At 62.8% G+C, this 57,671-nt stretch carries 43 protein-coding genes and 2 riboswitches (1 of these 45 running past the window's edge); of the genes, 14 read left to right on the top strand and 29 right to left on the bottom strand.

The genetic code is table 11. From position 1 onward, the window contains the following. Window positions 1-706, top strand: partial view of an amidohydrolase family protein gene (locus AB1384_00375; GenBank protein ID MEW6552726.1) — the 3' portion only. It extends 227 nt beyond the left edge of the window; the window shows 706 of its 933 coding nt (coding positions 228-933); the start codon falls outside the window, past its left edge; its stop codon occupies window positions 704-706. A 195-nt stretch (window positions 707-901) separates the two neighbouring features. Here the strand turns inward: AB1384_00375 and AB1384_00370 are convergent, their stop codons facing one another. After that, on the bottom strand, window positions 902-3,421 hold the full coding sequence (locus AB1384_00370; GenBank protein MEW6552725.1) for an MMPL family transporter: 2,520 nt from the start codon (window positions 3,419-3,421) through the stop codon (window positions 902-904). 190 nt (window positions 3,422-3,611) lie between these two features. On the opposite strand from AB1384_00370, the gene AB1384_00365 reads away from it, so the two are divergent. Next, a complete protein-coding gene (locus AB1384_00365; GenBank protein ID MEW6552724.1) occupies window positions 3,612-5,132 on the top strand; it encodes an AMP-binding protein in 1,521 nt (506 codons plus the stop codon). On the opposite strand, the gene AB1384_00360 is transcribed toward AB1384_00365, so the two are convergent. Further along, window positions 5,129-6,100, bottom strand: coding sequence for a ketopantoate reductase C-terminal domain-containing protein (locus AB1384_00360; protein ID MEW6552723.1), 972 nt, complete (start codon window positions 6,098-6,100; stop codon window positions 5,129-5,131). The genes AB1384_00365 and AB1384_00360 overlap by 4 nt on opposite strands. 246 nt (window positions 6,101-6,346) lie before the next feature. Here AB1384_00360 and AB1384_00355 point away from each other — a divergent pair, with 246 nt between their 5' ends. Then, the gene (locus tag AB1384_00355) at window positions 6,347-6,562 is read left to right on the top strand and encodes a dodecin family protein (protein ID MEW6552722.1); all 216 of its coding nucleotides are present in this window, start codon (window positions 6,347-6,349) and stop codon (window positions 6,560-6,562) included. Window positions 6,563-6,703: 141 nt separating this feature from the next. On the opposite strand, the gene AB1384_00350 is transcribed toward AB1384_00355, so the two are convergent. From AB1384_00350 to AB1384_00310, 9 genes are all read right to left on the bottom strand, one after another. Then, window positions 6,704-7,921 carry a L,D-transpeptidase/peptidoglycan binding protein gene (locus AB1384_00350; GenBank protein ID MEW6552721.1) on the bottom strand — a complete coding sequence of 406 codons (1,218 nt, stop codon included), beginning with the start codon at window positions 7,919-7,921 and terminating at the stop codon, window positions 6,704-6,706. A gap of 69 nt (window positions 7,922-7,990) precedes the next feature. Continuing rightward, window positions 7,991-8,326, bottom strand: a complete 336-nt coding sequence (locus AB1384_00345) for a hypothetical protein (protein ID MEW6552720.1) — start codon at window positions 8,324-8,326, stop codon at window positions 7,991-7,993. 176 nt (window positions 8,327-8,502) lie between these two features. After that, window positions 8,503-9,696 carry a porin PorA family protein gene (locus AB1384_00340; protein ID MEW6552719.1) on the bottom strand — a complete coding sequence of 398 codons (1,194 nt, stop codon included), beginning with the start codon at window positions 9,694-9,696 and terminating at the stop codon, window positions 8,503-8,505. Between the two features lie 167 nt (window positions 9,697-9,863). After that, window positions 9,864-12,092, bottom strand: coding sequence for an N-acetylmuramoyl-L-alanine amidase (locus AB1384_00335; protein ID MEW6552718.1), 2,229 nt, complete (start codon window positions 12,090-12,092; stop codon window positions 9,864-9,866). Between the two features lie 749 nt (window positions 12,093-12,841). Continuing rightward, a complete protein-coding gene (locus AB1384_00330) occupies window positions 12,842-14,077 on the bottom strand; it encodes a tetratricopeptide repeat protein (GenBank protein MEW6552717.1) in 1,236 nt (411 codons plus the stop codon). Between the two features lie 130 nt (window positions 14,078-14,207). Further along, a complete protein-coding gene (locus AB1384_00325) occupies window positions 14,208-15,500 on the bottom strand; it encodes a DUF362 domain-containing protein (GenBank protein ID MEW6552716.1) in 1,293 nt (430 codons plus the stop codon). Between the two features lie 68 nt (window positions 15,501-15,568). Then, a complete protein-coding gene (locus AB1384_00320; protein MEW6552715.1) occupies window positions 15,569-15,967 on the bottom strand; it encodes a RidA family protein in 399 nt (132 codons plus the stop codon). Window positions 15,968-16,029: 62 nt separating this feature from the next. Further along, entirely contained in the window at window positions 16,030-16,545 is a 516-nt protein-coding gene (locus tag AB1384_00315) for a SoxR reducing system RseC family protein (protein MEW6552714.1), read from the bottom strand. 47 nt (window positions 16,546-16,592) lie between these two features. Then, the gene (locus AB1384_00310) at window positions 16,593-19,301 is read right to left on the bottom strand and encodes a heavy metal translocating P-type ATPase (GenBank protein ID MEW6552713.1); all 2,709 of its coding nucleotides are present in this window, start codon (window positions 19,299-19,301) and stop codon (window positions 16,593-16,595) included. Between the two features lie 210 nt (window positions 19,302-19,511). Between AB1384_00310 and AB1384_00305 the strand changes: the two genes are divergently transcribed. The 4 genes from AB1384_00305 (at window position 19,512) to AB1384_00290 (ending at window position 24,713) form a co-directional block, all read left to right on the top strand. Further along, a complete protein-coding gene (locus AB1384_00305; protein MEW6552712.1) occupies window positions 19,512-20,648 on the top strand; it encodes a lysylphosphatidylglycerol synthase transmembrane domain-containing protein in 1,137 nt (378 codons plus the stop codon). Window positions 20,649-20,663: 15 nt separating this feature from the next. Next, on the top strand, window positions 20,664-21,479 hold the full coding sequence (locus tag AB1384_00300; protein ID MEW6552711.1) for a dihydropteroate synthase: 816 nt from the start codon (window positions 20,664-20,666) through the stop codon (window positions 21,477-21,479). Window positions 21,480-21,492: 13 nt separating this feature from the next. Further along, window positions 21,493-23,343 carry an ASKHA domain-containing protein gene (locus AB1384_00295; GenBank protein MEW6552710.1) on the top strand — a complete coding sequence of 617 codons (1,851 nt, stop codon included), beginning with the start codon at window positions 21,493-21,495 and terminating at the stop codon, window positions 23,341-23,343. 296 nt (window positions 23,344-23,639) lie between these two features. Continuing rightward, entirely contained in the window at window positions 23,640-24,713 is a 1,074-nt protein-coding gene (locus tag AB1384_00290) for an AI-2E family transporter (protein ID MEW6552709.1), read from the top strand. Window positions 24,714-24,841: 128 nt separating this feature from the next. Here the strand turns inward: AB1384_00290 and AB1384_00285 are convergent, their stop codons facing one another. The 5 genes from AB1384_00285 to AB1384_00265 all read right to left on the bottom strand — a co-directional run bounded on the left by AB1384_00285 (window position 24,842) and on the right by AB1384_00265 (window position 29,698). After that, window positions 24,842-26,065: an acyl-CoA dehydrogenase family protein gene (locus tag AB1384_00285; GenBank protein MEW6552708.1), complete on the bottom strand. Its 1,224-nt coding sequence runs from the start codon at window positions 26,063-26,065 to the stop codon at window positions 24,842-24,844. Between the two features lie 162 nt (window positions 26,066-26,227). Next, on the bottom strand, window positions 26,228-27,844 hold the full coding sequence (locus AB1384_00280) for an AMP-binding protein (GenBank protein ID MEW6552707.1): 1,617 nt from the start codon (window positions 27,842-27,844) through the stop codon (window positions 26,228-26,230). Window positions 27,845-27,880: 36 nt separating this feature from the next. After that, window positions 27,881-28,522 carry a DUF2148 domain-containing protein gene (locus AB1384_00275; GenBank protein ID MEW6552706.1) on the bottom strand — a complete coding sequence of 214 codons (642 nt, stop codon included), beginning with the start codon at window positions 28,520-28,522 and terminating at the stop codon, window positions 27,881-27,883. Window positions 28,523-28,536: 14 nt separating this feature from the next. After that, window positions 28,537-29,208, bottom strand: coding sequence for a DUF2148 domain-containing protein (locus AB1384_00270; GenBank protein MEW6552705.1), 672 nt, complete (start codon window positions 29,206-29,208; stop codon window positions 28,537-28,539). A gap of 88 nt (window positions 29,209-29,296) precedes the next feature. Further along, window positions 29,297-29,698 carry an SCP2 sterol-binding domain-containing protein gene (locus AB1384_00265; GenBank protein ID MEW6552704.1) on the bottom strand — a complete coding sequence of 134 codons (402 nt, stop codon included), beginning with the start codon at window positions 29,696-29,698 and terminating at the stop codon, window positions 29,297-29,299. Window positions 29,699-29,828: 130 nt separating this feature from the next. Here AB1384_00265 and AB1384_00260 point away from each other — a divergent pair, with 130 nt between their 5' ends. From AB1384_00260 to AB1384_00240, 5 genes are all read left to right on the top strand, one after another. After that, window positions 29,829-30,443, top strand: coding sequence for a TetR/AcrR family transcriptional regulator (locus tag AB1384_00260; GenBank protein ID MEW6552703.1), 615 nt, complete (start codon window positions 29,829-29,831; stop codon window positions 30,441-30,443). A 99-nt stretch (window positions 30,444-30,542) separates the two neighbouring features. Further along, on the top strand, window positions 30,543-31,598 hold the full coding sequence (locus AB1384_00255; protein MEW6552702.1) for a hypothetical protein: 1,056 nt from the start codon (window positions 30,543-30,545) through the stop codon (window positions 31,596-31,598). A 710-nt stretch (window positions 31,599-32,308) separates the two neighbouring features. After that, window positions 32,309-33,454, top strand: coding sequence for a hypothetical protein (locus AB1384_00250; protein MEW6552701.1), 1,146 nt, complete (start codon window positions 32,309-32,311; stop codon window positions 33,452-33,454). Continuing rightward, window positions 33,415-34,098 carry a hypothetical protein gene (locus AB1384_00245; protein MEW6552700.1) on the top strand — a complete coding sequence of 228 codons (684 nt, stop codon included), beginning with the start codon at window positions 33,415-33,417 and terminating at the stop codon, window positions 34,096-34,098. The genes AB1384_00250 and AB1384_00245 overlap by 40 nt, the downstream gene beginning before the upstream one ends. 68 nt (window positions 34,099-34,166) lie before the next feature. Then, complete coding sequence (locus AB1384_00240; GenBank protein MEW6552699.1) at window positions 34,167-35,267, top strand: hypothetical protein; 1,101 nt, start codon at window positions 34,167-34,169, stop codon at window positions 35,265-35,267. 24 nt (window positions 35,268-35,291) lie between these two features. Here AB1384_00240 and AB1384_00235 read toward each other — a convergent pair whose 3' ends face one another. The 9 genes from AB1384_00235 to AB1384_00195 form a co-directional block, all read right to left on the bottom strand. After that, the gene (locus AB1384_00235; protein ID MEW6552698.1) at window positions 35,292-35,519 is read right to left on the bottom strand and encodes a hypothetical protein; all 228 of its coding nucleotides are present in this window, start codon (window positions 35,517-35,519) and stop codon (window positions 35,292-35,294) included. After that, the gene (locus AB1384_00230; protein ID MEW6552697.1) at window positions 35,516-37,225 is read right to left on the bottom strand and encodes an AMP-binding protein; all 1,710 of its coding nucleotides are present in this window, start codon (window positions 37,223-37,225) and stop codon (window positions 35,516-35,518) included. The genes AB1384_00235 and AB1384_00230 overlap by 4 nt, the downstream gene beginning before the upstream one ends. A gap of 184 nt (window positions 37,226-37,409) precedes the next feature. Further along, window positions 37,410-38,408: a nitroreductase family protein gene (locus AB1384_00225; GenBank protein ID MEW6552696.1), complete on the bottom strand. Its 999-nt coding sequence runs from the start codon at window positions 38,406-38,408 to the stop codon at window positions 37,410-37,412. A gap of 345 nt (window positions 38,409-38,753) precedes the next feature. Then, window positions 38,754-40,013 carry a thiolase family protein gene (locus tag AB1384_00220; protein ID MEW6552695.1) on the bottom strand — a complete coding sequence of 420 codons (1,260 nt, stop codon included), beginning with the start codon at window positions 40,011-40,013 and terminating at the stop codon, window positions 38,754-38,756. Window positions 40,014-40,146: 133 nt separating this feature from the next. Continuing rightward, the gene (locus tag AB1384_00215; protein ID MEW6552694.1) at window positions 40,147-41,202 is read right to left on the bottom strand and encodes an acyl-CoA dehydrogenase family protein; all 1,056 of its coding nucleotides are present in this window, start codon (window positions 41,200-41,202) and stop codon (window positions 40,147-40,149) included. Continuing rightward, window positions 41,203-42,678, bottom strand: coding sequence for an acyl-CoA dehydrogenase family protein (locus AB1384_00210; protein MEW6552693.1), 1,476 nt, complete (start codon window positions 42,676-42,678; stop codon window positions 41,203-41,205). It abuts the gene before it with no gap. A gap of 285 nt (window positions 42,679-42,963) precedes the next feature. Further along, window positions 42,964-44,646, bottom strand: a complete 1,683-nt coding sequence (locus AB1384_00205) for a hypothetical protein (protein MEW6552692.1) — start codon at window positions 44,644-44,646, stop codon at window positions 42,964-42,966. A 166-nt stretch (window positions 44,647-44,812) separates the two neighbouring features. Continuing rightward, a complete protein-coding gene (locus AB1384_00200) occupies window positions 44,813-45,664 on the bottom strand; it encodes an SDR family NAD(P)-dependent oxidoreductase (protein MEW6552691.1) in 852 nt (283 codons plus the stop codon). Between the two features lie 48 nt (window positions 45,665-45,712). Beyond that, window positions 45,713-48,349, bottom strand: coding sequence for an FAD-dependent oxidoreductase (locus AB1384_00195; GenBank protein ID MEW6552690.1), 2,637 nt, complete (start codon window positions 48,347-48,349; stop codon window positions 45,713-45,715). A gap of 177 nt (window positions 48,350-48,526) precedes the next feature. On the opposite strand from AB1384_00195, the gene AB1384_00190 reads away from it, so the two are divergent. Then, on the top strand, window positions 48,527-48,904 hold the full coding sequence (locus tag AB1384_00190; GenBank protein MEW6552689.1) for a DUF4180 domain-containing protein: 378 nt from the start codon (window positions 48,527-48,529) through the stop codon (window positions 48,902-48,904). Between the two features lie 63 nt (window positions 48,905-48,967). Here AB1384_00190 and AB1384_00185 read toward each other — a convergent pair whose 3' ends face one another. From AB1384_00185 to AB1384_00170, 4 genes are all read right to left on the bottom strand, one after another. Further along, window positions 48,968-49,789: an enoyl-CoA hydratase/isomerase family protein gene (locus tag AB1384_00185; protein MEW6552688.1), complete on the bottom strand. Its 822-nt coding sequence runs from the start codon at window positions 49,787-49,789 to the stop codon at window positions 48,968-48,970. A gap of 27 nt (window positions 49,790-49,816) precedes the next feature. Next, window positions 49,817-50,413: a hypothetical protein gene (locus tag AB1384_00180; GenBank protein ID MEW6552687.1), complete on the bottom strand. Its 597-nt coding sequence runs from the start codon at window positions 50,411-50,413 to the stop codon at window positions 49,817-49,819. A gap of 189 nt (window positions 50,414-50,602) precedes the next feature. Beyond that, complete coding sequence (locus AB1384_00175) at window positions 50,603-51,253, bottom strand: molybdopterin-dependent oxidoreductase (protein ID MEW6552686.1); 651 nt, start codon at window positions 51,251-51,253, stop codon at window positions 50,603-50,605. Between the two features lie 160 nt (window positions 51,254-51,413). Further along, the gene (locus AB1384_00170) at window positions 51,414-53,873 is read right to left on the bottom strand and encodes an SdrD B-like domain-containing protein (GenBank protein MEW6552685.1); all 2,460 of its coding nucleotides are present in this window, start codon (window positions 53,871-53,873) and stop codon (window positions 51,414-51,416) included. Between the two features lie 50 nt (window positions 53,874-53,923). Beyond that, a riboswitch (cyclic di-GMP riboswitch) is annotated at window positions 53,924-54,008 on the bottom strand. A 321-nt stretch (window positions 54,009-54,329) separates the two neighbouring features. Beyond that, window positions 54,330-54,411, top strand: a riboswitch (cyclic di-GMP riboswitch). 411 nt (window positions 54,412-54,822) lie between these two features. Here AB1384_00170 and AB1384_00165 point away from each other — a divergent pair. Beyond that, window positions 54,823-57,671 (top strand): SdrD B-like domain-containing protein (locus tag AB1384_00165; GenBank protein ID MEW6552684.1); only part of this gene is annotated, 2,849 nt, incomplete at its 3' end.

Raw genomic sequence — 57,671 nt, 5'->3', positions numbered from 1 at the left:
CCAGGACTCCGGCCTGGCCGCCGGCGAGCCAGCCGTGCCCCTGGAGGAGCAGAACCGCGCCATAGCCGAGGCCGCCAGGAGCTACCCGGGGCGCTTCGTACCCTTCTTCACCATCGATCCCCGCCGCGACGGCGGGTTGGAGATGTTCCAGCGCGCGGTGGAGGAATGGGGCATGAGGGGGTTGAAGCTCCACCCCACATCGGGTTTCTACCCCTACGACCCGGTGGTCTACCCCTTCTATGAGAAATGCGTGGAGTACGGCATACCGGTACTCTTCCACACCGGCAGCCAGCCCGCCCCCATGAAGTTCCGTTTCACCCAGCCTATCTACGTGGACGACGTTGCGGCGGATTTCCCGGACCTGCCCATCATCATGGCCCACGTCGCCCACGAGTTGTGGCCGGAGGCCCTGCTGGTTGCAAGCGTGAAGCCCAACGTCTATTTCGATTTCTCGGGCTGGCAGATCGCCTTCAACGACCACCCGCAGGACTTCTACCGCATGCTGCGTACGGTGCTCGACCATGTCGGCCCCTGGCGCGTGCTCTTCGGCACCGACGGTCCCTATCTCAACGTACTCTGTCCAGTGGAGACCTGGATCAAGGCGATCACCGAGCCTGACCTCGGTTCCTGCCCGGAGGTCTCGTTCACCCCCGAGGAGACCGAGATCATCATGGGCAAGGCCTTCGCCAAACTGATGGGGCTATAGGGTCAGGCTTCCTGTTTGTTGCGTTCCACCTGAGACGGCTACTTTAGCCTTGGCCGCACGAATGCAAGAAACAAGACCTGCCCTGAAAATAGCGACCAGCATTTTCGTCCTCGGTGGTGTCGCGGCCGCGCGACATGGGTGACTGACCCTCAAACGGAAAGCGAGCTGCGGGTCCCGTCTGACCCGGGCCGCCGGTTATACGTTGTTGGCCTCGGCCGGGGTGAGATCCCCCGTCTCTGCGGCGGCACGTTCCTCCGCATGCTGGCGGCGCCGAGCGATGAGGGTGATGATGGAGGGCAGCACCAGCACGCTGGCCAGCATGGAGACTGCCAGGGAGAGGGCGGTGATCAGCCCGAAGCGCCGGATTGGCATCATCTTGGAATAGGAGATGACCAGGAACGCTCCCGCCGTGCACATGGTGCTCGCCAGCATGTTCTTGCCCACCCTGGTGATGCAGATGTCCAGGGCATCGGCAACGCTCACCTCTCCGGGCTTGTACTCCTCGAGGAAACGGTGGGTGATGTGGATGCCGTAATCTATACCCATGCCGATGATCATAGACACGACGAGCACGGTGAGCATGTCCAGGGTCCATCCCATGAGGGAGAGGAAGCCCAGCTCCACCGAGATCCCCGCCACCAGCACCGACAGGGTGGCCAGGCCGTAGATAAACGAACGGAAGATAATGATCAGTACCAGCCCGGAGAGGACCAGGGCGAGGATGGACGTCCGGATCTGGGTGGGGACCAGGTTGCCCAACATGTCCGCGGTGAGCGGGGTGATCCCCCCCACGTTGTAGTCGATGTCCTGTGAAGCAAATGCCGCCTCCGCCGCTTCGCTCAGGGCTTTGTCCTTGTCCACCATCTCCGCGTTGCTGCTGGCGCCCTCGCTGAAGATGGTGATGAGTGCAGCCCGATGATCATCGGAGATGAGCTTTCCCTCCTGGGCCCCGAAGAGCGCCCCGATGGCGGCCAGGTCCTCCTCGGCCTCGGCCCTGGTGGCGGGAAGTCCCGCCGCGAAATCCTGCCCCGGGGCCGCCTTGCCTGTCTCCACCCGGAAGTCGTGGATGAGCTCGCCGATGCTGGAGCTGCCGTTCTCAGTGAAGTACGGGGTCTGGGCGAGCTTCTCCTGAAAGGCGTGCATGGCGGCCATGACCTCGGGCTCCAGCACGTCCCCCTTGAGCAGGACGATGTCACCTTGCTGACCCCCGAAGATGGCCTCCTGCTGGTACTGGGTCTCGAGGGAGGGGATGTCCTGGGGCGCGAGTTGCCTGAGGTCCGGGGTAGTGGTGAGCCGGAAGGTGCCCATGACGCAGATGATCACGATGAAGGCATAGACCACCACCACCGCCACCGGGCTTCCCTGGGCGATGCTGGCGATCCGGCCCAGGAAACGGTCGATGCGCGAGTTGCCCACAGGTGAGAAGATGGCCACCCCCCGCGGCATCCTGGTGGTGCCCTTGCGCAGCCGGCGCTCCTCGCGCAGGATCATCAGCGAGGGCAGGAAGGTGACGCTGAAGATGAAGCACAGCCCGATGCCCGCAGCGGTCATGTAGCCGAACTCCTGCAGCACGTCGAAGTCGGAGAACCCGAAGGAGGCGAAGCCGAAGACGGTGGTGATGCAGGCGAGGAAGATGGCCACCCCCACGGTGATCACGGCCTTATGCGCGGCCCGGCGGGGTTCCCGGTCGATCCCGAACTCCTCATAGAAGCGCCCCATCATGTACACCAGGTTGCCCATGCTGATCCCCAGCACCAGCGGGCCGATGAGCGCCGAGAGCAGGGTGAAGGGCAGGCGGAACCAGCCCATGAGGCCATAGATCCATATCGCGGTTATGGCGATGATCGACAGCGGAAGCAGTACGTCGGTGAACCTCTGGAAGGTAAGGAAGAGCAGGAGCATGAGCACGGCCAGGGCGATAAGCGCCATGACCACGGTGCTGGAGACCACGTAGTCCTCCAGGTCCTTGTCTATGGAGGGGTCGCCCCCTATGGTAACGGCCGCCGGGACCTCCCCGTCCTCGAAGTAGGTGCGGAAAAATCCCTCCACTCTGGAAGCGAAGGCCTTGCGCTGCGATGAATCCAGGCCAGGATCCACCTTGATGAGTATCTTGGCGAACCTGCCGTCCTCGGAGAGGAGCCCCGACCCCTTCTTCTCCACATTCCACTTGTAGGCAACCGGGTTGGCGAGGTATTGCTGGACCCCTTCCTCGATTATCTGCTCGAAGGGTTTCATCACCCCAGGGTTGCTCGGGTCCTCCTGCATAATGCCTTCCCCGCGTTCAAGAAGGGTGGGGACATCCGGAAGGATGACCTCGGCCTGCTGCTCGGTAACACCATAATCCTGCACGGCCCTCTGCCGGGCCTGCGCCAGCATGTTGGGCCCGAAGGCGCTCAGGAAATGCTGAACATAGACGTAATCCTCCGTATCAATCTCCTCGGCCATCGCGCTATCGAGCAGCATGAACTTCTTGATCATGGGATAGGTGAGCATGGCGTCGCTCTCCACCATGGGATATTCGTTGGTTGTGCCGCCGAAGAGCTGGTTGACCTCATCCAGGGTACGGGCGGTCTCGTACTTGGTTGGGATGAGGTCCTTCTGGCCCGCTCTGACCTCGAGGAAGGTTATGCCCACAGCCACCGGGATGGTCAACAGTACGCATACGAGTATTACGGCGCGGGCATGGTCCCGGCACAGGCGGGCAAAGAACGACACTGCAGCATCCCTCCCACGGACGTCTTCGCCTCAAAGGCGTCATAGTCATATGATATATTACTTTCGTTCTCCGTAGGTTACTCTCCTTCGAGCCATCACGCAATCCGCGCCACGCCGGGACCGCCCTCCGCCATCTGGTAGAATAGAACCGACAACACTTGGACCTCGCAGGGAAAGGCGGTGGGTGGCGGTGACCCTGCTCACTGAGATCATAGACGGTTTCCCGCGCAACTTCCCCGAGTACGAAGCGCTCTATTTCGAGGGAAAGACATTTACCAACCTCGAGTCGCACCGCGAAACCTGCCGCCTCGGAAACGCCCTCGCCGCACTGGGGCTGCAGCCGGGAGACATGCTCATGGCCCATATGGAGAACTGCCCGGACGCCGTACACCTCTATTCCGCCTGCGCCAAGTCAGGTATCATCTTCTGTCCCACCATGTTCCTGCTCAGCGCCGAAGAGCTGTCCTGGATGGCCGAACATTCGCAGGCGAAGTACTTGATCACCACCCCCAACCTCCTTTCCAAGGTGCGGTTAGCCTGTCCCGGGTTGAACGAACGCAGCCGCATCATCCTTTCCGGTGAAGAAGAGGAGCCGGGCACCATCAGCCTCGACGAACTCCGCCGGGAACAACCGGCAGAACTGGCCACCGTTCCCGACCTGGGAGATGACGACGTGGCTGCCCTGCTATACACGGCGGGAACGACTGGACGCCCCAAGGGGGTGCTCCTCACCCACGGGAACGTGGGGAGCAACGTTCTCTCGGTGGCGAGCTCCACGCGCATCACCAGGGAGGAGGTGGCCCTCTCCCCCCTGCCGCTGTCTCACTCCTACGGACTGACCACATCGCTGCTGCCGGCGGTGAGCGGCATCTATTCCATCCTCATGCGCTGGTTCGATGCCACCCAGGTCTTCGAGTACACCGAGCGCTTCCATGTGCGCACCATCCCCGGAGTGCCCGCAATGTTCATCCAGCTCCTGAACCACCCGCGGGCACCCCAGTTCAACGTCAGGAGCTGGAAAAGGCTGCAGAGCGGGGCCGCCCCGCTGCCGGACGAGGTACTCAAGGCCTTCCGAGAGAAGTTCGGGGTCAACCTCTACGAGGGATACGGACTCACCGAGGCCTCACCTGTGGTGAGCTGCCAGAGCCCACACCTGGGCTTCAAGCCCGGCTCGGTAGGACCACCGCTGCAGGGACTGGAGGTCAGGATCCGCGACGAGTTCGAGCGCGAGCTCCCCCCCGGCAGCCCCGGGGAGATAACCGTGCGCGGTCCGTCGGTCATGAAGGGGTACTTCAAGAACCCGGATGAGACCGAACGGGCCCTGCGCGCTGGCTGGCTGCATACCGGGGACATCGGTTACCTGGACGAGGACGGCTATCTCTTCATAGTCGAGCGCAAGAAAGACCTTATCATCTCCGGCGGCTTCAACCTCTATCCGTCTGAGGTCGAGGAAGTGCTGGTAAGGCACCCTGCGGTAGCCGATGCCGCCGTGGTGGGTGAGCCGGACCCCATCCGCGGTGAAGTCGTGCATGCCTTCGTCCTGCTCCATGCCGGGAGCGAGGTGAGCGAACGGGAGCTGATAGATTTCACGCGCGCGTCGCTTGTGTACTACAAGTGCCCCCACCGCGTGACCTTCGTCGAGGAAATGCCGTACACGTTCCTGGGCAAACCCTCGCGGCGCGAATTGCGCGAACGCTTGTGTGAACGTTAGAGCAGTGACATGCCCTTCTCCTCGGAGACACGCCTCTGCAGCTCTTTGAGGGCCGCCTCTCCGGGACGGTGCCGGCCGGCCTCCACCTCACGCACCAGGGTTAGGATGGAGCTGTGCGTGGGGACCGCCACCCCCTTGGCCCGGGCTTTCTGTACGATCCATCCGCTCAGGCAGTCTATCTCCGTCTTCCTTCCCGCCTCGATATCGCGGAGCATGGGGGGTCTTAACCCCGCCCACACCGCCCCGTCCCAGGGCGCCAGGGGTTCGGCATCCTCCCTGCCGCCGCTCTCAGCCGCCCGCCGGCACTCGGCTGCCGCCTCTTCGCACAGGTGGTTCAGGGGCTCCAGACGGCGCGCTTCAAGTGATGGCAGTCCGGAGATGGCGCACAACCCGCTCACTGCCGCCGCCCCCTCCAGCCGTTTCCAGATCTCCCCATAGAGGTCACCGGACAGAGTGACGATCCCGGCACGGGCGCCGTCTACAGCTTCCACAAGTCCCGCTAGTGCGCTCTCCCTGCCGGGAAGGGCGGCCCCCAGCACGAGGGAGCGAAAAGCCTCCACCTCAACGGCCCCATCCGCAGCCTCGCATGCCGACACCCATGCCAGGCCGGCAAAGGAGCGCTCCTCTCCGACCAGCTCTGCAAGGGATGATATTGCTCCGCCCTCCTGCAAGGACAGGTATACGGTATCGCGGTGGACGAAGGGGCTGAGGGGACGTAGCGCGGCGCCGCTCTCGTTCGCCCCCGTGGCCAGGACTATGACGTCGTAAGGGTCCGCGGGCTCTCCCGTCCTGGCGACCGACGGGAACGCGGTCCCGCTCAGGTCGCCCCGCGCGCGCACACCGTTACTCGCGATATCGGACGCCCGCTCCCGCCTCAGCTCGTAGACGAAGACCTCCTGGCCCGCATCGCAGAACAGGATGGACGCCAGCGTTCCCATGGCCCCGGCGCCGATCACCGCTATCCTCATGTTCGACCTCCCTGTGCTCCCGGCCGCCTTACCCTTCCGGCCTGACCTGGCAGGCAATGATGGCATATGGGCGGCCCACCCGTCCATATCATCCCCATCCCGGGCCGATACAACGAGTGCCGCAACAGTATATCCCGTCTGCGCGGCGGCGCTCCGTCCCGACTCCTTCTACGTGCGGGTTTATATACCATTGTACGTGGAAACATAAGAATGATGGGTCAGATGGCCGAGAGGAAAGGGGGAATGATGCCGGACAGCGTGTATAAGATCATCGAGGTGGTGGGGTCCAGCCCGGATTCATGGGAGGATGCGGCCCGCAAGGCCGTGGAGACCGCCGGGAAGAGCCTGAAGGACCTGCGTGTCGCGGAGATCGCGGACCTCGACATGAAGGTCGAGGATGGAAAGGTGACAGCCTACCGCGCTCGCGTGAAGGTGTCCTTCAAGTACCACGAGGACGACTGAGCACAAACCCGTTAAGGGGTCGGTTCTTGTTTTTGGATACCGCGGTATGTGTTGAGAATAGAACGAAAAACGTATGCCTTATGCCGCTGCTATGGTCAAGTTACCATATTATGGTATCCAAAAAACAAGACCTGACCCCGGTCAATTTCCAGTGGTGGGAGCTGTCTGCGCGCCGTCGGTAGGCGTGGTACCGTTTTCCCCGCCCAGCCCGGGGTCCTCGGGGCCCACCGGCTCGCCTTCCTCCGGCGGAGGCGGCGGCACCGGCGATGAGGTCCAGATGAACAGGGGGGTACCCACGTTGACATTGTCGAAGAGCTCCAGTATGGCCCAGTTGGCCATGCGGATGCATCCATGGGAATAGAGCCCCGGGGTGAGGTTGGCGGTGCCGTGGATCAGGACCGTGCCGCCCGCGGCGCTGGTCACCAGGGCCCGCACCCCCAGGGGGTTGCCCTCGCCCGGCTCGATGCGCGGCGGCATGTCCTTTGACCATTCCACGTTGGGGTTGATCCACACCGGGTTTTCGTCCTTGCGCACGATATAGAACTTCCCCTGCGGCGTGGGATACTTGGGCGTCCCGGTGGCCACGTAATAGGTCTTGACCAGGGTATCCTGGCTGTACCACTTCAGGGTATTACCCATAATGTCCACCACGAGCACCGTCTTGACATCCTCGCTGGAGAGACTGGGCGGCGTCACCGCCACCACCGGCTCGAGGGAGCGGTTGCTCGAACACAGGTTCGTCTGCACCGCCTGTAGGGTAGCCTCGACGTCCATCCATAACCCGTCCTGGGACGGATAGAACTTGAGCTTGCCGGTCTGAAAATCGAAGCTGAGGGAGGCGTCCTTCACCTCCTGGTCTATCTCGGCGGCTATGGCGTTGAGCTTCTGCAGGACAGCTTCGTTGTTCATGTAGCAGTCCAGCCCGATGCTGATGCTCTTGGGCCGGTCGAAAGCGCGGCGGTATGCACGCTCGAATACCGAGCATTCCCACCCCGCGTCGTACGCCTGATCGACCAGGGCCTCCACGTCCACCTGCAGCCCCAGTTCGGCGGGATTGAGCGACCACTGGCTGTCGCGGAAGGAGAGGGTGAACGGCATCATCATCGGCTGCACCGCCTGTTCGTTGACCGCGGCTATCGCCTCCTCCCTGGTCATCCCCGTGACGTCGACGCCGAGGACCATGGTGTTGGGGAACATCTCACCCCGGTGGCGCGAATCGGCGTAGACCATCACGGACGACGCCAGGATGAAGAAGAGCACCACCGTGCCCAGGACGATCAGCGCCCAGCGCACCAGGCCGCTGCGCGGCATGAGCAGCGATCTGAACTTATCCCAGTTGCTCAGTCTCTTCCTCGGCATATGCGTCCTCTTCCGTCCCTGCCCCGCTGATCTACAGGCGTTCTGACGCCCGCGGGTCCCGGATCGTTCCTACCACCTCTCTATGAACTGCCGGAAATATCCCAGGAAGGAGAATTCCGACAGTACCCGCTGGCGCTCCTCGTGCAGTGAGCGCAGGGCCCGCATATCTCGCGCGTTTCCCCTTCCGCTCTCCGCCTCGATGAGGGCCAGTATCTCCGCATGCCGCCTCTGCAGCTCCTCCAGGCGCAGTTCGTACCCAGGGATCTTCATCGCCAGCAGCTCTTCGCCGCTGAAACGGGCCTGGGACCTGCAGCGCAAGCATACGAACGATCTCTCATCAGCTTCACGGACCAGTATCCCGTTGCACATGGGGCAGTGGCGTTCCTCTTCCTCCTGAGGCTGCAAACACCTCACCCCTTCTAGGTGATTATGCCCAAATCGTACGGTCCGGGCAATGATCCGGTCCGGGGCCCCGCGGCGGCCTGGCGGCTCTCCTGCCGTCGTCACGGCTTCGCGCGCGAGACGGGGGGCCGGCAGGCCCCCCGTGTTGTCCCACTAGAAGTCCTTGTCCGTCTTCCGGCTTATTCCTCCGTCTGCGCCGGCGCCTGGCCTCCCCCGACCAGCAGGCCGATGATGAGGATGAGGGCGCCCACTATGAGCAGCGCCCACGGGATATACACCTTGACCAGGTTGATCTGCCCGGCGCCGTCCTTGGCGTCCTCGATCGCCGTCTTCACCGTATCCTCGGTCTGGGCGATGCTGTACTCGAAGATCTTGGTCGGCTCCGCGTCCCCGAGCTGACCCTGCAGCTGGACCAGCGGAGCCAGTTGCGGCCCCAGCACGGGGTCGTTGGCGTACTTGGCCAGGATAGTGAAGATACCGGCCAGCCCGGAGGTATCGACCTCCATGTGCAGGCTCTCGATATCCTTGTAGTTGTTGACCGGGGAACCTGTCTTGGGCTCCACGGAGATCTCCACTTCGAACGCCCAGTAGTACTTGACCGGGATGCTCTGCTGCAGCGCGGCATTGAGGGCCTGCAGGTCCTCGGGGGACTCCGCCCCGATCACCTGGGTCGCGGTGGCCAGGAGGGCGTCCACGTCAATGCCCAGGGCCACCAGCTGGGGTTTGAGCTGCTCGAACGACACCTCCAGCGGCAGGCCGAGCAGCTCGATATAAGCCAGGGTCACTTCCTTCCTGGCATCGATGCCCAGGGCGCCCCTGAAGTTGTAGACGGTGACCCCCTCAAGCTCTTCCTCGCTCAGGAACTCCGCCTCGAGGCCCTCGTTCACCTCAGCCTTCCACACCGGGTATTTCTCGTCGTTGGAGGTATCGAAGGGGAGCAGGGGGTAGTAGTTGCCCTCGCGCTCGACCGTGTTGCCCTTTTCGAAATCGTAGGCCCTTTCGTCGTTGACGTTCTCGGATGACTTGCGGTCGAGGACGTATACGGATGACGTCCCGCCCGGTGGGCTCTCTATCCCCGCCGCCGTGGTCTTCACCTTCTCCTCGATGACCGCCCTGGACGAATCGTACTCCTCCGCCAGGGAATTCACCTCGCGTTCCACCACCAGGGGCATACGCATCTCCTCGCCCGGCGGCAGCGGCTCCTGGGTGGTGGGGTTGACGTAGTAGGTGATCTCGCCCTCGTAGACGCTCTTCGCCTCGATGTTGTCGGGCAGCTTCATCAGCGCGTTGACGGCGATCGCCCACCACAGTATGGCGCCCAGGATGAGGATGACGCCCAGCGCTATGAGGATCTTGCTGGTCACTCCCTTCATCGCAACCTCCTTAATCACTCTGACCAGAGCATGCCTTTCTATCTACTCTATTCTATCTTGAACGGGAGTTCTCCTGCGAGTTTCCGCCACCGCCGCATCCACGGTCCCCCGCACGGCTTCCATTAACGTGGGGAAGATCCGGTCCCGCGCCGCTACGGCCGCCGCGGTCAGCGCTCCAGCCCGGGCGCATAGCCGGTGGAGACGTGCCCCCCAATCCACCCGCCACGATAGTAGAAGTACATGGGCCTTTCCACGATGATGTCTCCACTGGCGTGTATCGAGAAGGCCAGGCCCTCCTGGTAAGGGGTCATGGCATTGGCATAAAGGGTGGTGCGGCTGCGCGGCCCGAGGGTCACGTCCTCCCACAGCACCTCGCCGCTCTCGAGATGGAACCTTATCTCCGCCGTGACCTCGAGGTCGCCGGGGTTCTGCAGGCACAGCCAGTCATCGAAACCCTCCCCGGTATATCCCTCCGCGAAGTACCAGTGGCGCGAGGGTTCTCTCACGCCAATGCCCACATCGCCCCCCTGGCACCAGTAATCGTAGTCGAAATATATGGGGCGTTCGGCCACCAGCGGCTTCTCGCCTCTGACCACCACGGATATCTCTATATTCCTCCCCGCGCGCGCGTTCACGTCCACCGTGCTCCTGGACATGGGCGGGACCAGCTCCTGGTCGGTGACGTTCATCCCCTCCGGCGTCTGGTAAGTTATGCTCACCAGGTTGGGCTCGGGGTTGGGGTTGAAGAGGCACAGCCATTCCTCGAAGCCGCTGCCGGTATATCCCTCGGCGAAATACCACGTAGCGGAGGGTTGGTTGGACCCGGAAGAGACGTGGCCCCCCGCCCAGGAACCATGGTAGAGGAAATATATGGGCCGCTCCGCCACCACCGGCTGGTCCGAGGTTACCCGCAGGGACACCTCCCGGTCCGGCCCCACGACATCGTTGACGAAGACGGTGTCCCGCCGCGACGGCTGCACGACCTTCTGCTCCTGATGCAGCAACCCTCCGTGGGAGAGGTATTCTATAGTGACGTTGGCCGGTTGCTGCCCGGGGTTGAGCAGGCAGAGATACTCCTCGAAACCGGGGCCGGTGTACCCCTCGGCGAAATACCACGCAGTGGAGGGCTGGTTGGCGCCCCCTGATACATGACCACCCGGCCAGAGGCCGCGATAAAGGAAGTACATCGGCCTCTCGACCATGATGGGTCGAGGCGATTCCACGCTCACGCTCACGTCCTTTCCGGTACCCACCTCGTGCGCGACATCGAGGGAGAGGCGGCCTTCCGCCTCCACGCGGTAGACGTGTTTGACGGTCTCGCTATCCGGGAAGGCGTAGCTCACGGTGAACTCGACCGGCTCGACGTTGGGGTTGAGGATGGTGAGCCACTCCTGGAAACCCTCGCGGGTGGTGCCCTCGGCGAAATACCACTGCTTGGCCGCGTTGGCCACGATGAGGTCACGGGAGACCGCGGCACTGCCGCCGCTCTTGTAGTACGCGACCGCCTGCAGGGTATAGGTGCCGTCCGCAAACCCCGAGGTGTCCACCTGGAAATCGAAGGGAGGCGACGTGCGGCTCATCACCGTGCTGCCGTTCATGGTCACGTCCACCCGGCCGATATTGTCCTCGCCCAGCATCTGCAGCTGCACGTCGATGGTCCCCCAGGAGACGCGGTTCTCCTGGGGAAGGGCGAAACTTATGCTTGAAGGCATGTGGATACCGCGCATTATGGCGAGGGCCTCCCGCTCCAGGTATGCGGGGTCCCTCAACCTCGCTTCCTGATCGGGATTGGAGATGAAGGAGGCCTCGGTTAGGATGGCGGGCATATAGGTGTTGTTGAGTACTCCGCAGTAGTCGACCTTCCAGACCCCGGAATTCCCCAGGCCGAACTCCCCCACCAGCTCGGCCTGGACGGAGTTGGCCAGCTGCAGGGAATCCTGGCTGGCGTTCATCGACACCAGGGTCACGGTGTAATTGATGTTCCTGTCGCTCTCCGCATTGTGGTGGATGCTGATGAAGCGGTGGGCTCCCCAGGCGTTGGCCATCTGCCACCTCTGGGTGATGCTCACCGCCGAGTCGTCGGTGCGGGTCATCAGCACCTCCGCCCCCTCGGCCTCGAGCATGTATTTCAGCTCGTAGGCCACCTGCAGGTTGACGTCCTTCTCCCGCAGGCCGGTGGGGCCTACCGCTCCGAGCTCGGTGCCGCCGTGTCCTGCATCCACGCAGAACCTCCAGCCCGAGAGGGCTCCGGCGGCGGCCTTTTCCGGGGCGGGCGGGAGCAAAAGCACCGAGGAGATGACGGCGCACAACATCAGCAGCGCCACTACGGCCCTCGCCGCCGCGCCCAGGGGCCCGTTGCGTAAACTTCCTCTAATGAAGAGCGAGCCAAACCTCATCCCGGCGTTTCCCTCCGGTCATTCCCTCATAACCCTTTCTATTTCGACAACCCACAAGCAAACCCTTGAGCGGCAGGCCTGAAGCAAGCCTTCCTGCCAGTACCTTTGCATGCCCGGCTACGACCTCTCCATGGCCGTTCTCAACCCCTGCGATCTTTGCGCTTACCGTGATTGGAGGGATGAATCTTCTCCCGGTTCCCCGGCATCAAAGACAAAGAGGCGGGCTCGCTGATCAAGCCGGCCAGATATAAAGAGAGACCGTGCATATGGGCGGCTAAAGGAGGGAAGAACCCGTTCGAGTGTCGCCTATCCAAACCAGACCAGCCCGGGACATCGTGGTGTTCGGGCGACCCCCATCTGAGCGGCCACTTGCCCGAGAACTACCAGGCCGTCTCAAGGAGCGTGTCAGAAAAGTGGATCTGGGCATAAGAATGGCTAATACAGGATACCCAACGCCCAGGTGTCGCCTATATAAACCCACCTTCCCGAGATCCGGGGGCCGCTCCGAAGTGAACTTTGTCTGCGCAGCCCCCTGCCCGGCAAGCAAGGTGCTCGGAGGAGCTACAGGCGACGAGTTGTCTTCACAATACACAACAACGCGGGACGATATGTGTTCGGGCGAGATTCGTCTGAACAGACACTTGCCCGAGAACTACCAGGTCGGTCTCCGTGAGGCCTTGCGAGCGGGACCGTTACCTGGAGGCTCGGGCCGGATAATGCAATATGCCCGAACACATGAGTCTAGAGCATCACCTGCCCATGTCGGCGAGGAACCGTAGCGCTTCTGGCTCATCGGGCTGGATGCGCAGGACCTCCGTGAAGTCCTCCACCGCCCCCGCGACATCGCCCTTCTTTCTCCTGCCCAGGCCGCGCGCAAGATATGCGGGGTAGAGGTCACGGTTGAGGAGCAGGGCACGGTCCCAGCTGTCCACGGCATCCGACCAGTCGTTGAGCAGAGCGTAGCATACGCCGCGCTCGTAATATGCTTCAGCCCAGCCCGGTTTCAACCTGATCACCTGGTTGAAATCGCGGATGGCGCGGTTGTATATGGGGTTCTCGTCGTAGTTCATCTTGCTGCGCAGGACCTTGCCGCGGTACATGTATGCTTCCGGAAAGTCGGGGCGCAGCTTTATAAGGTGGGTGAAGTCGCTTTCCGCCCAGCTGTAATACCCGCGGTCCATGAGGAGTTTGCCGCGCCGGAAGAGGTCCCCTTCATCGTCGGGCTCGTCCTGCAGCGACTGAACCAGCTCCCGCAGCAGGACATCCTCGTCCTCGTTCATGTAGCTCTCCGTCTCCGTTTCCTCCCCCTCGAGCATGCCGGCCAGTATCCCCACGAGGTTGCTGGAACGCGCCAGGCCCATATGGGTGCAGAACCAACCCACACGTATGTTCTCCGCCCCCTCCAGGCGGCAGCTCGCCCATGGCACCACCGCCAGATCCTTCGAGGTATAGAACGACGCGTAGCGCAATCCTGTCCCCTCCGCCATCATGTCCTGGTAAGCAGCGGAGAGCTCTTTCAGGAAAGAACTGGAGGGAAAGCTCTGGCGGGCAGCCTTGAAGATGAAGAAGGGATAGAAGGTCGCTGAACCGTGGTTGGGCGTCCCCAGCATGATCAATCGCCCCAGGTAGTCTTTTGCCCCCATCCGCTCCACCGCGTACCTGGCCACCAGCCCGCCGAGGCCCTGGCCGATGAGGGATAACCGCCGCACTCCCAGCAGGACCCTCAGCTCCTCCATCCTGGCCATGAGGATCCGTGCACCCTTACGCACGTCGCTGGACGCGAAGTTGGGGAGGCGGATGGTATACACCTCGAAATCAAGGTTCTTCAGCCGCCTGCGCAGCGTCGTGGACAGAAAATTGAAGCGAAGGAAGCCGGGCACGCAGAGGACTGGATCCCGCCTCCGGCGCACGGGCGAAAGCCTCTCCGGAAAACCCTCCCGGGTGAACCTGGCCTTGTCCTTGCGCGTTAGTACCCGCTCCTCCAACGCACCTCCCTGGACCTATCCCGTGCCCTGCGTAACAGGCGGCCGGTGTTGGAGCCGACCGCGGTTTGATTACAGTATAACCCCGCTTTAGCCGTGCAAGCCATCACGGCGGCGACGGTACCCTCCTCCCCTAGCGGGGGATGATGGGCGTGATGCGCGCCGTGGTCCGGTGGAGCCGTGCGTTCACTAACAGGCCGAGCGATTGCATGGCCGGAAGCGGCACCAGCTTCAGGGTGTCGACCTTCATGAGTGGGATCAGGCCTGCGAGGACATCACGCAGGTTGTTGCAGCCCGCCGCCACGCGTACCGCTTTCCTGCCCAGCCTGCGGCTGAGCCCCGCGTACGCCTCCTCGATGGCACAGTCGCCCACCAGGAGGACCTTTCCCTCCAGTTTCTCCAGCTCTGCCTGGTCCAGGCCCTTGCCCATTACGATGGTGAAGCCGCCTCTGCCCTGCATGTCCACGAAGAGATACTGCAGGACCATGCGCGTGTTCAGGTTGCAGCCCTCGGGGCAGCAGCGTTCCCGGCCCTCGATTATCGGGACGTCATCGGGATAGACGTCCAGGATCTCGCAGGTGTATTCGCGGCGGAAAGGCTCCCGGTCGCCTATCACCTCGATCCTGCCCAGGTCGATGGTGCCCAGACCGTCCTCGGCCGCCAGCCTCAGGTGCTCCACCTCTCTTGGATCGATGCCCATGATATCGCAGCCCACGGCGTCCACCGCCAGGGTATCGTCTCCGCCGATGAGGACGTCGAGACGCTCGGCGCACCTGCCCACCAGGCCCTCGGCGCAATCGTGGCCGTGGTTCATGGCATAGATGCCCTCGATGAGGGTGAAATCGGGCCGGATCACGGAGTAGATGTCCGCGAACTTGCGGTGCAGCTTGTAGTTATGGTCACGGATGCGGTCCTTCTGCATGATCAGGCCGAACTGGTTCTTCACCCCCAGGGTCACCGTGGCCATGGAATGGGTCTTCAGTTTGGGCAGGCTGAAATAGAGGTTGTTGGCGCGGTCGTCGATGAGCCGCTCCTTTATCCAGCGGGAGACGTGGACTTTGTACCCCAGGGTGGGCAGGGTTATCTCCGCCTGTTTCCCCTCGTCCAGGAAGAGGGGGACCGCTCCCGCCTCCCTGGCGGCTTTTTCGATCCCGGTTATACGGAACACCAGTCGCGTGAAGTTCGCCTGGGTTGTATTCTCCATGACGTAGACCTCGCGGGCGCCGACCTTCTTGAACTGCCTCACGACAGCGGAGACGACCGCCGGGTCCGTGTAACTGTGCGTCTTGTAATCGACGCCGTTGACCTTGATGAAGACGTCCTGCTTGCTGCCCAGGACAGCGCCGGCCCCCCCGAACGGGGCTAAGACCTCCTCCACCGCCGCATCGAGGTCCTTATCCGCGTGGACGACCGCGACTCTGCTCATCTCCCCTCCCTCCTTCACGCAGCGGCCTCACCGCCGCGTGCGGGCGGCAATACCTTCGTACTTCCGGTTCACACTGCACTGTCCAGGCAGGCCACGGCCGAGAGCTGGACCCGGAACGGTTCCAGCAGGGACACGCCCACCGCCGAACGCGACGGGTATGGCGGCCTGAAGTATTCCTCGTAGACCTCGTTGAAGGCAGCGAGGTCGGCGATATCCCCCAGATAGACCGTTACGGAGAGAACCTCCTCCAGGCCGCTGCCTACCGCCTCCAGAAGGCCCTTGAGGTTGCGCAGTACGATCATCGCCTCCTCGCGGATGTCCCCGCTCACCGCCTCGCCGTCCGGCCTCACCGCGAGGAGGCCGGAGACGAATACCAGGTCACCCCAGACCACCGCCGGCGTGTAGGGGCCGCGCGGAACCGGAACGCCCTCACCCGACAGATGCTCTATCCTGTCGACCAAGTTCATACCCCCTTGCCCACGAGTATATTACAAACCTCGGGAGATATGCATCGCGGAAGCGCATCGGCTCAGAGCACCTTGGTGATGACCAGCCGGTAGCGGGAGGAAGCGCGGGTGCCTGGCGCATATACGCGTGACAACAGGAAATAAGAGAGCGCCAGGAAACCTATTCCGAGGACAAGCCCCAGGGGCACGCTGAAGCCCCAGCCCAGAAGGTAGTAGCTCACCAGTCCGCCTGCAGCCAGACCGGCGAAGAAGGCCAGGAGCGGTATGCCGTAAAGGACATAGGCGGCGCGAATGGACACTTTCGGCGGCAGGTCTACCACCACCCGGTCTCCCTTCCTCGCCCCGATGGCGTTGCTCGCCTCCGCCAGCATGGTGTCGTCGTCTACCAGCACGCAGCATGACCCGCATCCCTCGCAGGCGCGGCTCCGCCTCATCAGGACTTCGGCTATATCGCCGTGCACGGCCACCACCGTACCCTCCTCACGCATCCCGCGGGTGGCGGCCGGGTAGTCGAACAGATCAGGGGGTGATGCTGCCCCTGTGTTGCTCCCTCCGGCCCTTTCCTTCATCTCGCTCATCTTTCTCACCTTCACGGCCGCCCGCATGCCGCCGTCTGCCTGCGCGTCTATTTTACCTCGCCGGCGAACTTCTCGGGGTCCCGGTCGAACTCCTCCTTGCACATCCTGTTGCAGAAATAGACCTTCTTGCCCTTGTACTCAGAGGTCGCGGCCGCATCTTTCTTATTGATCTTCATCCCGCATACCGGGTCTATCGCTTTGCCCATCATCTCGGGTCCCTCCTTTCCGCTCTCATCTTCCTTCCCCTCGCTCATCTCGGCCCGCCGTCCTCCGCCCTTCTCCCTGAAACGTTTCAGCCGCAGGGAATTGCTGATAACCGACACCGAACTGAATGCCATGGCGGCGGCCGCATAGATGGGGTTGAGCAGCACTCCCCAGATGGGATAGAGAACGCCTGCGGCGATGGGGATACCGATGACATTGTAGATGAACGCCCAGAACAGGTTCTGCTTGATGGTGCGCAGGGTCGCCCGGGAAAGCTCGATGGCCGTCGCCACTTTACGCAGGTCCTCGGAGATAAGGGTGATGTCGGAGGTCTCCAGCGCCACATCCGTGCCCGTGCCGATGGCCATGCCGATGTCCGCCTGGGCCAAGGCGGGCGCGTCGTTGATACCATCACCCACCATGGCCACGACCTTGCCCTCGGACTGGATGCGGGCGATCTCCGCCGCCTTGTCCGCGGGCAGCACCTCTGCCAGAACGCGGTCGACGCCCACCTGGGCGGCGACGGCCTCGGCGGTGGAACGGCGATCGCCGCTGAGCATGACCACCTCCACGCCCAGGTCTCGCAGGGCTTCAACCGCCTCCGCGGCATGTGGTTTCAAGGTATCCGCGACCGCCACATAGCCCAGCAACTCTCCGCCCGCCATGGCATAGACGATGGTCTTGCCGCCGCGTGCCAGCTCCTCCGCTCCGGTTTCCAGTCCGCCCGGGCTCAACCCCGCATCGGCCAAGAGGGCTGCGTTCCCCAGCCTGACCTCCATGCCTTCCATGCTCGCCACCACGCCCCGGCCCGGTATGGCCCTGAAGCCGCCGGCTTCTCCCAGGGCGATCCCCCGCGATTTCGCCTCCTCGACCAGGGTCTCCGCCAGGGGATGTTCGCTGCCGCGCTCCACGGCGGCTGCCAGGGACAGCAGTTCTTCCTCGCTCCTGCCGTCAACCGTTACTACGTCGGTGACCACCGGCTTACCCCAGGTCAGGGTGCCGGTCTTGTCGAAGACCACAACCTGCAGGCGCCCCGCCGTCTCCAACACCTCTCCTCCCTTGATGAGAACGCCCAACTCGGCGCCTTTGCCCGTGCCCACCATGATGGCCGTGGGCGTGGCCAGGCCCAGGGCGCAGGGGCAGGCTATGACCAGGACCGCTACGAAATTGATGAGGGCGAAGTTGAAGGACGGTTCCGGTCCGGCCAGCAACCATACCAGGAAGGTGACGGCGGCGATGGATATGACCACCGGTACGAAGACCGAGGCCACCTTGTCGGCCAGGCGCTGGATGGGGGCCTTGCTTCCCTGCGCCTCCTCGACCAGCCTGATTATCTGCGCCAGCACGGTATCCCCGCCCACCCTGGTCACCTGGAAACGGAAGGAACCGGTCCCGTTTACCGTGGCGCCGGTCACCTCGTCTCCCGGCGCCTTCTCCACCGGCAGCGGTTCGCCGGTGAGCATGGACTCGTCCACGGCGCTTCGCCCCTCGGTGACCACGCCGTCCACGGGGATCTTCTCGCCCGGGCGCACCACTACGATATCGCCGACGCGCACCTCATCGACCTCGATGTCCAGCTCCCGCCCGTCCCGCAGCACGCGCGCGGTGCGCGCCTGCAGGTCCATGAGGCGGCGGATGGCCTCGGATGTGCGTCCCTTGGCGCGCGCCTCCAGGAAACGGCCCAGCAGGATGAGGGCGATGATGGTGGCGGACGCGTCGTAGTAGACCGCCAGCTCCAGCCCGGTACCGCTGATGAAGGAAGGGAAGAACGTGGCCACCACGCTATACATGTAGGCCGCGGTCGTGCCCACCGCGATGAGGGTGTTCATATCTGTGGTGCCGTGGCGGGCTGCCTTGAAGGCGGCGCGGTAAAAGGTCAGCCCGGGCCAGAACTGCACCGGGGTGGCCAGGATGAAGAGGACGATGAAGAGGGTGCGCTCGGGGATCTCCTGCAGGCCGGGGATGTGCATCGCGCCCATGGAGAGGAGCATGATCACCGCCGCCGACGCGGCGCTGTAGACCAGCTTTATCTTGAGCAGCCTGGTCTCCCGCTCGCGCCTCCTGCGCTCGCGGTCCAGGGCCTCCTCGCCCTCCGCGGTGGCCACCAGCCGGTAGCCGGCGGCGTCCACGGCGCGCGCCATCTTCTCGTAAGATGTCAGTTCCGGGTTGTAGGTCACCGTCGCGCGTTCCGTGGCCAGGTTTACGTCCGCGCTGGCCACGCCCTCCACTTCGGAGAGAGCCTTCTCCACCCGCGCCACGCACGAGGCGCAGGTCATGCCCTCTACTTCGTAGGTGGCCTTCTCGAGCCCGGCCCGATAACCCAGGTCCTCGATGACGCCGACGATGTTCTCCACGTCGGTCTCGCCGGGCCGGAAGGATATGGTGGCCTTCTCCGACGCGAGGTTCACGGCGGCACTGTCCACGCCCGGCATCCCCTGCAGCGCCTTCTCGACCTTGGTCGCACAGGTAGCGCAGGTCATACCGCCCACGTTGATGACCACCCTGGCGGCATCGCCCCTGTTCTCCTCGCCGTTCTTCCCGCTCTCCTCCACCGTTCTCAACTCCCGCTAAGGCCCGCGGCCCCCCTGCCGGGCGGCCGCTTGGAGACTCACTGTTTATCTTTCCCTCTGAACCACTGGAAACATCCCGGCCCAGCTTCATATGCTCTCTTCTCTTAGTAAATTATGGTATGTAAACGGCCCCGGTGCCATGAGTCAGCTCATCCCGCCGCGTACCGTTACCGCATGGAGTAAAATGCCGTTATGGAAGAGGAGAAGCGGTTCGAGAAGGAGAGGTCCCTGGACCGTTCCAGGCTGCGCCGCGGCCTCGTGCTGGCGGTGGCCCTCTCGGCCGCCACCCTCATCGTCATCTCCCTGGCCACCCTGGACCGGGCCACTTTCAGCGCCCTCTCGGACCTCTCTCCCGGTTACCTGGTCCTGGCCGCCGCCCTCTCCCTGGGGCGCTGGCTCTGGTCCGTCGTGCGCATGCAAATGCTCGTGGTGGCCACGGGCAAGAGCGTGCCCTGGCGCAACATCTTCAAAACGGTCTATGCCGGCTATTTCACCGGGCTCATCACCCCCCTGCGGGCGGGCGGTGTCACCGGGGAGATGCTCTTTCTCTACGAATACGGGCTGGGCGCGGGGGAGGCGGTGGCGGTGGTCTCCTTCGGCGCCTGCATCTCCACCGCTCTGCTCATGTTGCTCTTCCCCTTCGCCATCTGGATCGCCAGAAGCTTCATCGACCTGTCACTCTCCATCCAGGGGGTCCTATTCTCCGCCCTGGCCGTCGGCCTGCTCTACCTGGCGCTGGTGCTGTGGGCCATCCTGCGACCCCACGACACCGTGGGCAAGACCCTGCTCGATCACTCCCCCGCTTTCCTGCGCAAGCGGGACTGGTACCGCCGCTTCCTCTCGCGGCTCGGAGGCGAGATACAGTCATTCGCAGCCTCCCTGCGGCAACTGGCGCGTATCGGAAGGGCCAGGCTGGTGGCGGTGGTCGTCCTGACCCTGCTCTACTGGTTCACGGGTTTTCTGGCCATCCCGGTCGCCGTGGTCGGGCTGGGGTACGGCTCGTACTTCTGGCAGGCGGTGGTGGCACAGCTGGTGGTACACATCCTCATGCCCTTCGTGCCCACCCCCGGGGGCAGCGGCATAGGCGAGGTAGGTTTCCTGTACGTCTACAAGAGCGTCCTGCCCGACATCGGCGTGGCGGGCCTGCTTACCCTCATCTGGCGGTTCATCGACTTCTACCTCGGGCTCCTGGTGGGAGGAGCGGCATTTATCATGGTCATGCGCGATATCGCCCGTTCTCCCCGGCGTAAGACCGCCGCGGGCGAGGAAACCGATGACCGCTCTATTGATATAATCGAGACGGGCCCGGATGCCACGGAGCAGGCGTGATCGAAAGGAGTCTTCATGTTCGCAACAGGCGACCCGACGGTGATCGTCGGAGAGCGGATAAACCCCACCGGGCGCGCTGCCCTGGCCGAAGAGCTGCGCGCGGGCAAGCTGGACCGTGCGCTCGCGGACGCTGCCGTCCAGGCAGAGGCGGGGGCCGATTATATAGACGTGAACGTGGGCGCGCCAGGGGTGGACGAGGCGGCGCTGCTGCCCCGCCTGGTGGTGGCGGTGGCGGAGAAGACCGGCCTGCCCGTGTGCGTGGACTCCGCCGACCCCGCCGCCCTCGCCGCGGCACTGGCCTCTTACCGCACCCCGGAGGCCATCGTCAACTCCGTCACCGCGGACAACGAGAGCATGGACGCCGTGCTGCCCCTGGTGGGCGAGACGGGATGTTACGTGATCGCCATGACCAAGGACCGGGGGGGCATACCGGCCACCGCCGAGGAGCGCCTGGCCAGGGCGGAGCGCATCGTCGAGCGCGCTGCGGCCTTCGGCATCCCCCCGGAGCGCATCCTGGTGGACTGCCTGACCATCCCGGCCGCCACCGAGAGCGGTGCGGCCACCGTCACCTTGCGCTCCATATCCCTCATCCGGGAAAAGCTGGGGTGTCCGGTGGCCCTGGGCGCCTCCAACATCAGCTTCGGCATGCCGGAGCGGCCGGTCATCAACTCCGCCTTCCTCTGCCTTGCCGTAGAGGCCGGCCTGGCCGCGGCCATCGTCAACCCCCTGGAGCCGGACCTGGTGCTCTCCATCCGCGCCGCCGACTTCCTGCTGGGCAAGGACCGCATGGGGCGCGCTTACCTCAAGTACTACCGGGCCCATAAGACATGACGGGCAGGGCGCCGTGGAATACACCATAACCCTGCAGCCCGGCGGAGAGAGTTTCTCCTGCCCGGGCGACCAGGACCTCCTGACCGCCCTGCACGCGGCGGGTATAGAGGTTGAGAGCATCTGCGGGGGCATAGGTTCCTGCGGCAAGTGCCGCATCCGCATCCTGGAGGGAAAGGTGACCGAACCTAGCCTGGAGGAAGACGGCCACCTCACCGCCGGGCAGCTGGACCGGGGCGAGAGGCTGGCCTGTCAGGTCTATCCCGAGGGCGACCTGACCATAGAGATACCCGGCTCTTCCCTGGCCGCTCCACAGAGGCTCCAGCTCGCATGCGAGCTGGAGGTGAGCGGCCTCGACCCGGTAGTCCGCCACCACGACCTCGAGGTGGAGATGCCCGACCTGCCCGGCGACCCCGGCTCCGATCACCTGCGCGTGCTGGAGGCCTTGCGCGCGGTCTCCCCGGAGGAAGACATCTCCGGGGCCGACCTGGAGGGGCTGCGCTCTCTCCCCGCCCGCCTGCGCGAAGAGCGGGGTGCCGTACGTGCCGTTTACCGCAAGGGAGAACTCCTCGGGCTGCTCGCGAAGGCGCGGACACCCCTGGGCCTCGCCGTGGACCTGGGGAGCACCAAGATCGCCCTCTTCCTCTACGACCTCGCGGACGGAAGCTTGCTGGCCAGTCACGGCATCGTCAACCCGCAGGTGACGCGCGGCGAGGACATCGTCACCCGTATCCAGTACGCCCTTGACAGGGACGCGTCCCGTCTCGGACGGCTGGCGGTGGAGAGCATCAACGCCGCCCTCGCCGGGATGCTGGATGGTGCCGACCGGTCCCGGCAGGACATCTATGAGATGGTATTGGTGGGAAACACGGCCATGCACCACCTCTTCCTCGCCCTGCCGGTCGAACAGCTCGCCATGAGCCCCTACCTCCCCGCCACCGACCTGCCCCTGGAAGTGAAGGCCAGGGATATAGGGCTGCTCCTCAATGCGGCCGCCGTCGTCTACCTGCCGCCCCCCATCGCCGGCTACGTCGGCTCCGACCACCTGGCCGCGGTTACCGCTGCGCGCCTGTGGGAGAGGCCGCAGCCCAGCCTGCTCCTGGATATTGGCACCAACACCGAGGTGGCGCTGCACGCAGGGGGGCGCACGCTTTCGTGTTCCTGCGCTTCCGGACCCGCCTTCGAGGGAGGTGGGCTCAGTCAGGGGATGCGTGCTGGAGACGGCGCCATCGAAAGGGTGAGCGTCGATCCCGCAGGGGGCAGGCCAAAGCTCACGGTCATCGGGGATGCCGCCCCGCGGGGTATTTGCGGCTCGGGCATCCTCTCCGTGCTCTCGTCTCTCATGGAGATAGGGGCAATCGACGCCTCCGGCCGCATGCTGGAGGGCAGCCCCTTTATCGAGCGGCGCGGCGGGGAACCCGTCTTTTTCCTCTCTTCCCAGGATGCGGACGGCTCCGGAGGGGTTGCCATCACCCAGGGCGACATACGCGAGATACAGAAGGCCAAGGGCGCCATCAGGGCGGGCGTTGATGCCCTTATGGCAGAAGCTGGCATGGTACATGAGGACTTGAAGGAGATCGTCATCGCCGGTGCCTTCGGCACTTATATCGACCCCACCGACGCCGTCTCCCTGGCGATTCTCCCCCCCGTCCCCATCTCCCTGGTCAACCAGGTGGGAAACGCCGCGGGCGCCGGTGCCTGCTCGATGCTCCTCTCGGCGGGCGCCCGCGCCGAGGCAGAGGAAGTGGCTAAAGGCATCGAGTACCTGGAGCTTTCCTCCTATCCCGAGCTGAGCAGGCTTTTCGCGGCCGGGATGTACCTCTCCGAGGAAGCGGTGTCGAAAGCAAAAGCCCGCTTCAAACTCTAGGGTCTAAGGGGTCAGGTCTTGTTTTTTGGATACCCTGGTATGTAACGCCATATTTTGTAACATAATACCCCATTGAGCAGGTCTTTTAAAACGGCATCAAGGCTCCATGATCCAAGAAACAAGACCTGGCCCCATACCCTCCTAATGTAGCCGGCCGGTGCGCCCGATAAATCAAGCGGCATGGACGGAGAACGCGAGCCGTCATGTGCCGGTCCGGTCGGAACGCATGGCCTTCCGGGAAGGAGTGCTCGGTGCCTGCTGATAACGAAGCCAGATGCGCACAACGGGAGGATTCAATGCTCTGGCGCTGGGGCGTCAAGAGCTGGCTCTTTCTGGGTATCGTCGGCGCGCTCGTCGTCTTCGGCCTAGCCTACTCCAAGACCCACCAGGTGGTCATCCCGTTGGTGATCGCGGTTATCATCGGCATCCTCCTGGAACCCGCCGTCGACTTCATGACCCGCCACCACGTCCCGAGATGGCTGGCGACCCTGATCATGATGGTGGTCATCCTTGCCGTAGTATCCGGCGTACTGGCGGTGATCGTCTACGGAATCTCCACCCAGGCAGCCTCCATCGGCGATCAGGTCGAAGAGGGCGTGAACAAGATCCAGGACTGGATGGATGAGCTCAAGGTTAGCGGGGGTTTCGCCCAGTGGGCGCAGGAACAGATCGAGAAGGCCTGGCCTTCCATTACCAGTGGCATCGCCAGGGAGATCAGCGGCAGCGTGCACGGCTTGACCTCGTTTCTCATCGGGGCCTTCATCGGTTTCTTCATCCTCATGTTCATCCTCGCCGACGACGGCACGATCAGGAAGTGGGTAGCAGGCAACCTTGGCGTTCCGCGTTCTACCGGCGAGATGATCATGAGCGAGGTCTACGCCTCGATCCGGGGGTATTTCAAGGGCACTACCATCATCGCCACCGTGGACACCGTGCTGGTCGTGGTGGCGTCCCTCATCCTGAGGCTCCCATTGGTGGGGGCCATAGCACTCGTGACCTTCGTTACCTGCTTCATCCCCTCATTCGGTGGATATATCGGGGGCGCTTTCGCGGTCATCATAGCGCTGGCGTCGCAAGGGCTGACCGCGGGTATTATCATGCTGGTCCTGGTCATCCTCATACATACCGTGATGCAGAACCCGGTGCAGGCCATCGCCTATGGCAAGACCCTGCAACTGCATCCCCTGGTAGCGTTGCTGGTGACACTGCTCGGGGCGGTTTTCGCGGGGATATTCGGGGCCATCCTGGCCGTGCCCATCACCGCTGTCTTCCTCAAGGTATCCCGCGAACTGAAACGGGTGCACGAAGAGGAGAGGGGCGGACCGCCCTGTGACGACCTGCTTGCCACAGCGGAGGAGGAATCCCCATGAAGATGCGGGTCCGGCCCTCTCCTTCCGTCTGAAGGCCAGGTCTTGTTTCTTGTATTCAAACGGCCAAGGTCGAGGACGTTGTCTCTGATCGGATGCAACAAACAAGAGGCCCGACCTCTCTTCATTCCTTATTCGTTAACGATGGCCTCTCCCGCCACCAGGGCCAGGTAGTCGTTGGAGCCGTCCTCGATGAGCCCTGCCCGCGCGTCCCTGAACAGCTTCTCGATTGTCGACTCCTTGGAGAGCCCGTACCCGCCGCAAAGTTGCACCGCGTCGTTGGCCACCTCGAAAGCCGCCTGGGTACAGAAGACCTTGGAGGCGATGGAGTACTGGGTGAAGGGCGGGTTGGTGTTGAAGTTGAACTCCATCACCGCACGCGAGAAGGCGCGGCAGGCCTCCACCTGCTTGAACATGTGGAAGAGCTTGTAGCGCACCAACTGGTGCTCGATGAGCTTCTTGCCCCCCTGCACCCGTTCCTTGCAGTAGGCCAGGGCCTCCTCGTAAGCAGCCCGCGCCACGCCGGTGAAGAAGGCCCCCATGCTGGCATTTGCGGTGGAGAGGGTTATGTCCAGGATGGCTTCGTAGCTCTCCTCGTCGACGATCATGTACTCCCTGGGCACTCTGACGTTGTCGAAATAGATCTCGCCCTGGTTAAGGGCTCGCTGCCCCAGCTTGTTCCAGGGCTTGCCTTTGCTGACACCGGGCAGGTCCAGGGGGATGATACAGATGCCGCCGCCGGCCATGCCCATCTCGGGTTCGATGGTCAGATAGGCGCAGGCATGGGTGGCGATGGTGCCGCAGGACACCCAGGCCGCCTTGGTGCCGCTGATGACGTAGTCGTCCCCGTCCAGGGTGGCCCGGCAGGCGGTCCTGGCGATCTCCGGCTCCGAGAACTGCTCCGTGTACGGCCCCAGGGTATCGGAGCCATGGTCGGGCTCGGTGATGGCCCAGCAGCCGATGATCCTGGCTTCCTCATCCTCGCAAAAGGGGACGATGATGTTGTCGATGAGGAACTCTGTGGGCACCATGCTGGCGATAAAGGCCGGGAAGCAGGCCACCCCGAAGGCGATCATGAAGTCGATACTCCCCCAGGATATCTCCTCGAAGAGCATGTGCACCTCGATGGGCGAGAAGCCCCCTCCGCCGTAGATCTCCGGCAGCAGGATCTTGTGCATGCCGATCTTGTAGCCCTTCTTGTAGACATCCCAGAAGATGGACTCCCTTGCGATGACGTCCTCGGGGTCCAGCTTGTCCAGCTCCAGGCTGGCGGGGCGCAGCACCTCGGCGGCGAAGGTGTGGACCATGTCCCGGTTCATCTTCTGCACCTTGGTGAGGCCCATGTTCAGGTCCATATAGCTCACGGTGATCTCCTCCCTCTTTGGGGGTCAGGTCTTGGTTTTTGGATTCCTGGACCACGGTACCGCTTCTATTGGTGCTGCATACTCGGAGATATTCTGCCAATATTTGGAATCACATACCGCGGTATCCAAAATCCAAGACCTGACCCCCATTATTTACTCTTTATAGTCCTCGAGTTTGTATACGTTATCCGCGTCCGGCGAGAACTGGTCCCTCAAGATGCGGTCCAGGAATTTCTCGGAAGCGCTCTTGGGGACCTCGTCGACCACCTGCAGGTAGCTGGGCACGGAGTTTGGTTCCAAACCATTCATCGCCGCCTGAAACACGGAAGCCGGGTCGACGCTTTTTCCAGCGAATGGCGCGACCGCCGCGACCAGGTCGCTCTCGCCCGGCGCACCCGAGGCCGCCGGGATGCCGTAGACGCAGACCTCGGAGACGTCGGGATGCTGCCCTATGATGGACTCCACGTAGGTGGGGATGATGAAGTCCCCCGCCCGCCGCAGGCCGCCGCCCTCCTTTCGGTAGTCGAAGAAGAGCCATCCCTCCTCGTCCTTGTGGACCATATCGCCGGTGCGCAGCCATCCCCCGCGCGTCTTCGCCTCCGAGTCCTTCTTCCTGCCGTAGTATTCCACCTCGGGCTTGACGTTGACGGCGCGCATAAGCAGCTCGCCGGTGACCCCCGGGGGCACTTCGTTGTCGTTCTCATCCACGACGATGGCTTCCTGCAACCCCTCCAGGGGCTTGCCGAAGGAGCCGATGGGCCCCACGCCGATGGGTTTGTAGGCGAAACCGCCCTCCACCGCCCCGTACCACTCCAGGATCTTCACCCCGAACCTCTTCTCGAAGGGCTCCCAGATGGGCGCGGGGGTACCGGCGCTGATCACCACCTCCACCGGGTTGTCGGCGTCATCGGGCCTGGGGGGCTCGTTGTAGATGCCCGCCATCATCCCTCCCAGCAGCGAGAAGGTGGTACAGCCATATTTGCGGCAGATGTCCCAGATGCGGCTCTTGGTGAACTTCTGGCTGATCACACCGAGTATCCCCATGGCCAGAGCTGGCAGCAGGCTGATGGCCAGGGCGTTGCCGTGGGTCAGGGAAAGGCCGGTGTAGATGACCGTCTCCGGGGTGTATTTCCAGATCAGCGTGGGAGCGAGCTGGGCGAACATCGCGGTACGGGTGGATTTGATCACCACCCCTTTGGGGTCGCCGGTGACTCCCGACGTGTAGATAATGGCCATTGGCAGGTTGACATCGTCAATCCGGCCCTCGATCTCGAAGATATCCGGCCCGGCCAGAATCTCGTTGACGGTAGAGTATCTGTCGGCCAGGGCGGGGTCGGCATCCGGCTTGAGGTTGAGCCAGATCCTTTCGATGCCCGGGATGTCCTTCGCGACCGCCTCCACCTCGGGCAGGAGATCGGCGGTGGTTATCACCGCCCTGGCCTTGCTGTCCTTCAGCATGTACCCGAGCTTGTCTCCCTTGGTCCGGGGATCGATGGGCACGGCCACCATCCCCAGCAGGGTGGCGGCGCCCGTGGTGAAGACCGACTCCGGATGGTTGCGCATCAGGGTGGCCACGGCGTCGCCCTTGGAGAAGCCGAAGTCCTTGTATGCCTGGGCCATCTTAAAGGTGCTGGCTGCGATCTCCCTGTAGGTGAGCGGTTCGTCGGGATACAGGCCGCCGTTCTCGAAGATCAGCCCCACCTTGTCGGGGTTCTCCTCCAGCCTCATCTCGATCATGTTGGACATCAGGGCCGGGTTCTTCTCGCTCATGCACATCACCCCTTCAACGCTCTTTGCTGTCTGTCCCTACTCCTCAGCGCCTATGAAACCGCGGGAGAAGGAGGGGAACTCCTCGGCGAACTTCTGTGCCCACTCCTCGTCCGTCCAGTACTTGTGGCGGTCGAAGAACGGGTTCTTCGATTGATAGCTAACGCCTACGCCCACCGCGAAGTCCACGTCCTCCAGGAACTCGCAGGCGTGCGCCGAGACCCCGATGGTGATGAACACGCGGCAGTGCAGCCCCATGTAATGGGCCACCGCGGCGGCGGCATTGGCGGCCATGTGCGCGTCGTAGATGGCGAAGTGGCAGCAGGGCCCGTTGATGAACGACTCCACCTCCTCCGCCTTGTTCAGCTCCTTGCAGGTTGCGAAGCCACAGGCGCCGCAGTCGAAGTTATAAACGGACTTGCGCCGGGCGCCGATGAGAAGGGCACGGGTATCCTCCTTGGCCATGTCCTTGAAGCTCCTGCCGTCGCGGTTGAAGAGGGGGGAGACCTCGGCCACCCCCTCGCAGTAGCCGGAAAGCTCCTCGAACTCCTCGGGGCCTATCGCGGACATCTTCAGCCTGGTGGGGCCGAACTTCAGGACAGTATTGGCGGCGACGGCCATGAGCTCCACCGCGTGGTCCATGCCTCCCTTGAGGAGTTCGTCTCCGCTGATGATAGACATCACCCTCACCTCCCTCAGGAATAGATGGACCGGAACGTCGGGAAGAGCCTCCCGATGAGCCGGTTGGACAGGGTCTCGTTGTTGTACTCGGCCCACATCTTCGGGAGGTCCTGGTAGGGGCTCTTCTCCGTTACCGAGGCCAGGAAGCCCAGGGCGATGCCGCACTTGTAGGGCAGCAGGTCCATGCGCAGCGCCGCCGCGCCCACCGACATCTTGATGGTGTGGTCGATGCCCAACTGGCGCGCCAGGGTCACCGCACCGTTGAGCGCGTAGGCCATGTTCATCGAGCGCATGAGGCAGAAGGGCCCACGGAAGGCCACCGATGGAGCGTCCGGCACCCTTTCCGCCTCCCGCCAGGCGTCGCAGAGCAGGTGCCCGCACAGGTTGCAGTTGGAGTCCATGGGGTCGTGGCCGGAGCGCCGGTCGGCCATGACCATGACCACGTCAGAATCGCGTACCTGTACCGCGTCGGAGCGGAAGAAGTCCCAGCGCGGGTTGTCGTCCGCCATCTTCTCGATGACGATGGCCATGTCCTCGATGGCGTCCCTGTCGTCAAGAACGTGGATGCTTATCTCGTCGATCCCCCCCACACGTGGCGAGGTCGTGGCCGAAGCCAGCAGCAGCTGTGATGCCAGCTTGACGCTCTCGAGCCTCCTCTCCTGGTATTCCCTCATCTTTCTTTCCATGCCGCATCGCCTCCTGATCGCAGAATGGTGAGAAGCGTCAGACGCCCACCTTTTCCGAGGACCGGTTACCGAAGGGAGCGCCCAACCCTCAGGTGGGCAGGCCGTATTCTTCGCAGATGGCCGGGTATGCTTCATAAGCAGGCTTGAGGAGGGGGAGCATGCCCAGGATCTTGGCCATGGGTCCCTTGGCCTTTATCTTGCGCTTGGCCAGGGCCACGGGGAGCTTCAGCTTCTGCAGCCAGAAATTGTGGCAGTCGTCGCCGGCCAGCCACATGATCACGTCTCCTTCGGCATCGGTCGCACCCAGGACCAGCTCCGGTTTGTCGGCTCCATGCAGCAGCCAGATCTCTCCATCGGGATCGTTGATGACGAACTGCACGTTGATGTTCTCGTCGTTGAACTTCTGGGACACGGTCTCGTTCTCGAGCAGCTTCGTGAAGAGCTTGCCCAGGACCTCGTACATGAAGTCAGTGTCCTTGAAAACCGGCATAGCGCACACCCCTTTCGCACCGTTGTTTACCTAGCCACCCAGATCAAGTAGTGAAGTAAGATACTCAAGTATGCTACCATGGTATCCATCATTCCGCAACGGCACAAAGTCGCCTGGAGGTCGATGAGATATGGCCAAGAAGAGGATCACCCCGAGGATCGAGAGGGGCATGAAGACAAGGCAGGCCATCTTCGATACCGCCATCTCCCTTTTCGCCAAACGGGGTTACGACAAGGTCACCGTCGACGATATCTGCGAGAAGGTCGGGGTGACCAAGGGCGCCTTCTACAACCATTTCAAATCGAAGGACCAGATCATCCTGGAAGAGTTCAAGCGCATGGACGAGCACTACGTCAAGGTCGCCGAGGACATCGCCGGCCTGGAAAGCAGCACCGAGAAGCTGCGCGTCTTCCACCACGAGGCGATAAAGCTCATGGCCGATCTCGGGGTGACCATGATGAAAGTCGTATATCACTCTCAGATCGCGCCGAACATGCGCAAGCCCTACCTTACCGAGGGCAAGCGTTACCTCTACAAGATCTCGAGCCAGCTCATCCGGGAAGCCCAGGAGCACGGGGAGATGCGCAGCGACCTCGTCAGCGAGGAGATAGCGGTCGTCCTCATCAACTGCTTCCGGGGCCAGATCTACCACTGGTGCCTGACCAACGGCTCCTTCGACCTCGTGGGCACCTGCGACCGCCTCTTCGAACTCCTGCTCTCGAGCCTGACCGCCGTTCCGGCCTGAAAGGAAAGATCCCCACCCCTATTAAAGTGGCAGCGCGGGCAGGTCGAGGAACTACCAGGATAGCCATATTGAAGTGTAAGGTTACAGGCAGAACGTACCATGAAGACCTGCTCCGTGTGCGGCGCGCCCAAGGGCTTGACCGGCAACCACAGGTGGCTCGACAACGGCACCATCGTCGAGGCCAGAAACCCGTCGCACCGCATGATCTTCATCGAGAACGACAACATCCTCGAGATCTTCGAACTCGTCCAGGACATGGTCGGCCTCTCCCTCGAGAAGATCGTCATCGAGAGCCAGCGCAAGGCGACCTTCAACTACGTCGACAGCATCCTCCCCGGTCTGGCCAAGAAGATAATGCGAGTGACGTCTTACCGGCCGGTGGTGCGCAATCTCACCACCCTTGGCAGGACCTTTGGGCTCGGTGATGCAAGCCTCCTCGACATGCACATGAAGGGCGGCGAGGGGGATTACGTAAAGCTGGGTATCAGGAACCCTTTCTTCCTCCCCGCGTTCTGCGGGATGGTCGTCGGAGCCATGGAGGTAGTCTCCGGCCACGACTGCAGCGTCTCATATGAAACGGTTTCACCCGACTATTTCGAGGTGACTACCTTCGTCTCCACCCATCCCAAGGAACTGGAGGAGAGGTTGCAATGGAGGACGTATTCCAGCAAGCCAGGGGATGCGGTCCTCGAGAAGTGTCCGGGGTGCAGGGGGCCGAGGATACTGGCCGACTACGACTTCGACCTGGCGGCCGGGACGATCGCACGCAGGACGAGCGGCAGGCGCATGGTCGTCGACGGCCCGGCGGAATTCGAGGCCATCCTGGAGGAGCTGGAGAGGGAGCTGGGGGAGGACATTCCGGGAACGCTCATCGAGGCCCAGAGGCGTTTCGTGAAGATGGGCTTTTACGACACCGACGAGGTACAGGACATCGGCATGTTCCGTGACCATCTGGCCCTGAGAGGGCTCGGCAATCTCAGGGAGATATCGTTCGCGGACGAGGCCCTGCGCGTGCGCATCGAGAATCCCTGCCTGCACCTCCTCCTGGTAGGGCTGATCCTGGGCTTCTTCGAGCTGGTCTTCTCACGCGAGGGGGCGGTTGAGTGGGAGCTGGCGAGTGACGGCGACCTCGTGGTCGAGGTTTCGCCACGCTGACCTTCAAGGAGTGAGTATCCCGTCTCCAGGATGAGCGATGAATTCCCCCGCTTGGATGCTTCCGTTTTCTGGTTGATGATAGAATGGAAATATAGGGTAGCTTCTATGGGGGTTGTCGAACCAACCTCTTGCCCCATAGACGGGCTGCATTTGTTGGTGGCACGAACCAGGTAAAAAGGTCATGGAGGGTGGTTGGGATCGAGAAGATCCAGGAGATCGATCACATGGTCGGGAAAGAACGCCCAGGTGCAGCGGCCAGTAAGAGGAAGGCGGGAGGACGCATTGTGCTCGCCCTCTTGCTGTCTGCGGGTCTGGTCTTCGCATTCGCGCCGCCTTCCCACTCTTCTTAACCGGGATGGTCTGACCCCCAGAACCTCTCCCCCACGAGCACCGAGAACCATGACGTGCAGATCGCCGTTGACTCAGGCGGCAACCCCCATGCCGTATGGGTCGGGAACGACGGCACGACCGACCGGATATGGTACGCGAAGAACACCGGGAGCGGTTGGTCTGCGCCGCAAATACTCTCGCCCGACAGCACGAAGAACACAAATCCCCAGATAGCGCTGGATGGAAACGGCAACCCCCATGCCGCACGGAGAGGGAATGACAGCACGACCGACCGGATATACTACGCTTCGAACAACGGGAGCGGTTGGGCCACCCCGCAGATCATCTCACAAGACAGCAACAGATACGAGGCCCCCCGGATGGCGGTGGACCCGGACGGAAACCCCCATATAGTCTGGTATGGATATTTTAAGTATGGTTACCGTGTGGACCACATCTACTACTCCACTAGCGAAGGAAGTGGATGGACCTCTCCGCAGATCATCTCCCCCTATACCATGAACAACAGCAATCCCGAGATATCTCTGGACCCGAGCGGCAACCCCCATGTGGCCTGGATCGGGAACGACGGTACCGACGAACATGTCTTCCGCTCCTCGAACACCGGCAGCGGGTGGGTGTCCCCGCGGGACATCTCGCCTTCCAGTTCCTCTAACCAGGCTCCCCAGATAGCGGTGGACTCAGCCGGCAACAACCATGCGGCCTGGACCGGGGATGCTGGCGGAACGAGCCATGCCTGGTACTCATGCGGCGAATCGCTGGATTACCCGTATAGATACTTCTTCGCGGAAGGATACACCAGGGACGGTTTCGATACCTGGTTGACCCTGCAGAACCCGGGGAACGGGAGTATTGCCGTGGAGGCGAGGTTCATGCTCTCCGGGATGCTGCCCATCGACAGGACCTACCCCGTGCCTGCCGGATCGAGGTGCACCATCAACGTCAATAGCGAGGTGGGAGCGGGCATGGACGTCTCGGTGAGGCTAAGGAGCAAGCACGAATTCTACGCGGAACGCCCCATGTACTTCGACTACAAGGGCGGAGTGCCAGGCTATGCGTGGGACGGGGGTCATGTCTCCGCCGGGGCCATAGCTCCCGCCCGGGACTGGTACTTCGCCGAGGGCTGCACCCGCGGGGGGTTCGAGGAATGGCTATGCGTCCAGAACCCGAATGACAAAAAGATCGCCATAAGCGTTGATTACATAACGGCGGGTGGTTATGTGCTGAGGAAAGATTACGCGGCTGAAGCCAGTTCCCGCATATCCATCTTCGTCAACGGGGACGTGGGGCCGGACCAGGACGTATCCGCACACGTGCACTGCGACGACCCGATCGTGGTGGAGAGACCGATGTACTTCAACTACCAGGGAAAGTGGGTGGGGGCCATGTGGTCATGGGGGCCGATTCGCCCAGGAACGTCTGGTACTTCGCGGAGGGCACTACGAGGGACGGCTTCGATATTTGGTTGGCGGTGCAGAACCCAAACGACCAGGACGCACACCTGAAAGTCCGTTTCCTCAAGAGCGACGGCACCGAGCAGGTCGAGGGCTATGCGATAGGCGCCGACACCCGCTGGACCTTCAATGCAAGCCTCCCCCTGGGGGTCGGGATCGACGCAGCCGTGGTCGTCAAGAGCAACCGCCCGGTCATAGTGGAGCGGATGATGTACTTCTCCTACGGCCCCGGCTGGAAGGGTGGCCACGCGGTGCTGGGGGCTTCCCACCTCTCCACGACGTGGTTCCTCCCAGAAGGAAGTACCCGTGAAGGTTTCGAGGAGTACATATGCATAGCCAACCCTGGGGACAGTCAGGCCTATGTTACGTTATCTTTCATGCTCGAGATCGGGGATACTGTGACCCATGAGCTGAGCCTGGCTCCAGAAAAACGGGTGACCGTGGGGGTTAACAGTATCATAGGGAGCGGACGCGACGTATCCGCAAGGGTCAGTGCGCCGACACGCTCGTTGTCGCTGAACGCCCCATGTATTTCGACTACGGCTACGGCTGGACCGGTGGGGATGATTTCGTGGGGTACATGCCCTGACTCTACGGCGAAAATACCGAGCTTGTCGACACGATCTCCCGCCTCCACCTCAAGAAACCCGAGAACCATCGATCCTTTCATCCACATGACCGTATTCCTCTTATAAAGAAAAGGCCTTGGCCGGACGATGTTTGTTGCAGGAGATTCAGGGCTCCCGAAGAGATCGGACCAATCATGAGAAGCTGTCCCGAATGCGGGGTGCCGAAGCGCTTTACCAGGGCCCATCGCTGGCAGAACAACGGCACCATACTCGAGAACCGCAGCACGGCCCACCGCATGGTCTTCACGGAGTGCGAAAACACGGCGGGCGTCTTCGCGCGCATTGAGGAGATACTGGGCCTGTCCATCGAGCGCCTCATCAACGAGAGCGTCGGCAGGCTGACTTACGATTACGTGAACAACATCGTCCCGGGGATCGCCCTCAAGTTCTTCCGCCTGACCACCCTCAGGCCGCTGGCGGCGAGCGTGGCCGGACTGGGCAGGATCATCGGCCTCGGCGACGTCGAGCTGCTCTCCATGCGCATCAAGGGCGACGAGGGCGATTACGTCAAGATCGGGGGCAGGAACCTCTATTACCTCCCGGCCTACTGCGGCATGGTGACCGGAGCCATGGAGGCACTTTCCGGGCAGGAATGCACCATGTCCTACGAGGAGACCTCGCCGGGATATTTCGAGGTGACCACGCACGTCTCCACCCACCCCATCGAGCTGAGGGAGAGGTTCCAGTGGCCGGAATACGCCGGCAAGCCGGGAGATATCTCGCTCGCGAGATGCCGGAAGTGCGGGGGGCCGATGGCGCTGTCGCAATACGAGTGGCGGGACGGCATGATCCTGCGCAGGAGCGACGGGCGGCGCATGCTCATCGACGGCCCCGCGGAGACCGACGCCATCTTCATCGAACTCGAGAAGGAGCTGGGGGAGGATATTCCCAACGTGGTAATCGCCGCCCAGCGGGACATCGCCAAGGGCGGCCTCCACAGCGCGGACGAGATAAAGGATATCGAGACCTACCGTCAGGTGCTCGCCTTCAGGGGGTTGGGCAACCTGAGGGAGATGGACTCCGACGGGGAGCGGCTGCGCCTGCGCATCGAGAACCCCTGCATGCACCTGCTGCTGGTCGGCCTGTCACAGGGCCTCTTCGAGCTGGCCGCCGGCCGTGAGAGCCGGGTGGAGTGGGAGCTCACGGGCGACGGCGACCTCGTGATAGAGGTCTCCCAAGCACCGGACCATCCAGGGCCTCTCGCCGGCAGCGCAGCGGGCGCGGGAAAGGGATAGGGCATCTAAGCGCGCAGGCACCGCCTATCCACGGTGCAGCGAGGCGATGGCCGGCACTTTGTTGAAGACGACGATCCCCAGCGGCAGGGTGATGAGAAAGACGCAGAGGAACCAGCCCAGGAAGATCGCGATCAAGCTGAAAACGAGACCGAAGGGGTAATAGAGCACCCTGATCCACCAGCGTACCTGCCTCTGGGCGCCATGGAAAGGGAGCAGGGTCCTGCATGGCATGGGGCGGTGCTTAACGGTCAACCCTTCAGCTCGTAGACGTTGCCGGCATCGGGGCTGAAGGCATCCCGGAGCAGGCGGTCCAGGTGCTTCTCCGAGGGGCTCTTGGGGATCTCCTCCACCACCTGCAGGTAGGAGGGCACGGAGTTGCGCTCCAGGTTATCCAGGGCTGCCCTGAAGATCGACTTCACGTCCACATCCCTCCCCTCGAAGGGCACCACCGCCGCCACCAGGTCGCTCTCGCCGGGCGCGCCAGAGGCTGCCGGGATGCCGTACACGCATACCTCCGAGACGTCCGGGTGGTCGCCGATGACCTTCTCCACCAGGTCCGGCTTGATGAAGTCACCGGCGCGGCGCAGGGCCCCGCCCTTGCGGTGGTCGAAGAAAAACCACCCTTCCGTATCGCGGTGGACCATGTCGCCTGACCGCAGCCACCCCCCCATGGTCTTTTCAGCCGACGCCTCGGGCTTCTTGTAGTACTCCACGGAGGTGCCGGTGAGCATGCGGCTGACCAGTTCACCGACGACACCGGGCGGCACCTCGTTGTCCTCCTCGTCCACCACCTTCATCTCCACCAGGCCGGGCAGGGGCTTGCCGAATGAACCCACCGGCCCCTTCCCAATGGGCTTATAGGCGAATCCCCCTTCGATGGCCCCGTACCACTCCAGGATCTGCACCCCGAAGCGCCGCTCGAACTCTTCCCAGATCGCCCGGGGGGTGCCCGCGGAGATGACCATGCGTACCGGGTTGTCCGCGTCGTCGGGGCGGCGCGGCTCGTTGTGGATGCCGGACATCATCCCGCCCAGGAGAGAGAAGGTGGTGCAGCCGTGCTTGCGGCAGACGTCCCAGATGCCGCTCTTGGTGAAGCGCTGGCCGATCACCGCCGGTATGCCCATGGAGAGGGCGGGGAAAAGGGTCACGGCCTGGGCGTTGCCGTGGGCGAGGGAGAGGCCGGTATAGAGCACGTCGTCCCCGCGGTAGTCCCAGACCAGGTACCCCAGCAGGCAGTAGATGGCGTTGCGGGCCGAGTTGAGGGCGACCCCCTTGGGGTTGCCGGTCACCCCGGAGGTGTAGATGATCTGCACCGGCAGGGCGGGGTCGTCATGGCGGTCACCTACGCTCTCGTATTCCGGCCTCTCCAGGATCTCGTTGACGGTCGGATAGCGCAAGGCCAGTGCCGGGTCGGCGTCCGGTTTCATGCTCAAGTAGATGGTGTCAAGGTTGGGCGCCTCCTTCGCCGCCTTCTCGACTTCCGGCAGGAGGTCGGCGGTGGTGATCACCGCGCGCGCGTCGGAGTCCCCGAGTTGATAGGCGAGCTTCTCCCCGCGCGCCCGCGGGTCGATGGGGACCAGCACCATACCCAGCATGGAGCAGGCGGCCAGGGCGTAGACGAACTCTGGGTGGTTGCGCAAGACCAAAGCCACCTTGTCCCCCTTGCCGTAGCCGGCGGCGCGGAACCCCCTGGCCAGGCGGTAGGAGTTGCCGACCAGCCGGGCATAGGTGAGGCGGTCGTCGGGGTAGAGGCCGCCGTTGTCGATGATGAGGCCGGTGCGGTTGGGATCCTCCTCCGCCCTTGCCTCGAGCAGCCCTGAGAACACGCCCCGGTGCCCGATTAAACCCGAGCCCAGCGCCCCCCGCACCACCCTGCGGATGACATCCGGATGCCCCAGGAGCCGCATGACCATGGCGAGCCGGGGGTCCTTTGCCTCGAGGTTCTCCAATAGGCCCATCCTCATAACCTCCTGCGCACGCTATATTCCATACGAACACGTGCCAAGCCCGGAAATGTCTGCATTAGTCGGCACGAATGTACTGACTTTACCAACATGTCCAGGCGCTGGGACACCGCCGCGCCGCCCTCCGGGCGTCGCTGTCGCTTACGCGATGCAGCCCTGCCGGCTCTTCAATGGCGCCCTAGGGCATTTCCGTCCACACCTTGCCGCCCTTGCGCCAGGTGATGGGGGGAAGTTCCCTCTTCACCATGGTGTCCGCGTTCACGCGCGGATAGCCGAGCACGATTGCCGTCGCCACCTTGTAGGGCCACCCGATGCCAAGCTCCTTCTTCAGCTTGGGCAGGAAATTGATGCCGATGGTGAAGGACATCCAGCAGGTGACCAGCCCCAGGGAATGGGCGGCGAGCACCATGTTGGTGCCGCATATGCCGATATCTATACCGGGATCGTTCATGCCCCGGGTGTCGGCGAGGAGCAAGACGAGGCAGGGTGCTCCCAGGAAGACGTCCGACGGCTGCAGGATAGCCGTTCCGCCGGTGATCCCCCTCTGGTCCGTCATCCCTGGGGCCACAGCGCTGAACAAGCCCAGGATCCTCCTGGCGATGGGATTGGTCTTTCCCGACCAGTAAAACCTGGTCAACAGCTTATAGAAGACGTCCATCTTCTGCGCGATGTAGTCCATCTCCTCCCGGTCGTTGATGACCATGAAAGCCCAGGGCTGTCCGTTACCGTGGGAGGGGGCATAGCGGGCGGCCTCGACCACCCGGCGCACCAGCTCGTCAGGGACCGGGGCCTTGGAGTAGATGCGGTTGCTGCGGCGCTTGTAGATGACCTCCTCAACCGGGGTCAGTCCGTCGATGCCCTCCACTTCCGGGATGTCCGGATATCCCTCCTCGGGATGGAAGAGCTTGGTCTTGAAGACCCCCTCCTCCACGTTGTAGAAGCCCTGCATGGCGGTGGCGCCCTTCTCGCAGTGGGACACGCAGGCCGAGCAGGAGATGCATACCACCCCGTCTATCTGGCGCGCCTTCTTGTCCACCACCTCCAGGCAGGCCATGGGGCAGGCCTGCACGCAATTGCCGCAGCCGGTGCATTTCTCGTCGTCGAAGACGATCTTCGACAGCGACCACGCCTCCGGATGGACCGGCAGGTAAGCCTTCTTGAACTTCTCCGAAGCCATTTCCCTCTCCCCCTTTGGTCTCGCTAAGCCTGCCCCCGACCACTGCTCCCGGGCTATGATAATAAGCCACAAATGTGCGTATCTAAGCGATGGATAGCTTGCTGCGCTCGCGCGTCGCCCGTTGAAAACCCCCACCTGGGACCACGGGTTGCTGTAAATCCTCTACCTGATCTGCCATCAGCCCGAGAACCGGGGGTTGGTCTGAAGCGACCTTCGCGAACAGTAAATCCGATAGAAGGGCCATGCTGCAGCGTTGCCCGACGGTCATGCTCTCCATGCAGCCTGCGAGTGCGGAGCGAAGACCGTCACCCCCGGGCTCGGGCCACCAAAGCATATGGTGCCTTTTCAACCCATGCGTTCCAGTATATGCAAACACATGGCCGCCTCGCCGGTGCCGACGAAACCGCCGCCGTTCTCGGACATGGCGATCCTGGCCCCCTCCACCTGGCGCTTGCCGGCCTCGCCGCGCAGCTGTGTGACCAGCTCTACTATCTGGGCGATGCCCGAGGCCCCGATGGGGTGGCCACGGCACTCCAGGCCGCCGCTGGTGTTCACCGGCAGCTTGCCGCCGACTTTGGTCGCTCCGGACTCCGCGAAGGGGCCGCCCTCGCCCTCGCCGCAGAAACCGAGCTCCTCACACTGCAGCAGCTCGCCGAAGGCGGTGGCGTCGTGCACCTCGGCCACGTCGATGTCCTCGGGGCCCAGCCCGGCCACCTCGTAGGCCTTCTTGCTCAGCCGCGTGCCGATGAGGTCCGTCTCTCCGCCAGCGGGCAGCATCCCGCCGGTGAGCACCGAGGCCAGTATCTTCACCGGGCGGGCGCCGGAGAAACGCTTCAGCGCTTTTCCCGAACAGAGTATCGCCGCCGTGGCCCCGTCGCCCATGGGCGCGCACATGGCCCGGGTGAGAGGGTAAGCCACCGGCCGGTCGTTCAGGACCTCCTCCACCGTCATGTCCATCTGGTACTGGGCCAGGGGGTTGAGGGAGGCGTGGTGGTGGTTCTTGGCGGCGATGATGGCCAGCTGCTCCTGGGTGGTGCCGTACCTCTCCATGTGCATGCGCGCCGCCGCGGCATACAGGTCCATGAAGGGGGAGCGGGCGCCCTCGCCGCCGCCTTTCTTGCCGCCCCCGGAGGCCTCGACCTCGGCCGCCTTCTTCTTCTCGTCCGCCTGGAACGCATCCAGGACCACCCTGATGAACTCCACGTCGGCGTTGGACATGAACATCTCGAACATGGCCTGTTTATTGTCGGGGTTGAACATCTTCTCCACCCCGATGGCCAGCGCCACGTCGTAGGCCCCCGCCTTGATGCCGAGATAGGCGCCATTGACCGCGCTGGTGGCCCCGGCGCAGGCGTTCTCCACGTTCATGGTGGGGATGCCCTCGATGCCCAGGGGGACCAGTGCCACCTGGCCCCTGATACTGTGCTGGCCGGTCACGATGCCCCAGAAGGAGTTGGAGAACCAGGCCGCTTCGATGTCCTTCTTCTGCACCGGGCAGTCCGCGAGCAGGTTCTCGACGACCTCCGCGGTCAGCTGCTTGATGCTCTTCTCGGGGTATTTGCCGAAGCGCAACATGCCCACGCCGATGATATATACGTCCTCCATCCCTGCCTCCTTTGTAGATCACCCGCGCCGAAGGCAACCGCTCACGCCGTTCCGTGCGCTGGCGGCCAGCCTGCCGATAGCTTACATACCCTGGTATGATACCATGGTATCCGAAGCGCCCTCAATCACGGTGTCACCCTGTCTCGGAGATCTCGAGGAGGCGCAGCAGGGCCTCCTGGCTGGTCATGGGATACATCTGGCAGTACTTGGCATCGCGCATCAGGCGCTCCATCCCGTAGTCCCGCATATACCCGTAGCCGCCGTGGACCTGCACCCCGTCCGTGGCGGATTTGCAGGCGCGTTCAGTGGCCCGCAGCCAGGCGACCATGGCGGGCGCGAGCCCCCCGTCCTCGCAGGCCTTCTTTACCAGGGCCCTCCCCTGCTCCACCGCCGCCAGCATCTCAGCCAGGAAGATGCGCATCTGCTGGTGCTCTATGATCATCTTCCCGCCCTGATACCTCTCGCGCGCATAGGCGTAAGCCTTCTGCAGCGCGTTTCGGGAAATGCCCGTGGCGATGGACGCGAGCCCCAGCATGAGCACGCGCTGCACCTCTCCCGCCATATCTCCTCCCGAGATGACGTTCGAGGCCTCGGCATCCTCGAGGCGTATGGAACCGGCGCGTGCCGCCCTCAGGCCCATCTGATAGGGTTCCGCGTTTATCTCCACGCCGGCGGCGTCGCCGCGCACCGTCAACGCCTGGGTCCCTCCCCCGCCCCCGGGCAGGAGGGTGATGAGGGAACACTCCTGGGCGTTGAGGGCGAAGGGCACCCGCCCCTTGACCTTTCCATCGGCGAAAGAGACCTCGCCCGGAAAAGCGAGGCAGACCGGAAAGGCGTCGGGGCCGACGCCGGTGATCAGCGCCTTGAACTCCCCCATGGCCGCGGGCAGCAGGGCGGCGTTGTGCGCCAGCAGGACCGCCGCTATCCCCGCCTCCTCCACCGCTATCTCCTCCAGGGCGACGCAGAAAGCGTAGTCGTCCAGGCCACCGCCGCCGTAGTCCTCCGGGATGAGGGCCGCCAGCATACCCAGGTCCTCTGCCTTGGCGATGGCCTCCTTTATCCGCCACCGGGCAGGGTCCAGGTCGAGCTGCTCCGCCTGCGGGCCGAGTTCCTTCGCGGCGTAGGCCGCGGCTGTCTCGCGCAGTATCCTGTATTCCTGGTCTTCAGAGAACTCGGGGAGTTTTATCATCTAGCTCACCCCTTTCTTGAACGGCCCGGGGACTTCCACCTTCAGCGTCCTGGCGATCTCGGTATTGTAGACGACCAGCCGGTTCAACTGGTTTGTGCCTTCGTAGATCTGGGTGAGCTTGGCGTCGCGGAACGCCTTCTCCACCCAACGCCTCTCCACGCTGTCATCGGTGCCCATGAGTTCCAGGGCCCGCGAGGTCAGCTCCATGGCGTTGTCCGCGCAATTGAACTTGGCGAGGGAGGCTTTGGCGAGCATGTCTGTGACCTCATCGTCCTTGATGAAATAACGGAAGAGGATATTCACGAAGGCCTTGCCGTAATAGGAGTTGAGCAGGGCGGCGTACGGCTTGGAGGCGCGGATAGACCTGGGGATGAGGAAGGCGGAGAGGAATATCGGGTGGGTGAAGGCGCTGCGGAAGACGGCGTCTCCCACCAGGCTGTGGTTGATGTAGAGGCCTCGGTTCTCCTGGATAATCCCCAGCATATCCGCCAGGCTCATGCGGATGCGGTCCTCGTCTATGGGCCGCTTGCCGTTGCGCCTCTCCCTGGTCCAGGCCAGGAAGTGCTCGTAGGCACCGCGCGCGATGCCGTTGGCGATGGCGCCCACCGGCCCCCTCGATGCGGCCATGATGATGAGAATACCGTTGGCCATGCCGTCGCCCTCGTATCCCAGCACGTGCGAGTCGGGCACGAACACGTCCTCGAAGAGCAGCTCCGCCGCGTGGCAGGCGCGCTGCCCCATCTTGAGCTCTACCCGGGGGGTCGAGAAACCCTCCATGTCCCGCTCCACCAGGAAAGTGGTCCAGGTCTCCAGGGGGCGGCTGCGGTCCGTGGCCGCGGTGACGGTGAAATACTTCGCCTCGCTGCCGCCGGAGATGAAGCACTTCCGGCCGTTTAGTACGTAGCCGCCCTTGGTCTTCTTGGCCTCCATACCGATCTTGCCCACTTCCAGGAATTCCGGCTCCTCCACGTCCGTCCCGGCCGAGGGTTCGGTGATGCCGTAGGCCATGAGCACCGGGTTGCCCCTCTTCTCCTCCTCGACGATCTCGTGAAGGACGGTGTCCCAGTGGGCCATGGCGCCGGAGGCGATGACCGGGGCCACGCCGAGCGAGTGCGCCGCCAGGGCCAGCCCGATGCCGCCGCAGGCGGAACAGAGTTCCTCCACCGCCAGGGCCATGCCGCTGATCATGTACTTGTCCGCCAGTCCTCCCACCGCCTTGGGGATGGCCAGTGAGAATATGTTGTATTTGCAGGCCTCCCGCATCATGTCCCAGTTGAAATACTCTGGCTCCTTCTCCATTTGTTCGTCGATGTCGAGGGCCATGGGTAGCGCCACATCCCTTTTGTAAGCGGCGCAACCTTCTACCAGCCCGATGATCTCGTCGATGCCCTTTCGGTCGTGCTCGCGCAGCGCCGCTAGGGGCGGGAAGTCCAGGAGCAGCTGTCTGCCCCTATCGCTCAATCCCTTGACGCCCATGCTGTTCCCCCTTCATGCCTTGCCCGCGGCATCACGTGCAGCTGGAACCGCGGAGACCTCACCGACATAACGTTGAACCTGTTGCCTTTTTGATGTGAACCACCCAGCCGTAGACAAATGTATTGTAAACTATTCATCCGCATTGAACATAGCTATACGGCGCAGCAAGGAGATGGGGAAGATGGGGTCAGCCCCTGACATGTGACATTTTCTGATAGCCGAAATAATCTAAGGTTTGCCTTTGCTGAAATTGTCACATGTCAGGGGCTGACCCCATCTTCCTTGTTAGGGGCTGACCCCGTTGAAGGCGCCTTCGCCCACCTGGCCAGTGAAGATGGGTTCGTAGAAGAGCCTGCGTGCCTCTGGATAGTTCTCGTAACTCAGCTTTATCCTCTCGTTGAGGTCCAGCCCGAAATTGCGGTAGACCAGCCAGGGCGGCAATCCGTCGCGCAGGGCCACGGCTTTTACGAGGAGCTGCCCCAGCGTGAGGGTGACGTCACCGCCAACCATGCGTTTGAAAGAGGCCTCTTCCTCGTAGCTGTCCCACTCCGCCTCCGCAAAAGGCTGGAGGACCCCTTTGTCCCTGGCCTTTTCGATGTCCATGGCCATTATCATGCGCTCGATCTCGAACACGTTGCCGACGGCCCCGAGGGGCAGCCCGATAAGCCCCAGCTCCTCCACGATCTCATTGACGATGGGGATGCCTTCCTCCGGTCCCATGAGGATGGTCTCGCTCTCGCCACGTGACATACCTCCCGGGATAGGCGAGACCACCTCCACGCCGTTGGAGAGCCGCATCGAGGTCATGAGGCCGTACTTCCCTGCCCCCAAGGGGGAAGGGAAGGCTGTGATAGATTGGATGGTCACATCCGGGCCCACGCCCGGGGTGATGGCCACGCCGCTCTTCCAGTCCTCGGCGGATTTCTGCATGTAGTAATAGAGGCCGGCGCGGTTGGACAGGAATGCCCCGCCCAGCTTGGCCAGGACCACACGGCCCCGGGGCCGGTAGGAAGCGGCGAGGGCAGCGGTGACCTCGAGGGGATCGGGCAGGGTATCGGGCTGGGTGGAACGGTGTGAGATGACAGTGTTCAATCCGGCGCTGTGGAATAACTCCATGTATATCCATGCCTGGGAAAAACTGCCAACCTGGTTCAACTTCACCAGCCCCGCGTTGCATACACCCTGTTGCAGTGCCTTATACGCTATACCCGGGTTGGTGACCAGGCTGTCGTCCCCGATGATCAACAACCTGTCCCCCAGCTTCGCGGTCAGCTCCTGCCAGTACACCCACTGGCTCTCGGGAGCCGCGAAGGGGTCCTCGAAGGCGATCTGATACTTCCACAGGTAGAAGAGCTCGACATACCTGTCCACAAGTTCCGAGCCGCTCATCTTGCGCCCCTGCCAGGTATAGGAGCGGGTCTCCGGGTCGAACATGGAGTCCGAGTCGGCCGCGTTGTCCACTCCCAGGAACATGTTCTCGCCATAGCGGTAGCCGTATTTCGACCCGGCCTTTCCCACCGCCTCCATCAATAGTGCGACGGCAGCTTCGTCCCCGCCGCCGTGGCCGTCGAAGGAACAGCCGCCCTCGTTCTCCCGCCCCCCACCGGACACTCCCTCGCGGGATGATATCTCCGCCACTATCTGGTTCTGGAGGGCCGGCAATACCTGGAGGGTCCCGTAGAACCCCCGGCGGGCGATCTCCCCGGTCTCCTGCGGAAAGAGGATGACCCATTTCTCCTGGCCGACCAGGTCTGGCGAATTGTTCAGCGTATTGCCATCGGCGTCCTTGAACTCGGTGTGCTTGCCCGCCTGGATGACGTTATGCGCCCCCTCGGGGAGATAGACCGCGACCCCTGCGAAGCGGGGATCGTCTCCCCCGTATTCGGCCCAGTTCCTCACCTCGCCGACGAGCTTCCCGTAGTTCGCTTTCGCCTGCTCATCGACTTCCTCGCTCCGGACATCGATCATGGGGGCCCCAGTGGATGCCTGTCCGCCTGAACCGGCTCCCGCTTTCCGTTCCGGTCCAGGGTCCTCATGCGATCTTCTCCTCGTCACTTTCCCCCAACCTCCTCGTTCCAGATCCGGTTAATCACCGCCGGTCAGATATTTTATCATCCCCCGCGTTCAAACTCACTCACAGCAAACCCCGTTTCGCCAGTTGCGTGAACACCGGCTTTACCAGGCCGTGCTTGTAAAGGTAAGCGGTCTGGCCGTAAAAGGCCGCGGGCATCAGCCTCTTGAACCACCAGAATAGGCGGGCGGAGAGCTGGGGCAGCACGTAGAGGCGGTTCTTCTCCACGGCTTTCACGATCATCGCCGCGATATCGTCGGTGGTCACGCGCGCGTTCGCGGCCGCGGTCAGCGATATGTCCTTGAGGACGGTGCTGTCCGAGGCGGTCATGGCGGAGAAGAGGTGGCTCTGGAAGAAGAGCGGGCAGACCACCGTCACCCCTATGCCGGAAGGGGCCAGCTCGGCCTTGAGCGCCTCGGAGAGAGAGATGACCCCAGCCTTGGCCACGCTGTACGGGGCCGTCTCCGGGGCGCAGACGATGCCCGCCGCGGAGGCGATGTTCACGATATGGCCACCTCCCTGGCGCTTCATGCGCGGTATGAAAGCATGACAGCAGTAGATCACCCCCCAGAGATCGGTGTCGATGATCAATTCCCACTCCTCCATGGAGGCGTCTTCCGCGCACGCGGTGCCGTAGACCCCGGCGTTGTTCACCAGCAGGTCCACACGGTCCCAGGCCGTGAAGAAGTGCTCCGCCACGGCCTGCACTTCCTCGTATCGCCTCACGTCGCAGCGGTATACCTCCCCGCCACCGCCGGACTCTTCGACCTCGCGCAGGGTCCTCTCCGCCTCCTCCACCTCGATATCCACCAGGCCGATCCTCCATCCCCGCCGTGCCAGGGCCAGGGCGATAGACCTGCCGAGGCCGGTGGCTGCGCCGGTTATCACGGCGTTTCGCTCGGCTTTGCAGTCCATTAAGGGCCTCCTTCCCTTACCGGGCCACAGGCAGCGGCCACCGTTACGTCACAACCTGATGCGCAGGTCCGAGACGGGATAGCTCATGCAGGGGTGGATGTAGCCGAAGTGCTCGTCTGCCCAGCGCGTCAGCACTCTCGCCGGGGCGAACACCTCCCCCGCTTCCAGGCGGGTACGGCAGACGGTACACTCCCCGGAGCGGCACACCGCTTCCACCACCAGCCCCGCGCGCTCCATGGAGTTCATCAGCGGTTCGCCGGCGCGCGCCCTGAAGGCGGTGCCGCTGCGCTCCTCCACCACTTCGAACACGGCGTTTGGATCGATGCCCGGCCAACCCTCCTCCCGGGTCACGTCGTCGGGAGGACCATATGCTTCCTTCTTCACGCGCAAGGCCGACACGCCGAGCATCGCCAGGGCGCCCTCACAGAAGGGATACATCTCGGCCGGCCCGCAGATATAGAACGTCTTCCCTTCCACCGTGCCCAGGACGTTCGAGATCATGTCCGCGTCGATGAAACCGCAGAGCCCTCCCCAGTCCTCTCCCGGCTCGGAGATGATGAAGTCCACGTCGATGTTGTCGTTCTCCGCTCCCAGTTGGGCCAGCTCCTTGCGGAATATGATGTCGTCCGGATAACGGGAGCCGTAAAGCAGATGCACGTGGAGCGGGAGGCCTTTCTCAGCCACCTCGCGCATGATGGAGGCAAAAGGGGTGATGCCGCTGCCGCCGGCCAGGAAGACGAGGTCCGAGCCGTCGGTTAGGGGTTCGTGGTAGAAATTCCCGGAAGGCCCCGTGGATTCCAGCACGTCGCCCTCTCTTACCTGGTCCAGGAGATACGCGGACACGAACCCGCCCTCCTTGCGGCGGACGGTGATGTCGTAGTGCGGCCTGCCCGGCGCCGATGCGATGCTGTAAGGTCGCGAGGTCTTCACCCCGTCCAACTCCAAGAAGAGGTTTATGTACTGCCCGGCGCGGAAGAGCGGCAGGACGCCGCCTGTGGGAACCAGGCGCAGGGTCTTTGTGCTCTCCGTCTCCTCCAAGATCCCGGACACCTTGAGGGCAAGCCGCCGCGGGTGAAGACCGGCCATTGACCTCTCCACCGCCTGCGCCTCCACCTCTATCTCCGGGGCCTCCGCGGCCTGGTTCTCGCAGAAGGTCTTGAGGCCGTCTATGGCCGTCACCTCCATGCCCCCCCTCTCCATGTCCTCCAGCACGTTTTCCGCCGCCGTGCGCCCCGAATCGATGCAGGGCTGGAAGCCTCCGCCTACGCGCACCCAGGCGCCCGCGAGGTAGAGGCCGGGCAGTGGACCGCGGTTGGGAAGGCGCAGCACCGTCCCTTCCACGGGCGAGTTCTCGTATCCGTACACCGCCCCAAAGGCGTTGCCGGTGTAGCGCATGTGGGTGAGGGGGGTGGCCACCTCCACCACCTCGATGTGTCCCTTAAGCCCGGGGGCCACCCGGTCCGCGATGTCGATGAGCCTCCCGGCCAGGGTGTTCTTGGCATCCACGTACTCCTGTGGCGAGAGCTCCAGCCAAACGTCGCCGTAGCCCATGGTGGTCAACGAGATGACCGAGGTCCCCGGCGGAGAGAACTCCGGGTCCACGATGTTGTAGGGCGCGATGGCGCAGCCGGTGGGCTCGAAGACGGCGTTGCGCCTGGCCACGTCGTAGTGGGCCTCGAAATCGTAGTCCATATTGACCATGGTCTCGTGGTTCTCCAGGCCCAGCTCCGATACCGGGCAGTCCAGGCCCAGGAAGACCGAGAAGAGGGAGTTGCCGACCTTTCCCCAACCCAGCCGCTTCAGGTACCAGGAGGGGATGTGTTCGCGCCCGACGAGGTCGATGCAGGTGGAGATGGGGCTGGCGTTGCTCACCACGTAGGGGGCGGATATCTCCGTGCCGTCCTGGGCGACTACCCCCCTTACCGCACCGCCCTCGACGAGCACGCGGGAGGCACCGTTGTTCAGCCACACCTCCCCGCCGTTCTCCATGATCGTCTCCACGAAGGCCTGGGAGAGGGCCTGGCTCTTGCCCTTGATATGTACCGGCCCGTACTTGAGATAGGTGGCATTGGCGATGGCGAAGAGCAGAAAAGAGAGCTTCGAGGGCGGAAGGCCGTAATAGCCCCAGAGCTGGGCTATGACCGCCCGGGCTTTCTCGTCCTTTATCTCTGCGCCCAGCACGTCGGCCAGGTTGGCGCCGGCATAGGTCATGAGGTTGGCATAGGCCGAGGGGTCTTTCATCATCGCCTCCTGGGAGAAGGTGGAGACCTCGTCCAGGATGGCGAACATGAGGGATGTGAACTTCTTGATGCCGTCGGCCTCGGCCGGGAAATGCTCGCACATCGCCCCGTCGTAGCCTTCACGGTCGGCGGGCAGGACCATGTCCAGGTCAGGATACCAGCTGCGGTAAAAGTCTGGGATATCCAGGAACTCCACCTTCTGGACCACCCCGATCTCCTCCAGGCTATGGTAGAGCGGGCCGCGCCGGTCCGCGTGGCCCAGGCCGGACAGCTCGTGCAGGGATATCTCGAACTCGAAGCGCCCCCTGCGGAAGGTGGACGCGTAACCGCCCGGAACACTGTGTTTCTCCAGCAGGAGCACCTTCTTACCCGCCACCGCCAGGTTGGCGGCCGCGGAGAGCCCCCCGAGCCCCGCCCCTATCACCACGGCGTCGAAATCACCCATCTCTCACCCTCCTGCTCCTATCGACAGCGCCTTGCCTACATGTATTTGAGTATTCCCTAAATCGAACTGCGTAACCTCCAATGGACACCCCGGGAACCGGGGCTGGAAACCTCCATCGGCCACCATTATTGTAGGATGTGCCTTGAGCGATGGAGGACCGCTGCGGGGGATGATGCCATGGACGTTTCCGTCAACAGGGATGGAACCCCACATATCGCGATAATACACAGCGCGGACATATTGATCGCCGATGTGGACGATGCATTGGACTTGATGGCGACGGTTGCTCACGAGCACGGTTGCGATGCCATGGTGATAAGCAAATCGGCGATAACGGAGCGCTTTTTCGACTTGAAAACCGGGCTCGCCGGGGAGATATTGCGTAAGTTCACGAACTATCGTTTCAAGGTAGCCATCATCGGCGATTTTGAGGTCTACTCCAGCCCGAGCCTGAGGGGCTTCTTGCGTGAAAGCAACCAGGGCAACCAGTTATTCTTCCTGCCCACGGAGGAAAGCGCCATCGCAAGATTCCATGCTCTTGGCACAAACGGCTAAGAGGACGCGGCGGACGAACGGACCGTGAGAGTCTCACCCCTCGGAGTTCTGAGCCGGAAACGGTCATTCCTTGGCGATGTCTTTCTTCTGGCTCTCGGGAGGAGCTGCCGCCAGCGCCGCGCCGGCGATATAGAGCGATTCGATAAGCAGCACCTGGTTGCGGTCCTCGAGGCGCAACGTATCGCGCAGGTTTCCCGAGTTGAGGCCGATGTTGATGGCGTCCTTGGTCATGCGCAGGGCCAGTGGGGGCTTTTCCGCCATCCTCTGGGCCATCTCCATGGCCCGGTCCAGCAGCTCCTCCTGGGGGTAAACATGGTTGGCCAGACCTATGCGGTAAGCCTCGTCTATCTCTATCACCCTCCCGGTGAGGAGCATCTCCGCGGCCATGCCCCATCCCACCAGGCGCCACAGGAAATAGCTCGATCCCATGTCGGCTCCACCCGTGCCGATGTTTATGTATGAGGCGCAGTATTTCGCCGCCGCCGAGGCCAGGCGCACGTCCGCGGCCATGGCGAAGCTCATACCCGCCCCCATGGCGGCACCGTTTACCGCCGCGATGATCGGTTGGGGGCAGGCGCGCATCATCTCGATGATATCGGAGAACCTCTTCTGACCGCTCTGGATGGTATCGCCGGTGATGCCCCCGGACGCGAAACCTCCCTGGAGGTTGGCCGCCTCCTTGAGGTCCAGCCCGGAGCAGAATCCGCGGTCGCCGGCGCCAGTCATCACGATCACCCTGCAGTCGTACTTCTCCAGCATCTCTCTCCAGAAGACGTTCAACTCGTCCAGCATGACGGCGTTGATGGCGTTCAGGCGCTCCGGCCGGTTCAGGGTGAGCACGCCGATGCCGCCGTCAAGCTCGAACCTCAGGGTCTCGAAGTCCATCCGTATTACCTCCCTCCGCCGCGCGTCTCAAGGGGTCAGATCCACGCCGCTGCCGGTCACCCTGGCGATGGTGATCTTGACCTTGTCCTCGAAGAGCTCCACGATCACGGTGACTATGGCCCCGTCCTCGGTCTGGAGCATCCAGGTCGTGCTCTCAGGTGATGGCATCGCAGGAGTACCCAGCTTGCCCTTGTACCAGTCCACGACCTTGTCGATGGCGTCCCCGGTGGTGAACTCGGCGCCCGAGATGGAAACCTCCTGGCCGGCGGAGTCGGTCGTACCGGCCACTCCGGAGCCCTCCACGTACAGGGAACCGGGGTAGATGGGTGCTCCCAACGCCTCCTCGCTCGGCGCCTGGTCCTGCACCTCGATGGTGGACTGCTCCCCGTCCTCGCCCTCGATGATGACCTTGTCGGCTTCGCCTTCCTCCTGTGACTCCTCCACGGTGATCTTCTTGCCCTCGTCGTCGGTTATCTCGACTTGTTCCTCGGTCTCCGTCGTCTCGGTAACCTCTTCCGACCCGGCGCCCTCGCCGCCTGCCTTATCTTCATTGCCGCAGCCCGCGAAGAGCGCGAACGAGGCAAGGCAGGCGATTATAAACAGCAACACCATGGTCTTCCTCATGTTTCCGCTCCTTTCAGACGTTACTTTCGCGTGAGCACATTACGAAAGGCTTACGGTTATTAGAGTATAAACCATGCCCTGGGGTTCAAACCACGTCCGCCGAGCCGCCCAGCCACGCTCATGCAATAACCGCGGGGATGCAGGGAGGATCCGGGTATAGCCTGGAAAAGCACCGTTTCGAATATGAGGTCAGCGGTCAGAGGCGTCAGCCTCGTTTGAATAGCCGCGGCTCTCCCAGTAACCCTCATAATCTCCGGAGATGACCTCGATGGCGGTGACCCACTTGATCCATTTGTAACCGAGGCGGTCCGGCACCACCAGGCGCAAGGGGAATCCCTGCTCGTGCGGGAGCATCTCCCCGTTGGCCCCGTAGGCCAGCAGGGGGTCGGTCTCCATAATGTCCGCGAGGGAGAGGGACGTCGTATAGCCGCCGGGAGAAGAGAAGACCACGGTCTCGGCCTCCTCCAGCATGCCCGCCTGCTCCAGCAACGGCGACAGCCTCGTTCCCTTCCAGAGGGCGGTCTCGGTCCAGCCCTCTACGCAGGGAAGCTCGACCAGCCTCTCCTCCGACTGCATGGACGTGATGTCGTCGAAGGTGAGGGAGAGCGGCTTCTCCACCAGCCCGCTAACCGTGAGGGTGTAAGTGGCCGGGTCTATGACCGGGTCGGGCTCGGCGGTACGCACGCGCATCTCGTCAAGGGGGGTCACTTCCACCGTATCCCCCTCCGGAAGCTCAAGTTCCGCCTTGGGCTCGCCACCTCGCAGAAGCATGAAAAGAACCGCCCCGATCAGCAGGACGGCGATGATTATCACGACACCGTATCTCTTGAACAGCTCCATGGTCTGATATTAAGGCGGGTCTTGCAGTAGGCTGAATGATACCGGTCAACCTGCGGATTCCTTCCGGTCCGACGGTACACACCGATATCACTCTCTCGTATTAAACGACGCACAAGACGAAGGAGGGGGGCATTGCCCCCCTCCCATTCCTGCGGAGCGATCAGCGCGTACGCGCCATCTTCAGCAGTCCGTAGGAAGCGATGAAAGCGCCTGCCAGGATCAGAAGACCGACTATGATAAGCAGGTAGCTCATCTCGAAACCGGTCACCGGCAAGGTCTCCTGCGCCTCGGGCTGTACGGGAGGATTCACGACCTCGCCTGCAACTACCACGTTGTTGAAGAAATCGACCACCTTCTCATCTCCTGCCTGGAGTTCGAAGGAGACCGAGACCGGCGCGGTCGCCACGTACCCGTCGCCCACTATCTCCTCTACGGTATATCCGCCGGCCTTTAGGCCCGTGAAGGAGTAGGAGCCGTCGGCCGCGCTCAGCGTGGTGGCGATGATCTCGCCCTCGGCGTCGCGCAGGTTGATGGCCACGCCGGCGAGGCCTTCCTCGCCTTCGTCAGCTGCGCCGTTGGCGTTGAGGTCAAGCCACTTGGTCCCGGACACCGAGGCCAGGAGTTCCTGGTTTATGAAGACGAGGTGCTCTTCGTCGCCGCTCTCCAGCGTGATCTCGTGCTCGGACGCCCCAACCGCGACCCAGCCCTCGGGGACTACCTCGTAGAGGTGGTACTCGCCCGGCATCAGCAAGCCGAAGTCGAAGAGCCCGTTCTCATCGGAGAAGGCCTCCGCGTAGAACTCGCCGCCCTCCAGCACGAACTGGACACCCTCGATGGGCTCGCCGGTGATGGCGTCCACCTTCTCACCGGTTATCCGCGCCATCCTGGCGTTGAGGAAGTAGACCTCGACTCCCTGCCCGGGTGCCAGCCATCCGGATATGGGGTTCTGCGAAGTGGGATAGTAGCCTTCCGGCACCACCTCTTCGACCATGTACTCTCCGGGCACCAGGTCCTTGAACTCGAAGTACCCGTTCTCGTCGGTGATGGTCTCAGCGACCAATACGGCGCTGGTCAACTGGATGGAGATGACCGCCACGGGGTCCATGGACTCCAGCCTGTACAGCTTGATGGTCACGCCGGCCAGGCCGGGCTCGCCCTCGTCGAGGATGCCGTCAGCGTTCAGGTCCACGTACTTGTAGCCGTGGATCTCGGCGTACCTCTGCGGGATGTGGTAATTGAGGAAGTACTCCTCCAGCACCACGTGTTCGCCCTCTTCCAGGGAGACCGCGATACTCAGCGGGCCGCTGTTGGCCACCCCGTCGGGGAGGACTTCCTTGACCTCGTAATCTCCAGCCTCGAGGTCCGCGAAGTGGAACATCCCCTCGGAATCGGTGACCGTCTCGTCTATCTTGACGCCGCCCAGCCACAGCTCGATAGTGATGCCGGCCCAGCCGCTCTCGCCCTCCTCCAGCTCGCCGCTGATATTCACGTCCTCGTACTTGTAACCGGTGATGGAGCCGTATTCCTTCTCGGGCTCCTCCACCACGATCTCCACGTCCACATCATCCTCGAGGTCGCCGATCTTGGCCTTGTTATTGAGGATGTAGGTCCCGGCCTCTTCGGCGGTCAGGTCTTTCTCGATGACGACGGTGAAAGGAGCCTCGGCCAGGTCCAGGGCCCAGGGCCCGGTCAGGGAACCGGCGTCCGAGCCGTTGATGGTCACCGTGGTGATCTCGTAGCTGAGCCCGCTGGCGGGTTCGATGGTCTCGATATCCTCGAGCATGACCTCAGTGGATCCTCCAGCCACCGGCTTGGCGAAGTCCTCACGGTAATGGAACTTCCAGTCCTGCATGCCCGGCTTCGGCGGGTCCGGCTTGTTGCTGATGGTGATCTCGATGAGGTTGCTCATCGCGGTCACGCTGGCCAGCGGCACCGGCAGGGTGAAGGTCCCCGAGTATGAATAGACGTGCGGCCCTCCGGTGGGTATGGCGTTATCGCCCATGGGTACAGTGGTGGTGATGTTTGATGTCGCTGCCAGCCAGTTGGGTCCGCCGGCCTTGTACCACACGGTATCCGAGACCGCTATCACGTCCGCCGCCCAATCTCCGGTGTTCTGCACGAAGATGTTACCGGCGATGTAATAGGAGTTCGAGAACTCGGCGTCAACTTCGATGGTGAAGGTGACCTGCTCCGCCGCTCCCAGCATCATCTCGATGTAGGACTCGGACGCCGTCTTCTCCAGGCTGATCTCCGGCGCGGACTCGGTCACCACGTCAACGTCCTTGGATATGTTGAGGCTCGTTACCTCCCAGGGCTCCTCGGGCTCGGTCGATCCTCCGGCCGCCTCGAATCCCGCCTGGACGGCGGCAGCTTCTTCCGGTACGACCTTCTCGTCCACAAGAGCGGCCTCCTCCCGGACGGCCGCCTCCACTTCTGCAGCAGCAGCTTTCTTCTCCGCACCCGCCGCCTTCTCCTCAACGACTATCGACCCCGAGGTCGAAGCCTTCTTGCCGGAGGCTCCCGCATCGGAGGCGATGGCCGGAACAAAGGGGAAAGCAAGCAGCAGCGCGATGGCCACTACCAGCATCACGCTTACTATCAATCTTACCTTCTCGCTCATCTTGATCCCTCCTCATATTTCCGCCGCATATAAAACGGCCTCTTTACTATGGGAAAAGAGGCCGGTTTCACTATTGGCTCCAAACGTTCTAAGTGACCACCTGTCTAAACGTTCATCATCGCTTCCTCTTAGACTTATCTAATATATTATCTTTGATTCCTCTATTTAGTTGTATCTTGAGCATATACGGACTGTGCGGGCCCTTCTATGATTGACGTCAGGCGCAGGAGTCCGGGGTCCCGGCGCAGGGAAGAGCGAGGTTAAAGCCGGCCGCCGGCGGCGCTCGCGGGCCTGTACCCCATAACTCTTTCTCCCGGTCCAGATCACCAGCGCCGCCGATGTGCGGTTTAAGAAATATACAGGGGGAATACTGTAAGCATACAACTATGTATGGATACTGGTTGAATGTCCCGTGACAAGACTGGTATAATTTAGTCGCTTGCACATAGATTATACATATGAGGGAAACTGCGATCCGCGTTCTTGACCTGGTCACCTGGGGCGCGGGGAGTAAATGGTGAAACCGGCCCGATCATTACGGTGGTCGGGTTTTCTATGTTGCGGCAAAAGGACGCTGTGAATAGTCGTCTTGATACGGTCGCCAGGGCTACGGGAGCCAACTGTGAAACCGGCCCGATCGGACCTGCGATCGGGGTTTCATACATAGGGTACGGCAGACAAGAGAACAGGGAGGATAGGGCGAGAGGGCAAGAGGGCCTGGGACAGGAAAATGGGCAGTTTTCCCGGTTGCGGCCAGGACACAACAAGGCGTAGATATTATGGAGACCGCACGCCCTTGCTTAAAGGCTGGGACCTCTCGACTATTCCCCATCTCGCACTCTCTTGCCGGTCGTGCCTGGCAGGAGAAAGCGCTTCTCCGCCGAGCAGACTCGGGGAAGCACCGCTCCCGCACCAGAAGGAGGATAGGAACGGATAGGGAGGTGAGATGTTGAAAGACCTCAAAAGATGGATCGCGCTCCTCGCCACCGTAGCCTTGCTGCTATTGTCGCTTACGTCTGGGTTTATCTCGGCTGCCCCGGCGGTCGAGAAAGAGAAGCCCGGCAGTGGCCATCCCGCATCTGAGGATGGGAAATGGACCAAGCCGGCGGAGGAGGAAGAAGCGGTTCCAGAAGAGTCCCCGCAGAAGGACCCCGAGAAATCCGGGGAGGCTATGGATCCGGCGCCCGCCCCCGCAGAAGAGAGTCCGGCGGAAGTGCCGGAAACGGCAAAGGAACCAGCGGCTCTGACCCTGGCAGTGATCGTTTCCGAACCGCCCCAGAGGACCAGCGTGACCCCAGTGCTTTTCGATCCCTGGCAGTCGGGCAACGCGGAATACGAATGCAAAGAGGCCGGCTGTACCGCCAAATACGCCTACAAGGTCGAGGGTGCCGCCCCGAACGGCACCTACACGACCGATGAAGGCAATGTCATCACCATCTCGGGGAGCGACGGCTATATCTTCAACTGGTCGTCTGTATACTCGGTGGGCTGTGTCATCGTGAAGGGCGGAGACGGTGCCAACGTCTTCTACTATGGTGCTTCATACGGCGACTCCGGGCTCTATGCGCCTTTCAACACGAAAAGCCCCGACCCGGATGACACACACGAGATCAGCCATGTGACCTTCTGCTTCAACTGCCCCGTAACCGGCTCCATCTGCGGCACCAAGTGGAAGGACCGCGATCATGACGGCGACGGCGATGTCGTGGTGGCGGGGGTCACCATCGAGCTGTACGCCCTGGACGACACCAGCGGCGTCCCTCTAAGGACCACCACGACCGGTACGGACGGGAAATACTGCTTCAACGACCTCCCCCTCGGCGACTACCTGGTGAAGGAAGTGCTGGGCTCCGGATGGTACGCGGTGAACCCCGCCAGTGGCGAGCAGATCGTGCATCTGGGGACCAGCAACAGCACAGGCCTTGGGGTCTCGTGCTGTCCGCCACCTCAACCACAGGCGACCGCGGATTTCGTGAACGCCCGTTGTTGCGGGAAGATCTGCGGCACAAAGTGGGAAGATGTCGACGGGGATCGTAAAGGCGACGTCGTGGTGGCGGGGGTCACCATCGAGCTGTACGCCCTGAACGACACCGGTGGTATTCCTCTCCGCACGACCACGACCGGGGCGGACGGAAAGTACTGTTTCGAGAACCTTCCGCCAGGCGATTACCTCGTGAAGGAAGTGCTGGAACCCGGCTGGTGCGCGGTGGATCCCGAGAACGGGGAGAAGATCGTATACCTCTGTACCAGTAACAACGTGAGCAGCACGGGCATCCTCTGCTGGCCTCCGCAGTGCCCGCCCCAGTGCGCGACCGCGGATTTCGTCAACGCCCGTTGCACGGGCTCCATCAGCGGCTACAAGTACACCGATGTGAACGGGGACGGCGTGCTGGACGAGGGCGAGCCCGGCTTCGAGGGCGTGACCGTAAACCTCAAGCAGGGCGACACGGTGGTCGCGACCACCGTGACCGGTGCCGACGGCAAGTTCGCCTTCTCGGACGTCCCGCCGGGCACCTACGACATCGAGGAGGTCCTGGAGGCCGGCGTCTACACCAAGCACGTGACCGTGATCACCGGCGTGGTGGTGGTCTCGGGCGAGGAGACGATACTCGACGAGGCAGAGGGAGAGTACTTCCTCAACTACGAGCTGGGCTCCATCAGCGGTTTCAAGATCAGCGGGTGCGACAGGAAACCGGTTGCCGGCATCCTCATCGAGCTGTGGAAGGACGGCAAGAAGGTCGCCGAGGAGACCACCGACGAGAACGGCGAGTTCTCGTTCTCGGATCTCGAACCCGGCAAGTACTTGGTCAAAGAGGTGCTCACGCCGGAACAGGCCGAGGAGTGGTACTTCGTAGTCCCCAATGACGGGGAGCAGGAAGTCTGCCTCGAGAGTGGAGAGAACGAGGTCGTCAGCTTCGTAAACTCCCCTTACGGCAGGATCGACGGCTACAAGTTCCTGGATGAGGACTGCGACGGGATCATGGATCGCGGTGAAACAGGTATCCCGGGCGTCAGGGTATGGTTGTGGTCCCTGTGCGGCATCCGGGAGGCCTGGACCGACGCCAACGGCTACTTCAGCTTCGAGGGTCTAAAGCCAGGTTTCTACAAGGTCTGGTTGGACGAGTCGACGGTGCCCCCCGGCCATTACCACACCACCTCCACCTGGCAGTTCGTCTGGCTTTGCTGCGGCAGCGACAGACGGGTGGACTTCGGGAACGCCGAACTCGGCAGCATCTGCGGTTACAAGTTCCACGACAGGAACCTGAACGGGACCATGGACTGCGGGGAAGAAGGCATCCCGGGCGTCAGGGTATGGCTGTGGTCCCTGCTGGGCTTCCGGCAGGCCTGGACGGATGCCAACGGCTTCTACTGCTTCAAGAACCTCAAGCCTGGCCTCTACAAGGTCTGGTTGGACGAGTCGACGGTGCCCCCCGGCCATTACCACACCACCTCCACCTGGCAGTTCGTCTGGCTTTGCTGCGGCAGTAACAAACGGGTGGACTTCGGCAACTGCATGAACGGCTCCATCAGCGGCTACAAGTACACCGATGTGAACGGGGACGGCGTGCTGGACGAGGGCGAGCCCGGCTTCGAGGGCGTGACCGTAAACCTCAAGCAGGGCGACACGGTGGTCGCGACCACCGTGACCGGTGCCGACGGCAAGTTCGCCTTCTCGGACGTCCCGCCGGGCACCTACGACATCGAGGAGGTCCTGGAGGCCGGCGTCTACACCAAGCACGTGACCGTGATCACCGGCGTGGTGGTGGTCTCGGGCGAGGAGACGATACTCGACGAGGC

The organism is Actinomycetota bacterium, assembly GCA_040757835.1.
Classification (GTDB): Bacteria; Actinomycetota; Geothermincolia; order Geothermincolales; family RBG-13-55-18; genus SURF-21.
This window is presented reverse-complemented; position numbering and strand designations above follow the sequence as displayed.

Bases quoted from the DNA above. Each gene is read 5' to 3' on its own strand.
- AB1384_00360 (MEW6552723.1), bottom strand. From the start codon at position 6,100: ATGAGGATAGCGGTGATCGGCGCCGGGGCCATGGGAACGCTGGCGTCC.
- AB1384_00355 (MEW6552722.1), top strand. From the start codon at position 6,347: ATGCCGGACAGCGTGTATAAGATCATCGAGGTGGTGGGGTCCAGCCCG.
- AB1384_00350 (MEW6552721.1), bottom strand. From the start codon at position 7,921: ATGCCGAGGAAGAGACTGAGCAACTGGGATAAGTTCAGATCGCTGCTC.
- AB1384_00340 (MEW6552719.1), bottom strand. From the start codon at position 9,696: ATGAAGGGAGTGACCAGCAAGATCCTCATAGCGCTGGGCGTCATCCTC.
- AB1384_00335 (MEW6552718.1), bottom strand. From the start codon at position 12,092: ATGAGGTTTGGCTCGCTCTTCATTAGAGGAAGTTTACGCAACGGGCCC.
- AB1384_00325 (MEW6552716.1), bottom strand. From the start codon at position 15,500: ATGAGCAGAGTCGCGGTCGTCCACGCGGATAAGGACCTCGATGCGGCG.
- AB1384_00320 (MEW6552715.1), bottom strand. From the start codon at position 15,967: ATGAACTTGGTCGACAGGATAGAGCATCTGTCGGGTGAGGGCGTTCCG.
- AB1384_00315 (MEW6552714.1), bottom strand. From the start codon at position 16,545: ATGAGCGAGATGAAGGAAAGGGCCGGAGGGAGCAACACAGGGGCAGCA.
- AB1384_00305 (MEW6552712.1), top strand. From the start codon at position 19,512: ATGGAAGAGGAGAAGCGGTTCGAGAAGGAGAGGTCCCTGGACCGTTCC.
- AB1384_00300 (MEW6552711.1), top strand. From the start codon at position 20,664: ATGTTCGCAACAGGCGACCCGACGGTGATCGTCGGAGAGCGGATAAAC.
- AB1384_00290 (MEW6552709.1), top strand. From the start codon at position 23,640: ATGCTCTGGCGCTGGGGCGTCAAGAGCTGGCTCTTTCTGGGTATCGTC.
- AB1384_00285 (MEW6552708.1), bottom strand. From the start codon at position 26,065: ATGGACCTGAACATGGGCCTCACCAAGGTGCAGAAGATGAACCGGGAC.
- AB1384_00280 (MEW6552707.1), bottom strand. From the start codon at position 27,844: ATGAGCGAGAAGAACCCGGCCCTGATGTCCAACATGATCGAGATGAGG.
- AB1384_00275 (MEW6552706.1), bottom strand. From the start codon at position 28,522: ATGTCTATCATCAGCGGAGACGAACTCCTCAAGGGAGGCATGGACCAC.
- AB1384_00270 (MEW6552705.1), bottom strand. From the start codon at position 29,208: ATGGAAAGAAAGATGAGGGAATACCAGGAGAGGAGGCTCGAGAGCGTC.
- AB1384_00265 (MEW6552704.1), bottom strand. From the start codon at position 29,698: ATGCCGGTTTTCAAGGACACTGACTTCATGTACGAGGTCCTGGGCAAG.
- AB1384_00260 (MEW6552703.1), top strand. From the start codon at position 29,829: ATGGCCAAGAAGAGGATCACCCCGAGGATCGAGAGGGGCATGAAGACA.
- AB1384_00255 (MEW6552702.1), top strand. From the start codon at position 30,543: ATGAAGACCTGCTCCGTGTGCGGCGCGCCCAAGGGCTTGACCGGCAAC.
- AB1384_00250 (MEW6552701.1), top strand. From the start codon at position 32,309: ATGGCGGTGGACCCGGACGGAAACCCCCATATAGTCTGGTATGGATAT.
- AB1384_00240 (MEW6552699.1), top strand. From the start codon at position 34,167: ATGAGAAGCTGTCCCGAATGCGGGGTGCCGAAGCGCTTTACCAGGGCC.
- AB1384_00230 (MEW6552697.1), bottom strand. From the start codon at position 37,225: ATGGGCCTATTGGAGAACCTCGAGGCAAAGGACCCCCGGCTCGCCATG.
- AB1384_00225 (MEW6552696.1), bottom strand. From the start codon at position 38,408: ATGGCTTCGGAGAAGTTCAAGAAGGCTTACCTGCCGGTCCATCCGGAG.
- AB1384_00220 (MEW6552695.1), bottom strand. From the start codon at position 40,013: ATGGAGGACGTATATATCATCGGCGTGGGCATGTTGCGCTTCGGCAAA.
- AB1384_00215 (MEW6552694.1), bottom strand. From the start codon at position 41,202: ATGATAAAACTCCCCGAGTTCTCTGAAGACCAGGAATACAGGATACTG.
- AB1384_00210 (MEW6552693.1), bottom strand. From the start codon at position 42,678: ATGGGCGTCAAGGGATTGAGCGATAGGGGCAGACAGCTGCTCCTGGAC.
- AB1384_00205 (MEW6552692.1), bottom strand. From the start codon at position 44,646: ATGATCGATGTCCGGAGCGAGGAAGTCGATGAGCAGGCGAAAGCGAAC.
- AB1384_00200 (MEW6552691.1), bottom strand. From the start codon at position 45,664: ATGGACTGCAAAGCCGAGCGAAACGCCGTGATAACCGGCGCAGCCACC.
- AB1384_00195 (MEW6552690.1), bottom strand. From the start codon at position 48,349: ATGGGTGATTTCGACGCCGTGGTGATAGGGGCGGGGCTCGGGGGGCTC.
- AB1384_00190 (MEW6552689.1), top strand. From the start codon at position 48,527: ATGGACGTTTCCGTCAACAGGGATGGAACCCCACATATCGCGATAATA.
- AB1384_00185 (MEW6552688.1), bottom strand. From the start codon at position 49,789: ATGGACTTCGAGACCCTGAGGTTCGAGCTTGACGGCGGCATCGGCGTG.
- AB1384_00180 (MEW6552687.1), bottom strand. From the start codon at position 50,413: ATGAGGAAGACCATGGTGTTGCTGTTTATAATCGCCTGCCTTGCCTCG.
- AB1384_00175 (MEW6552686.1), bottom strand. From the start codon at position 51,253: ATGGAGCTGTTCAAGAGATACGGTGTCGTGATAATCATCGCCGTCCTG.
- AB1384_00170 (MEW6552685.1), bottom strand. From the start codon at position 53,873: ATGAGCGAGAAGGTAAGATTGATAGTAAGCGTGATGCTGGTAGTGGCC.